A 46,348-nucleotide genomic window follows, 5' to 3' on the forward strand; every position below is an offset into this window, starting at 1 on the left:
GAACGTCCTGATAGTTTGTGCAACATGCTGACGGCATCTGCTTCATCTTTGGGCTTACCTAATACTTCGCCATCTATATAGACTATTGTATCGGCAGTGATAATCAGTTCGTCTTGCTGCATAGAAAGGCGGTAAGCATCTGCTTTTTCACGGGCTATATAGACAGGAATCTCTTCGCCTGTCAGTGTGCCGGGATAGGTTTCGTCTATACCTGGCAGAATCTTGACCTCGTAATCTATTCCTAATCCGGATAATAACTCTCGGCGGCGCGGAGAGTTGGAGGCCAGTTTGATTTTATATTTCTTCAGATTTTCGAGCATAATCGTTCTTGTTAGTTACCAGCCAAAAGCGGCTTCGTGTGACATCCATTTGCCTTGTGCGCGGAGTACTTGTTCTACTACGTCACGTCCGCATCCATACCCTCCATTCCGGTGGGAGATGTATGTGCAGATTGCTTTGATTTCTGGTGCGGCATCTGCCGGGCAGCAGGGAAGTCCTGCCCGACGGAGTACTTCGTAATCGGGAATATCGTCTCCCATGTAGAGTACTTCTTCTGGTTTCAGATCGTATTTGGACAGCAGTTCTGTAAATTCTTTTGTCTTTACGGCGGCACCCATGTAAATGTCTTTTATGCCTAATCCTTCGTAACGTTTGCGTATGGACTCTGTTTTTCCTCCGGTGATAATGGCTACATGCAGGCCGCACTTTACTGCTAACTGCAGAGCGTAACCGTCTTTTATATTAACCGTGCGCATGGGTTCGCCATTGGGATGTAGTGTAATGGTTTCGGCACTCAGTACACCGTCTACGTCGAATACCAATGCACGTATTTGGGTTAGATCGTAATTTATCATAAGTCTTTTATTTGGTTTCTATTGTATTCATGAATGTTTTTGCTGACTTGTTCGTATATGGTTGCCAGACGGGGTTCGTTTTGTAGCATTTCCAGATGCTTGTCGATGACGTTTTCATCGTATCGTTGTGCCGGACCTGTCTGTGCTGCAACAGGAGAGAGTTTGTGCACTTTCCTGGTTGTCTCGTCGATAAGTGGAAGCATCGCTTCGAAAGGTAGTCCGTGTGTGGATAGTAAATGGTCAGCTATTGCATACATATGGTTGGCAAAGTTGCAGGCAAATACGGCTGCTATATGCAGATAGCGGCGCTGTTCCGAAGAGGCTTCGTATGCTTTGCTCCCTAAGTTTGCTGCTATTTTGTTTAGGGCTTGCAAATCTTCAGGAGAATGTGCCTCTGTAAAGAAAGTAACTTCCTGAAAGTTTACCGGACGTTGTTTGCTGAAGGTTTGCATCGGATAAAGTACGCCGTAGCGTTCTGTGAGTCCTTGCCATATATTCATGGGGACGCTGCCCGCAGTATGTACGAATAGGGCGTGTGGTGCTTGCTGTACAAGTGATGCAAGCAGGGTGTTGAGAGCGGAATCTTTTACCGATACAATGTATAAGTCCCCGTCGGAAGCAACGCTCCCGATGTGAGTCGTATAAGGGCATCCCAGTTGGTTTGCCAGTTCGGAGGCAGAGGCTTCTGTCCGGCTGTAGATTTGGCGGATATTGTATCCAGCTTTCAAGAGGGCGGTGGCGAGGTGTGTTGCTACATTTCCAGCTCCTATGATAATGATGTTTTTAATTTCCATGTAAAGTTGACATTTGATGTGGTGATGTCTTATCGGGAAGATAGCCAGTAGAGTAATATTCCTATTAGCAGTAAGGCGGCAGGAAGCAAGTAGCTTGACATTTGCCCTAACAGGGAAACTACCAGACTTATGTTTTGAATGAGCCAGATACCTGCCAGAATAATTCCTACCGATTTGTCTGCCTTGAACCAAAGAAAGATAACTGCAGCATAAAGTAGCATGGTATCTTTTTGCATAACCCATGGTAGTCCGTGGCTCGAAAAGCCTATCAGACGGTCTGCAAGATAGAGAATTCCCATCAAGGCGAGAAAGACAGCTGTAGCACGGTAGGTGTCTTTATGGTTTGATGCTTTTGTTACCACGTTTATTCTCCTCCATATTTATTAATATGTACTTTTTCCCATAACAGATGTGACTCGTCGAATGGTTTGCGTTCCATACCTTTGTGTCCGATTGCAACGATGGATAGTACCTGAAGTTGTAGAGGAATGCCAAGAATGCCGTGTACATATTCGTCGGAAGACATGCCTGTAGCGGTATATCGTTCGCGTATTTGTATCCAGCAACTGCCCAGTCCCAGGTCTTCAGCTTGTAGCTGAATCATCAGGGAGGCTATAGAGGCGTCTTCTATCCATACATCACTGGCAAGAGGATCGGCTAATACTACTATGGCAAGTGGGGCATCTTTTAGGAAAGATGATCCTGTTTCCTTACAACGTGACAACTTGTCGAGTGTTTCTTTGTCGTCGATAACTACGAATTGCCAGCAGTTGCTGCGCTTTGAGGAAGGTGACATGAGAGCGGCTTTTAGCAGAGTTACTACTTCCTCTTGTGTTAATTCTTCGGACGTAAACTTGCGCATGCTGCGCCGTTGCTTTATCAATTCGCTGAAACTTTTCATAAAATATCTGTTTTTTGTACGACAAATATAATCTATAAACTCGTAATGCTCAAAAAAAATCATAAATTTGCGATACAATGGCTATCAGGTTGACTACATACGAACATGCAAAAGACATTCCCGATTTGCCGGGAACGAATGTCTTTCATTCTACTGAGCTGTTTCGGATATTGGAGCAAACGCCCGGCTATCGTCCGGTGCTGCTGGTCGCTTCCGAAGGAAACAGACCGATAGGGAAGCTGTTGTGTGTTACTCGGCGTAATTTTCGTTTATTAGGGTTTACAAGTAAAACGTATGTTTATGGTACAGGAGAGTATTTCTGTCAGACACAAAGGCGAGAGAAGGTTTTCGATGAACTGCTGACGTATTTTACTCTTCGCTATAAGGAATCCTCCTTTTTATTGGAGTTTCGTAATATCGAAGAACCTTTGTTTGGGTATCGGTATTTCCGGCGAAATGATTATTTCCCGGTACGTTGGCTGCGGATACGTAATTCTATTCATCATGAGCAGCTCGATAAATGGATGAGCCCTTCTCGTAAACGTCAGATTGCCAGAGGAGTCGAAAATGGAGCTTCTGTTGAAATAGCTTCTTCTTCTGACACAATCAAAGCTTTTTTTGCAATGTTGAAGAAGTATTATTCTGCCAAAATACATCGTTATCTTCCTGATTTCCGTTTCTTTGCTTCTTTTTCTGAACAGTCCTCGATTGGTGGAATAGGTAAAATCTTTGTTGTTCGTTATAAGGGAAAGGTGATTGGAGGAGCAGTATGTTTGTTCTCTGGTGATACGGCTTATCTGATGTTTTCGGCAGGTATGCGTAAAAGTTATCCGTTGCTTTATCCGGGAGTACTGGCTGTTTGGGGAGCGATGACTTATGCGAGAGAGCATGGTTGCAATCATTTTGAATTTATAGAAGCGGGACTTCCTTTCCGAAAATTCAGTTATCGCGACTTTATTTTACGTTTCGGAGGAAAACAGTTGAGTACACGCCGCTGGTTTAGGGTGAAATGGAATTGGCTGAACCGCTTACTGATCCGTATCTATATATAATCTCCGTGTACGATATGTGGCAGATTGTGTTTTTACAATATAACTTCTTTTTGTCGAGAAATGGGAAATAATATCTTTTAAGCTTTGAGCAGAAAAGATCATTAGATGTTGTTTGGTAAAACAGGTTGACGATAATTTGTGATGTTGAATTGCGTGTTGTTTGTAGTTGAGTAGCCATCTTCAGAAAAATGGATGCTTAAGATGTTGATAAATAAGTAATATCATAGGAAAATACTTTGTGAAGTCTATCTACCAATGAAAGAAAAATATTTCTGACATTCGAGATTTTTGTAAAATAAAAATAAACTAAAAAAAGAGTTTATAGCGAAAATAAAATAGGGAAATATTTCTTTATTCTGCACATTTTTGTTTTCTTTGTGCAGTTGATATGAACCAACTTTAGATTTTAATACCATTAAAAACAACTTGATTATGAAAATTTCTCACATCGAACATTTGGGAATTGCTGTAAAAAGCATTGAAGAAGCCCTTCCTTATTATGAAAATGTACTTGGATTGAAATGTTATAATATAGAAACTGTCGATGATCAGAAAGTGAAAACTGCTTTTCTGAAATGTGGTGAAACGAAAATTGAATTACTTGAACCTACAGGACCTGACAGTACGATTGCTAAGTTTATTGAAAACAGAGGCATGGGAGTTCATCATGTAGCATTTGCTGTTGAAGATGGTGTAGCAAATGCTTTGGCTGAAGCTGAAACAAATGGCATTCGTCTTATTGATAAAGCTCCGAGAAAAGGTGCAGAAGGCTTGAGTATTGCTTTCCTTCATCCGAAATCAACGATGGGGGTATTAACCGAACTTTGTGAAAAATAATTACGGACAATGAATGAAATGGTGAGGACATTGACCGTTTGTTGTCATTCGGAATAAAGAAGTGACGGAGAATTTTGTGAACATTTATGAATGTATGCAAGATTCTTCGTCACTTTGTTGCTTTTAAGCGAAGGTATGTCCGCCGTTGTATGTTGTCATTTACTAATTTAATAAATTTCTAGTACCATGAGTAACCAACTTGAAAAAGTAAAAGAGCTTATCGAACTGCGTGCCCAGGCTCGTTTGGGCGGTGGTGAGAAGGCTATCGAAAAGCAACACGCTAAAGGGAAATATACAGCACGCGAACGTATTGCCATGCTGCTTGACGAAGGTAGTTTTGAAGAAATGGATATGTTCGTAAAACATCGTTGTACTAATTTCGGTATGGATAAGAAACATTATTTGGGCGACGGTGTTGTTACAGGATATGGAACAATTGAAGGACGACTGGTGTATGTCTTTGCACAAGACTTTACCGTATCGGCTGGTTCATTGTCGGAAACCATGTCTCAAAAGATCTGCAAGGTTATGGATATGGCTATGAAGATGGGAGCTCCTTGTATCGGACTGAACGATTCGGGTGGAGCGCGTATTCAGGAAGGTATCAATGCATTGGCTGGATATGCTGAAATTTTCCAGCGCAACATATTGGCTTCTGGAGTAGTTCCTCAGATTTCAGGTATCTTTGGTCCCTGTGCCGGTGGTGCTGTGTATTCTCCTGCCTTGACCGATTTTACCTTGATGATGGAAGGTACTTCGTATATGTTCCTTACTGGCCCGAAGGTGGTAAAGACTGTGACCGGAGAAGATGTTTCACAAGAGGACTTGGGAGGTGCAAGTGTACATTCAACTCGTTCGGGTGTAACTCACTTTACAGCTGCTACTGAAGAAGAAGGTCTTGCTCTGATTCGTAAACTATTAAGCTACATACCTCAGAATAATCTGGAGGAACCTCCTTATGTTGACTGTACAGATCCGATTGACCGTCTGGAAGATTCATTGAATGAAATCATTCCGGATAGCCCGAACAAGGCTTATGATATGTATGAAGTTATCGGAGCAATTGTTGATAATGGTGAGTTCCTCGAAGTACAGCGTGATTTTGCCAAAAATATCATAATAGGTTTTGCTCGTTTCAATGGACAATCGGTAGGTATTGTTGCCAATCAGCCGAAGTTCTTGGCCGGAGTATTGGACTGTAATGCTTCTCGTAAAGCTGCACGTTTTGTTCGTTTCTGCGATGCTTTCAATATTCCTATTGTGTCATTGGTGGATGTTCCGGGATTCCTTCCAGGAACAGGACAAGAATACAATGCTGTTATTTTGCATGGAGCTAAATTGCTTTATGCTTACGGCGAAGCTACTGTACCTAAAGTTACTGTAACTTTACGTAAGTCGTATGGAGGTTCGCATATTGTAATGAGTTGTAAGCAGTTGCGTGGTGATATGAACTACGCATGGCCAACTGCAGAGATTGCTGTAATGGGTGGAGCCGGAGCTGTAGAGGTCTTGTATGCCAAAGAGGCAAAAGAAGCTGCCGATCCGAAAGCGTTCATGGCTGAGAAGGAAGCAGAGTATACTAAATTGTTTGCAAATCCGTATAATGCTGCTAAATATGGTTATATAGACGATGTGATAGAGCCGCGTAATACTCGTTTCCGTATTATTCGTGCTCTGCAGCAGTTACAGACTAAGAAGCTGACGAATCCGGCTAAGAAACACGGAAATATTCCATTGTAATTCGTGGACTATTCGATTATTAACTTTCAACTTAAGAAATCTATGAGAAAAAACAGAATAGGAATATTTCTTTCTTTGCTATTGCTGGTCGGTTTTACTTCTTGTACAGAAACGAAATCGAACAGTAAGCTGGTCATCAATGAAGTACTGGTGGACAATCAGAATAACTTCCAAGATGATTATGGCGTACATAGCGGCTGGATTGAAATATTCAATAAGGCATATAGTACAGCCGATCTTGCCGGGTGCTTGCTGAAAGTGAGTAGTGAACCGGGAGATACCGCTACCTATTTCATACCGAAAGGCGATGTACTGACCAGCATCAAGCCGCGTCAGCATACACTTTTTTGGGCAGACGGAAATCCGAGACGTGGAACTTTCCATACCAATTTTGTATTGAGTAAGACTAATGCAAACTGGATTGGGTTGTATGACTCTGGTAAAAAGTTACTTGATGAAGTGACGGTTCCAGCCGGAATTTTGAATGGAGATCAGTCGTATGCCAGAGTAGGAGATGCTTCGGCTGAGTGGGAAGTCAAAGGAGCGAGCGCAGACAAATATGTGACTCCGAGTACAAACAATCAGACGATAGAGAGTAATCCTAAGATGGATAAGTTTGAACAACACGACCCCATAGGTATTGGTATGGCTATATCTGCCATGAGTGTTGTCTTTCTGGGACTGATATTGCTTTATATCTGCTTTAAACTGGTTGGTAAGGCTGCCATCAAGTTGCGTAAGCGTAATGCTATGATTGCACACAACATTACCGACAAGCAGGAAGCTAAGGAGAAAGGTTTGGGTGAGGCACCGGGTGAAGTGATTGCTGCTATTTCTATGGCATTGCATGAAGCGCAGGGAGCCGACCATGATGTAGAAGAAACAATCTTGACCATCAGTCGTGTGAAACGTAGTTATTCTCCGTGGAGTTCGAAGATTTATACTTTACGTGAAACTCCACATAAGAAATAATCATCTTAAAATGATAAAAACCATGAAAGAATACAGATATAAAATTAACGGAAACTTGTATAAGGTAACCGTGGGTGACATAGAAGATAACAATGTGCGTGTAGAAGTAAATGGCACGCCATATACCGTAGAATTAGAAAAACAAAATAAGCCGAAAATTAAACCTGTAGTACGTACCGCATCTACCAGTCCGGCTGCTCCTCCTGCTGCCGTGACTCGTCCGGCGAGTGTCGGAAGCAAGGCTGGCATCAAGTCACCGCTTCCTGGTGTAATTCTTGAAATCAAGGTAAAGGAAGGCGACATGGTAAAACGCGGACAAACGTTGCTTATTCTGGAAGCCATGAAGATGGAAAACGATATCAAAGCAGACCGTGATGGTAAAGTTACTTCTATCAAGGTAAGCAAGGGAGAATCTATTCTTGAAGGTACAGACCTTATAATCATCGAGTAATATGGGAGAATTTAGTAGTTTTTTACAAAATAACCTGGCAGACTTCTGGACCTATACTGGTTTTTACAATGCCACTCCGGGACATCTTATTATGATCCTGATAGGTATAGTGTTCATTTATCTTGCCATTGCTAAGGAATTCGAACCGATGTTGCTGATTCCTATCGGATTTGGTATACTTATCGGTAATATTCCGTTCAATATGGAAGCCGGACTGAAAGTAGGTATCTACGAGGAAGGCTCAGTTCTTAACATTTTGTATCAGGGTGTGACTTCCGGATGGTATCCGCCGCTTATCTTTTTAGGCATTGGGGCGATGACGGACTTCTCGGCTCTGATTTCGAATCCGAAACTGATGCTGATTGGTGCGGCTGCTCAGTTTGGTATCTTCGGTGCCTACATGATTGCACTGGAAATTGGTTTCGATCCGATGCAGGCTGCTGCTATTGGTATTATCGGTGGAGCAGATGGTCCGACAGCTATCTTCTTGTCTTCGAAACTTGCACCTAACCTGATGGGAGCAATTGCGGTTTCGGCTTATTCGTATATGGCACTTGTGCCTGTGATACAGCCTCCTGTTATGCGACTGCTGACTACTAAAAAAGAACGTCTTATCCGTATGAAAGCACCTCGTGCCGTATCGCATACAGAAAAGGTGATGTTCCCTATTATCGGTTTGTTGCTTACTTGCTTCCTGGTTCCTTCCGGTTTGCCATTGCTGGGTATGCTGTTTTTCGGTAATCTGCTGAAAGAAAGTGGTGTAACTCGTCGTCTTGCAGAAACAGCCCGTGGTCCGCTGATTGATACAATTACTATTTTGTTAGGACTGACCGTCGGAGCTTCTACTCAGGCATCTGAGTTCTTGACCTGGGATTCTATCAAAATCTTTATCTTGGGAGCGTTGTCATTCTTTATTGCTACTGCTTCTGGAGTTATTTTTGTTAAGATATTCAACTTGGTATTGAAGAAAGAAAATAAGATTAATCCGCTTATCGGTAATGCCGGGGTTTCTGCCGTTCCCGACTCAGCACGTATTTCTCAGGTAGTAGGATTGGAATACGATCCGACTAACTACTTGTTGATGCACGCTATGGGTCCGAATGTTGCTGGAGTAATTGGTTCAGCTGTGGCTGCCGGTATCTTGTTGGGATTCTTGATTTGATAGAAAATTCATAATATAAGCTTTTTAAGATTATCATGCCCTCTGCCTGACTGTGTGAACAGTTTTAGCAGGGGGCATAATTATTAATAGTCTATATTTATGAGATTCCGGTAAAAGTTTCTTTATAATGATTTTAGGAATCATTTTCCTATTTGATGTGTTAATTGTCAATTAAATGAATGATAAATTGTAACATATTGAAATTTAGATTGACTTTAAGCCATCATGTTTTTGTCGGGTTAAAAATAAGTTGTACTTTCGTCCACTCATTTTTCAAACTTCAATCTTTTGAGGATTATGGAACTAACAGAGAATAAATTAAAGCAAAAAGTCCAGCGAAACATACTGATGATATCAGTATTAATTTTGGTGGTTAAGTTCGTTGCGTATTACCTGACCAATTCTGTAGGTGTACTGACGGATGCTATGGAAAGTATAGTCAATGTGGCAGCTGGAACAATAAGTTTGTTCAGCTTGTGCTGGTCGGAAAAGCCTCGGGACACTGATCATCCTTTCGGGCATGGTAAAATAGAACTGATATCGGCTTCTATCGAGGGCATATTGATATCAATTGCCGGAGGAATGATTATTTATGAAGGTATAAAGCGATTGCTTGTACCGGATGAAATTCAAAAGGTAGATATCGGTATTTATATCATTGCAGTATCGGGACTGATTAATTATCTGATGGGGTGGTATAGCATACATATCGGAAAGAAGTATAATTCTATTGCGCTGGTGGCAGGAGGAAAACATTTGCAGTCGGATACTTACTCTACGATTGGTTTGGTAGTAGGATTGATTCTTCTTTATTTTACGAAAATTACCTGGATAGATAGTGCCATGGCACTTATTTTTGGGTCCATCATCATAATAACCGGAATTTCTATTCTGAGAAAGACGACGGACAACTTACTGGATAGAGCAGATATCAATTTGTTGAAAGATCTTGCCGATACACTAAACCGTAACCGAAAACCGGAATGGATTGATATCCATAACGTAAAGGTTTTAAAATCGGGAACTTCTCTGTATATGGATTGTGACCTGACTATTCCCTGGTATTATAACATTGATCAAGGGCATCGCATCGGAGCTCAGTTGCAGAAGGTACTGAACGATAAGTATTCGGAGCATGCTGTACTGAATATTCATTTGGACCCATGTAACATTTTTGAGAGTCCGAAATGTAGCAAATGTCTGTGTACGGATTGTCCGTATCGTAAACAAAAGTTTGATCAGGTTGAGGAAATCAATGTCACGACGTTTATCCGCAATGAAATGGAACGACATGAGTAAGTGATAATTCGATAAATAAAAAAGAGATGCGATGAAATTCATTCTTCATCGCATCTCTTTTTTATTTATCAATGAGTTAAGTTCGGATTAGCTGCTATTGCCTCCTTGGGAATTTGAAGCGTATAGCGCGGGTCATCCTGCTCCAATACATATTTCTGACCGTCGAGTATCTTTTCGATGCGTGGACGAGTTGTACGGCGTAAGTCGAACCAGCGGTGTCCTTCGAATGCAAGTTCTCGGGCACGTTCGTTCAGAATCTCTTTTATCAGTTCATCTTTACCCATGCTTTCTACAGAAGTTTTCTTTTGGGCATACGCTTCTACCGTATAACGCTTTTCCATAAGTTGCAGCAAACGCTTGCGAGCTTCAGGCAGGTTATCCGATTGTGCTGCTGCTTCTGCACTGTTCAGATACAATTCGCCTGTACGTATAGTGCAACGAAATTCAGAATTACCTCCCTTTTTCGATTTGCGGTTACCGTCTTTATCTGCCGGAGCAAAGTAAGCATCCGGGCGAAGGTCGCCTTCCTGATACATTGTCAGGAATGAAGGAAGTACAGATACAGCATTCTGATAGTTGTTGTTAATCGTATATTCCAGTGCATTGATTGCTTCTACCGACTGATACTGGTTGGGTAATTTGAATCCGTCTGCCTTGAAATCTTCCAGTTCATTTTTAGTTTTAAGAGCCTCTTCCGCCTGTGCATAAGCATTCTTCCAGTCACCCATGTATAGGTACACACGTGAACGGATAGCCGGAACACATACTTTGGTAAAACGGTAAGAGAGGGTAATGTCATCCCATTTTTCCACGTTTATCAGCTCTTCAGCACTTTTTAAATCTTCCAGAATAGAAGTATACACTTCGCTTACGGTATTGCGGAACAATTGTTTTTCCAGGTCAGTATCCAGTTTCAGTGGAATAGCTTTGGTAGCTGGAGCTCCCGGTTTGGTATAAGGCTGTCCGTGCAGATTCACCAGAATGAAATGCATGTATGCACGCATCAGGTAAGCCTCACCTGTAAGTTGTTCTATTTCGCTTTGGCTTCCTTCGGATATTTCATCGTGATGTTCAATGATGAAATTAGCAAAAAACAGTACTTCGTAATAATTAGCCCAGTCAAACGATACGGTAGTTGTAGAAGTTGTCGTACCTTCCCATCGCTCGATAGCTCCATATTTGTCCTGATCGTTTTTATTGCTTACAAACATTTCGTCAGCACCCATACCGGCAAGTCCCCGGTCTGCCGGGACTGTTGTACAGGCGTTCAGCCATAAAGCACGGTATTCGGCCAGCGTTTGAGGAATCACACTCCCTGTTGGCTGAATATCCAGAAATTTGTCGCAGCCCGTCAAAAAGAAAGTCAGACAGGCAAAAAGCAAGCCAATATATTGTTTTTTCATTGTTCGTTACAAATTAAAAGTTAAGATTCAAACTGAATGTAAATGATTTCGGGATAGGCTGTGCATACGGATTACCCATTGTTTCCGGATCGAGATAATTGTCGTAGCTCGAGCCGAATACGAAGAGATTACGACCTTCCAAAGCCACGGTTGCCTGACTGATACCCAGTTTTTTTATCAAATCGAACGGAAGTTCATATCCCAGACGAATACTTTGTATACGCATGTAGTTCTGTTTCTTCACCCACAAGCTGGAATACGCATACGGGTTTACAGCTCCGTCGAGGAAGAAGTAAGCATCCATGTCCGTATTAGAGTCTACCAGAGCCGGCATCGTACCATTCGGGTTTTCCGGTGTCCAGCGATTCAGAATATCACGGTTCGTATTTTGTCCGCGGTCGAACGACGTAAGTGAGTAGCTGGGCTGTACACGTACATAGCCTCCTGCATTGAAAATACAGTTGATGCCCAGTTCCCATGCCTTATACGTAAACGTATTGTTAAAACCTCCAGTGTAAGGTGAATCGGCTGTTCCTATATATTCATACTTATTTCGGAGTTCTTCGTTGCTCAAGTCGTAAGCTCCAAATCCGAATTCCTGTATTTTAAAGAATTCTTTCATCGATTCCACCTTGCCCGTTTCCTTGTTATAGAATGTCATCTGTCCGTTTTCGTCTATGCCGGCATAAGGGAAAGCAAAGATTGCTCCAGCCGGATAACCTTCACGGCTTGGGTAAGTGGCATCTTCTCGTATAGCTTCTTTCAATACCTTATTCTGGTTGTAGGCAAAGTTGAAAGTTGTAGTCCACATAAACGATTTGGTATGTATGTTTCGTGTAGACAAAGCTATTTCAATACCCTTGTTTGTCATACTTGCCCAGTTGATATTAGTCGAGGTAAATCCTGTTTCCAGCGGAAGCATCTGCATGCCGATCAAGTCTACTCCCTTGCGGTAATAATAGTCTACGCTCAGGTTGATAGCCTGATTCAGGACGGCAAAGTCCATTCCCACGTTTACGGAGTGAGTCTTTTCCCAGCGCAACTTGTCGTTTGGTGCCGAGTTTACCACAATCATGTCTTCCGTGTTTCCAGGAAGGATAGGATTTGCGTTCGACTGATATTTCCCCAGCAGATATGGAGAAGTGTTCTTGTCGATGTTTCCCTGCAAACCATACGATGCACGGATCACCAGATTATCCATCCACTTCGCATTTTCTGTAAAGGGTTCTTCTGAGATACGCCACAAGGCACTGACCGAATAAAGTGGCAGGTAACGATATTTCTTGTCTACTCCAAACAAGTCGGAACCGTCGAAACGGATACTTCCTCCCAGCGTGTATCGGTTCAGCAGCGAATAAGACATGGTAGAAAAAGCAGATACATAGGCGTTCTCTACATTAGTCTTGGAATGCAAGGGGAAAGCCTGTGATTCGCTGGGGAATACCACCGGCTGGTTGGTCATGGTACGGCGGTCGTACCCGTAGCCCACCGAGTAAAGTGTCGTAGCCCACGTACGACGAAGTTCCGAACCGACCATGATTTCGAATTCGTGAATATCAGCATACGTGTCGCGGTATGTACCCATAGTTTTCCAGGTTACTTGTGAATCCGAATTTTCATAATTCTTGTCGAAACCACCTTTCTTCGGAAGAAAAGAAACTCCGTTGTTACGTCGGTTCTGATGTTCCAGACGCATGGCAAAAGATTCCTGGTCGGCAATCTGTTCACGCGAAGTCTTGTCGAGCTGTAATCCCACCTGAGAAGTAATTTTAAAGCGGTCGTCAAAACGAAGTTCTACATCGAAGATGGAAGACAACGAATTGATTGTTGTTTCATTCGAGGTATTCTGTCGTTCTTCAAAGGTGTTGAACAGCAAATCCGAGTTTCCGCTTTGAATATCACTATCGTATACATAATTTCCATCTTTATCGTATGGAGTCAGATACGGATTGGCGATACGTGCATAAAACATCGGGTTGGTAAATCCGTCAGTAGCGAGGTATGAATCGTTGTTGCGGCGGTTCACGAATACCGAAGCGCCAAATTTTAAGATATGGTTCACCTTATAATTGGCTTTCATCACAAGGTTCAGACGGTCGGAAGCCACATTGGGAATATTTCCCTGTTCCTTCGAATATCCCAGTGACGTATAGTAAGTAGCTTTCTCGTTACCGCCCGACAAGCTCAAGTTATATTCCTGACTGAATGCATCCTGTAGCAAGATATCATTCCAGTCGGTATTTATCAGACGCAATGCGTTTATTTCGTTTTGGGCGTCTTTTGAGAGGGCATCCCAACCATTTTTCTTGAATGTATCTATTGCATTGTAGCGGTTCAAGATACGGTATACTTCTCCCTTGTCGGCATTCATGGCATAGTTGCTTTTCATCAGCTGCAATTCCAGATCGACCTTTTCCGATGCATTCAGCAGGTTCAGACGGTCGATATTCTGCTGAGGCGACCAGGTGAGGCGGGTACTGAAGTTGATTTTAGTCTTTCCTGCCTTACCGTTTTTAGTCGTGATGACGATTACACCGTTTGCTGCGCGTGCACCATAAATAGCCGTTGCGGCAGCATCTTTCAATACTGTGATGTCGGCAATGTCGGCTGGGTTCAATCCTGCGATGGAAGACTGCTGTACATCATCAATGTTTTTCAGCGATTCCAGACTGGGAATATCAGTTCCTTCCAAAGGAATACCATCGAGTACCCACAGCGGATCCTGCGTTCCGTTCAGCGATGACGTACCACGAATACGGATTTTTACAGGAGAGCCGGGAGCTCCAGAAGTAGCTACGGCAGAAAGTCCGGCAATTTGCCCCGAGAGTGCCTGATCGACGCTCTTTACCGTACCGATACGTTCTTCTGATATATCGATTTTGGAAACGGCCGCAGTCAGCTTACGACGCTCTACCGTCTGGTAACCGGTCACAACCACATCATTCAACATCGTCGATGAAGGTTGCAATGAAACATTATAATGCGTTTGTCCCGGCTTCAGTTCTATTTGTAATGTAGTGTAACCTATATAACTGCATTGCAGTTTTTTTATGCCAGAAGGTACAGAGATGGAGAAGTTTCCGTCGATATCGGTAACGACTCCCAAAGACATCAGGTTGCTTCCGGCTTTTTTCAAGTCGTCTGCAGAAACATATACAGAAACACCGATCAGTGGCTGTTTATCGTCATCAGCAATTACGTTACCGGTAATTACCTTGTCGGCTGCCCATGCTGCACATACGTGCACGATGAGCAGCAAAGTCAATAATAAGGATTTCTTCATTGAAAAAAATGTTGTTGATTTTGTATTAAATAGTTTAGTATTTGTTTTTGTGCATCGGCACGGGAAGAACGAGATTAGTCGTTCAGTCCCAGTGCTGTATTGATACGAAGAATCATGTCGTCGTAATGATAGCGTGCTGCTGTATCCGATGTGTTGCGTCTTGATTCCAGCAATTTCTTGATACGCAGCAATTCCCCCCGTTTAACTGATATGGCATCTGATATACGATTTACCTGTCCGCCATAGAAACTCAGCTCACGTTTATCCCCCATACGTTCGGCCTGTTCGAAAGTAAATTCATCATGACTGCACCATGGCGTGTGATGAAACAGATACGGATTGCCACTTGTTGCGGTCAGTTGCTTGTTTATTTTTACCCCCTCACTTTCAGCCGCAGCCGTAATCAGTGCATCAAGGAATCCTTTTTGCAAGTTACGCTCCATAACGTCGGGAGTACCTCCCTTAATGGTCGTTGCAAAAATGGAATTATGCATCTTGTCCATCATCTGTACTACGGTAAATGCCTTTTTGCCATTCTTCAACTCATTTTCAAGCATACGCATCAGTCGTTCGTTGGCGAGCAGATCCCAGAAGATATATCCCTGCGTATTTTTCAGAATCTGGCTCGGAGCATATTCTATTACCCCCGTCGGATTTTTGCGCAGCAGGAACGTATAGTCGGAAATCTCTGTATCGAACAGCCAGCGCGGATAGCAAAGTACTTCATTCAGTAGAAAATCGAGTGCAGCTTCCTGCTTTTCCTTTTCTACGTACGTATACGTTTTCACTCCGTCGCCAACTGTAGTATTCTCTATATAAATACCGCCGATATTTGCCATTGCGTGGTACAAGTAATTATTCCATTGCAAGATCACTGCATAATACAGGCGTGAAGCCTCTTCGTAAGTCTGTCCCTTCTCTCCTGTAGTCGTCCACTTGATGATTTCGGGTACGATACGTTTCAGGTTGGCTATGCCCAGTTCCGAAGAACGTACCGGGTCATCTCCCAAATCCTCATTCTGTGCTCTCGGATCGACTGCCGAACGAGGGTCTTGTGCCTCACTGTATTTATACAATCGTCCGTTGTGTTTGTTCAGAAAGTTGTATAACACATCCTTTTCTGCTTCCGGAGTAGGCAGACCGTACCAGCGGTAACCGTATTCGATGGCAAAGATATCGTACGGACCGATATGCGGCGACACAGCTGTAACTCCGTCGCCGGGCTGTGCCACGTAATTATAACGGGCATAATCCATGATAGACGATGCTGTAGAATTCATCCGGTCTGTAAAGCTTTTCGAGCGAAGTGAATCCGTAGGGAAGGTCCACGAACCCATCATGTTATGGCGCAATCCCAGCGAATGTCCTACCTCGTGACAAGCCACAAAACGGATGGCATCTCCCATCATTTCGTCGGGCAGCTTCGTTCCCCGTGCTCTCGGGTCGATGGCACCCGTCTGAACGGTGATCCATTCCTGCACCATCGAGATGACATTGTGCCACCACATGATGTCCGCTTCCAGAATTTCTCCCGAACGCGGGTCGAGAATAGACGGACCCATCGCATTGGCTTTCGACGAAGCCGCATACGTTACAACCGAATAGTTGATGTCATCAGCATTTGCCGCTATGCTGTCGGGCAGTTCCTTGGCTATGATTGCATTTTTGAATCCGGCACGTTCGAAAGCTATCTGCCAGTCTTCTATACCCTGCTTGATATATTTCCGCCAGCGGTAGGGAGTAGAATTTTCAATATAAAATACAATCGGCTTTTCCGGTTCTACGAGTTCTCCGCGCAGATACGCCTCTCGGTCTTCCGGTTTCGGTTCCAGTCGCCAGCGTGTGATGTATTTTTTCTCTTCCGTTTTCTGCTGAGAGTCGCTGAAGTAGAGCAAATCCTTAGTGAAGTATCCCACTTTCGGGTTGTCAAGACGTCCCATCATCGGTTTTTCCGGCAGCAATACAAGCGAAGAACTTACCTCTACAGTAACGTTGACCGACGACATTCCCTCACGCACTTTCGTAGTCAGTTCGGAAGTTGCCACGATGTTGTTGGGGAAAGCCTTTATCGAAATGATGCGTGATAAATCCTTTACCGCCGAAGTGCCCAGATTGATATTATCAAAAACATTGTTGATGCTGGTTTCCGAGCCGTCGTAAATGTCGTTTATCTGAATCAATACCGAAGCAGAATCGGCACTGCAAGCTTCTACTTTGAAATCGTCGATAAGTGGAGATATGAAGTTATCCCGAACCGAGCGGGTTATGGCATCATGTTCGGGCGATTCCGGCAGCGGGCGGCTCTGCCGTACCATGATTTTCTTCGCCTGCTTGTTCCATTCAAAGCGTATCATCTGAGTTTCGTAGTTTGTGCCACGATTCACACCGGCATCATTCAGTTCGAAAGGCACCCTTTGCAATTTGTTCACCACCAGCATGTCACGCTGAAGCAGTGAAACAGGGATTTCAAAATAGTACTTGTCGTCTTGTGCATACACATTGAACATGCCTCGGGCAACGAGATTGCCTTCGGATGCAATTTTTTCAAAGTCGGTTTTACTTACTTCCTCCGTCTTTTCTTTGTTCTTTTTTTTCTTCCATGGAAAAACTTTAGCTTCTGTTGCTGCATTGTAATGGCTTATATTTCCAGCCGATGCACAGACTGGTGCGCACAACAAAGCTCCTGCTAAAGCTCGCAATAGTAGGGGTCTGTTTAGTATCATATAATGTTTAGTTTGAGGTTGTATCAAATTACAAAACTATGAAATTTATATAATTGTTTAGAGGTATTTTATATAAGAAATGTATATTTATTGATTATTAAGTATTATTTGTATCTTGTTTTGCCCTTCACATCCTTCACATGGCTTGGACTTGGGCTTTTTAGCATTCCATTCTATCGGATTTCCTGTCTTGAGCGGGGATGGTGAAGGGCGTGAAGGGTGGAAAAAGCATGATTGCTATTGTTTGATATAACTTTTGCGCTTGTACTTTGAAATTTCTCTCGACGTTTTTTGAAAATTTGTACAAATTCTAAAATGTTTTGTACAAAAAATCAGTGGAATCTGCTGAAGAAAAAAAGAAGAAGAAACGATGTTATCTGAAGATTCTTTGTCTGTTTTATCGATGAATAAAGGCCTTTATCGAAATTTTGCTATATTTGCATATGTTGAATCTAAACTTTACTTATGAAAACAAAACTTTTATGCTGTGCAATGGCATTTGTTGGGAGCCTGATGATGACAGATGTTTATGCACAACAGGCAATCGTAGCTTGTAATGGAAAAAACTACGAACAGGGTGATACTCTTATTATTGGTAAGCCAGCTTCTTCAGGATATTTATTTATGCGGACAGTCGATGAACAAGGTAGTTTAAGTTCCGTTTATGAACGAGATATTGATGGCTTAAAAGTTGTTATTACTTCTATACCCGGATATGATAAAAAACTATATGAGTCCATGGGAATTTATACACAGCCTGAAAAGCCGTTGGTTGTCATGGCTGAAGGAGGAGGGAAACGCTTCTGTATCAGTCTGAATGAAGCTTTAACCTGTGGAAATGTAATGTCTGATTGTATGTTGTCTTCAGTTGAGGGAGCTGTAGACCTGACTCCTTCTATTTTATATATTTATGCATTGAAACTTTATCAGACTCCAGTAGATGAAAAAGTTGTAGACAAGTATATTTCATTGTGTGTTCCTGAGCAATTTAAACAGGCGTCAGCAGATCCTTTTGCATTGGAGGAAATGCGTAAGACTTATCTGGCAACACTTCAGCAGGAATTGGGAAAGGCCGATTTTTCAAAAGTCTTTCGTTTAAAATGCTTGTCGGAATTGCAACAATATGATATGGCTAAGGAGTGTTTTCCTTTGTCTGGCTTTTCTTGTACAGATGTAAAGACCAAGCAGCAGAATGATTTGAGTAAACTTCGTTACTGCCTATGGGAAGAATGTGCATTTCATTTTGCAAATGCTTCTCTGTTTACTTCTCTTCCCGTTGATAAAACACGTGCCAAAGGTTTTTATGGCATGCGAGAATATGCTCGTGTCCCTGCGTACAATAAACCTATGGCTACTTTATATGTATATGTTAAGTTTAAAAATCAGCCGGTAAAACTTCCGGAGAAAAAGATTATGGTATTTTCGAAAGGAGAAAATTTCGATTTTGGCTGGTCAACATTAAATAAGGAATATGGGAAAAAATCATTGGATATGGATATTATTCGAGTAGATGGCTATAACGATCTTTTGCCTTATGTAGAGGGAGAGGTCGTGTATAATTACTTAGGCAGCATTACATTGTAAATGTTTTCTTAAATTGAAATCTATATTTCTCTTGTACTTCTTCTGTGTAAAAAGTAATTGCTGGTGGAAATATACCGATATAAATATATTTAAAAAAGTGGGATAATATTGTGTTAAGCAATACTATCCCACTTTTATGCGTTTTGAGTGCTAATTGCTCAAAATTGAGCAACTTTGAATAAACTGTTATTTGTTAGGTGAATCCCATTTGTGTGTCTGGCTGCACGTAATGTTCAGTGTCTGATTGCCGCTTTGCATACGGAAATCACCCTGCTCGAGAATCCATTTACCGTCGGCTCCAACAAATGCGAGGTCGCTGGCTTTAATGGTCAAGGTGATAGTCTTGGTTTCACCCGGCTTTAATTCTATTTTCTGGAAGGCACGCAGTCTGCGGTTTTCGGGTACAAGCGAGGCTACCAGATCGCTGCTGAACAGCATGACTGTTTCTTTTCCCACACGGTTTCCGGTATTGGTTACATCTACTGAGAACTGAAGTTCATCGGTAGCAGTGAATGAGGTGTGGTTTACACGCAGGTTGCTGTACGAGAATGTAGTGTAGCTTAATCCGTAACCAAACGGCCACTGTACGGAAATGACGGCATCGTAGTCGTAGGCTCCTTCCATCTTATCCATTTCTTCGCTTACCCGGTAATCGTAAGTCGTAAGTGCTGCCTGATGACGCGGGTAGGTGTAAGGCATCTTGGCACTCGGATTGACATCGCCTGCCAGAATATTTGCCAAAGCATCTGCTCCGTAATTACCCGGCAGCAGTATGTTGATGATTCCGCTGGCAAGAGGTTCCAGATCGTTTATCAGACGAGGTCTGCCTTCGTTCAATATCAGGACAATCGGTTTACCGGTAGCAGCCAGTGCCTTAACGAGTTCACGCTGGCTGGGTGAAATAGTCAGGTCGGAAAGATTACCCGGTGTTTCGCAATACGAGTTTTCACCGATGCAGGCGATGATGATGTCAACGTTCTTTGCAGCAGCTACGGCTTTTTCAATTTCCGGTTCGTTTTCTTCGGTATAAGCACCTTCCGGCTTGTAAGTTACACCTTGTTCAAGAGTGATATTTTCGGCACCGAACTTGTTGCACAGGGCTTCGTAGATGGTATTGTACTTTCCGGCAAATCTGTCTGCCAGATGTCCTTGCCATGAATAGCTCCAGCCACCGTTCAGACAACGCATGGAGTTGGCGTTCGGACCGGTTACCAGCAGTTTCTTGCCCTTAGCCAATGGCAGAATGTTGTTCTGGTTCTTCAGCAAGATTTCCGATTCTTCGGCTGCACGGAGAGCCAGTTCGGCATGTTCCTTGCTGCCAAACAAAGGATATTCCTTGGGTTGGGTATTGGGGCGCTCGAAGAGCCCCAGACGATACTTCAGCCGGAGGACACGACGTACGGCATCGTCTATACGACTCATCGGTACCTTATTTTCTTTTACCAGCTCTTTCAACAGTGTACAGAAGTTCAAGTCGTAGGGTTCCATAGCCATATCTATACCGGCATTGATGGCTATCTGGATTGCTTCTTTTTTGGTGGCTGCAATACGTTCACGGGTATACAGATTATTGATGTCGGCCCAGTCGGTAATCAGCATTCCGTCCCATCCGAGGTCTTCTTTCAACCATTTCGTCAGCAGTTCATGGTTGGAGTGAACGGGAACGCCGTTGATAGAACCACTGTTGACCATGATGGTCAGTGCTCCTGCTTCTACGCATTCCTTGAAAGGAGCAAAGCATTTTTCGCGCAACTCCGATACAGGAATATAGGCAGGAGTACGGTCTTTTCCTGTACGTGGCAGGCTGTAACCCATGTAATGTTTTACCGAGGTAGCGATACGGTCGGCTGGAATATGGTTGGGGTCATCTCCCTGAAATCCGCGGACGGCTGTACTTCCCATGATGGCGTTTACCAGACAATCTTCACCGTAGTTTTCCCACACGCGCGACCAACGTGGATCGCGTGCCATGTCGACGGTAGGAGAGTATGTCCACGGACAGTCGCTGGCACGAGTTTCGTATGCTGTTACACGGGCTGCTTCGTATGCCAGGTCGGGGTTGAAAGAAGCTCCCAGGTTGATGTTCTGCGGGAAAAGTGTTCCGTCCAGCGTATAAGTTGTTCCATGATTCTGGTCCAGACCGTAAATGCAGGGAATGCCTATTTCTTTCATCGACATAGATTGGATAGCTCCTATGATTTCCTGCCACTTGGCTCTGTCTTGTGCGACTGGGCCCGGTGCATTCAGAAACGATCCGACTTTGTATTCGGCTATAGCCTTGTGCAGTTTAGCTTCATCAAGTTGGAATTCTCCATCAACGAAACTTCCCAGCACATCAATGGAAAGTTCGGTCATCTGTCCGATCTTCTCTTCCAGCGTCATCTTCGAGAGAGTCGTTTCTACTTGTTGTTCCAGTTTGGCATCTTTAGCGATTGCTACCGGTGGAGCTGCCTGTATGGAACAGGCAGCTATTGCTATGGAAAATAAATTTAAGGCAATTTTTTGGTGTATCATAATGCTATTAAGTGTATTATTGTACGCTGATTCTATCTACATAATATCCGTGTCCGATGCATAAGAAGCCATCTTCTGTCTGAATCTTATCCAGTACTTCCTGTGTGAGTTGTACTTGTTTTACTCCGTCTTCCTGGAATTCGATGACAGAGGTGCCTGGCAGGTCGTTCCACCAGCCGGTTGTGGTACGCAACTGATGGTATGCATCTGCCGGATTTACGGAATAATGGATGCTCAATACAGCACCTGCCTTAAGGGTGGCAAATACATCTTTTCCAATCAGGTTGAAAGTCTTGTTCGGATCATCATCAGGCAAATCCCATGATACGTAGTGATGACCCTCCCACAAAACTCTTTCCGAAGATACGACTACAGTCTGTTCTGCGATGTTTCCTTCGCTTGTATAGAACATTACTTCTTTGCCCGAGGTAGTTTTTCCGGTAAGTGCGTATTCTCCGTCTTCCAGAGAAGGACAGGTAAAGGCTATTTCGGTAGCCGACTGTCGGGTAAAGCTGGTTATGGTCTGTCCGGCGAAAGTGAACGATGCAATCTGGTTGAGGTTGATACCTGTCATTACCCATTCACTGTTTGCTGTGATGCGTTCCGAACCAGCTGTGATAAGTGCATCGTGTGTAACGGTTACTTTGTTTCCTCCGTATTCATTGCCTCCATCGTCTACAAGGATGATTCGATACGTTCCGTCTGTCAGGTCTGCCGGTACAGTGTATTCAATGTAGCTGTTGGCTCCGTTGTCGGTGTAAGCGACATCGGTTGCTGTTTTTCCACCAATGACGATGCTCTTTACTTTATTGAGATTGTCGCCATAAAGCTGTGCTTTTTCTCCTGCGGCAATGATGCGTTCAAAGGCAACTTCCGTAGCCCAGGGGTCGTCTGCCAAGGGATTTACCTGAATAAGTCCTTCACGGTAGGTCGATTTACCGATGTTGGTTGTAGCAGTCACTTTCAGGTGATAAGTTCCTGCTTTCAGTGCGAGGTCAATTTCTTTTCCGGTCTGTATTTCTTCTCCGTCGATGAACCATGCAACGGTTGTATAATCGGCTGGAGTAACGGTAAGAGTCATCGAGAAATTGGCATCGCGACTGATGTTTGAAACAACGGGCAGTTCGCCGTTAACGCGGTCGGGAAACAACGGGTCGAGAATGCGGGGATCATCATTTTCTGTTGCTGTAGAAAAGGGAGTTTCTTCCGTGCAGGCAATGAGTCCAAAACTCAAGGCAAGCATCATCAATAGTATGGAATATATCTTTTTCATATTGATTCGAATTTAAAAATGGTTGTTATTTTGTTGCATCTTTGTCCCACCATACCGGAGTATACCAGTTGTCTGTTCCTCCCATGCGACTTAATGCTTCTTCGTAACTTGCTTTGTTGTAAGAAGATTCCAGCACCGGATAGCAAAGGCGTACCGGAATTTCTGTTCCGCCTGTGAGGTATTGTCCGAAACCATATTCTGCCGGTGATTTCAATTTCGGGTAACCGGAACGGCGTATGTTTGCCCAACATTCGGCAGGATTGGTGAAGTGAAGAATCCATGCCTGAGTATTAATGGCTTCTTTCTTTTGTTCGTTAGTATAGCCTATTCCGTTGTTGCTGATGTATTCGTTGAAGGCTTCGTCCGATACCTGGTCGCATCCGTAATTGTCTGTCAGAAAGTCTATAGCGGCACGTACACCTTCTTTGTATAAATCTTCTACTGATTCACTTCCGGCGTTCCATTTTTTCAGCGATGCTTCTGCCAGCAGGAACTTTACTTCTGCATAGGTTATGACTACGCCGGGATTGGTACTTTTCAGGAAGTTGCTGGCCAGTTTGGGCTCGGTTTCACGAGATACGCTCACGGTTACCGAAGGATTTGTTTCTGCCAGTTCTTTCAGAATGTCGCTGTCGTATCCTGCCGGCCAGGGTTCCCAGGAATAAGCTCCCGGATCGCACGGATGGAAGTCTATACCTTTTTCAAGCATTTCGTTCGTCAGGTCGATACGATTGTCGGGGCTGGTGGAACTCATCAGTCCGTCGTAATAGCAACGTCCGATCATAAATGTACGAGGGTCGCCAGTATTATACAGATGGTTGAAGAGGGTAGAGCAGAGGTAGCTCGGGTTATTTGCCGGGTCATTACCGAATAATAACTGAGACAAAGCGTTACCACGGTAGTCGGTGTAGGTTTCTTGTCCGAAACTGAATGATTTTTCCATGTATTGAATCAGTGCGTCGTCGTCGCTGCTCTGAAAAATACCTCCTTCATCTTGCAGGGCTGCTTCAAACTCTTGCTGAGCTTTTTGAGGAGCTACGTTGGAGATACGCATGGCAAATCTCAGTCTTAGTGAATTGGCAAGTTTTTTCCATTTGCTTACATCGCCGTTGTAGATTACATCTCCTGTGATTTTGTCCTTGCTGGCATCCAGACTGTTGCCGGCTGCCTTGAGTTCTGTAAAGAAATCATTGTATATTTCTTCCTGTGTGTCGTAACGAGGGTTGAACTTTTCTTCCAAAAATCCTTTTCCGGCTTCACTGTAAGGTACATCTCCGTGAATGTCTGTAATGAGTGACATCAGGTATACTCTGTAGATACGTACGGCAGCGTTGATATTTACTTTGTCGGGGTTGTCGGTCGTACGATATTGTGCATCGGTCAGGTTCTTAATGGCATTTGTATAAAATGTAGTCCAGATGCGTCCCATTTCATTGTTATCGACAGTGTGTCTTCCTCCGTAGTTGGTTGTATTCCAGCATCCCATCAGCTGCTGGTTGAAGGCGTACAGGTAGTTTCTGTAGATTTCCACCATACTCAAGTCGCCGTAAGTCTGCAACTGAGCTGTGGTGAGCTGTGCATTCGGATCGATGGTTGCGGCTTTCGACGGGTCTGTATTCATACTTTCCATGTACTCATCACTACATGCGGTGAAGAGCAGGGTGAATGCCGTCAATATCAAGGTAAGGTATGATTTATAGTTTTTCATTGTATATCTACTTTAATATATTGAACGATGAATATTGTTAGAATTTGAGATTGACATTGAAGCCGTAACTTCTGCGTGACGGCAGTGAACCGTATTCCAATCCCATACCGGTAGTGTTGTTGTAGTTCGAATCCGGGTCAATGTTAGGAATGTTCTTCCATACGATGAACGGGTTACGTGCTACGAACGAAACCGTGAGTCCTTTTACTACATTCTTCAACCATGTTTCGGGAACTCTGTAACTCAATGTGATTTCACGGCACTTGATGTAGGAGTTATCGTAGATAAACATGGAAGGAGCGTTTCGGCAGACACTCATCCAGTAGTCTTCCGGATTGATGTAGATGTCGTTCGGACGATAAGTTCCGTCGCCATTGTCGATTACACCCGGAGCGATGAAACCACCAGTCGGAGTCCAGTCGGGAGAGCCTTTTGCAATTCCGGCAGCCTGACGCTGTTCTTCAGAACGATACCATTCTTCACGTCCGGCAAGTGTTTCCTTGCTCTTTCCTGATTCGTAAGAAGCACGGGCTGACATAGAGTAAAGATCGGCTCCTACTTTGATATCGAAGAGGGCAGACAGTGACAGGTTTTTATAGGTAAGAGTCGTTCCGACACCACCGGTCCAGTCCCATGAAGCATTACCCAAAACGTGGTTGCTCTTGTCGTATTGAGGAAGTCCGGTCTGCGGGTCGATCAGAATATCACCGTTTTCATTGCGTTTGAAATCCGGACCTACGATGGAGCCGAAGTTTTCACCTACTTTGGCTGCGACTTGTACATCCAGCCATGCAGCTTTTTCAAGTTCGAACATATCCATGTCGTCCACCAGCTTCTTAACCTTGTTGCTGTTCTTTGAGAAGTTCAGGTTCAAGTCCCAAGAGAAATCCTTGAGTTGTACCGGACGGGTGTTGAGGGCTATTTCAATACCTTTGTTCTCAATTTCACCGGCGTTGATGAGGCGGTAATTATAACCGGTAGTCCATGAACTTGCCATACCCATAATCTGGTTCTTACTGTTTTGGGTATAATAAGTAAAATCGAGTCCAATACGGTTTTTTAAGAACTTCATTTCCAGACCAAGTTCAAAGGAGTTGGTTTTTGTTGGTTTTAAGTTCTTGTTTGGCATGGTCGAATTGTTGATATAACCGATGGTGTACCCTGGATAAGTAAATTTAGATTTGGTATAAACCAGTCCCAACTGATACGGATCGGTGTCACTACCTACCTGTGCCCATGACAGACGGAATTTTCCGTAAGGCATCAGGTCGCTTTGTTTCAGCAGTTCGGAAAAGACGAAACTGCCCGAGAATGACGGGTAAATGTATACATTGTTTCCGATTGGCAGGGTAGACGACTGGTCGCCACGCAAGGTTGCATCGAGATAAACCAAATGTTTCCAGCCTACGTTTACCGCTCCGTAAACTGAATTGATTTGCTTGCGGTAGCTGTTTTGCTCCAGACTGGTTTCGTTGAAACTCATCAAGGCTACTACATCGCGAATCTGCATATCCTGTGCGGTTGTGATTGTGGTCTGATTGTTTACCTTATAAATGTTTCCACCCAAGGTAGCGTTGAAATCAAAATCTCCCCATGTATTGTTGTAAAGAGCCAGCAGTTCGAAGTTGTACATACGGTTGCGGAAGTTACTGTTCTGCAAGTAACCGGCTTCGTATCCAGGAGTTGTAGGTGCCTTGAAGTCTTCGAAAATGAAATAATTCAATTCGGCACCGATGGTTCCTTGCAGTTTCAGATGCTTGTTGATGTTCCAGATTGCCTTACCGTTGAAACGGAACTGGTCTTTCTTTGAATTATTTGAGTTCTTGTAAACATCCCAGTAAGGGTTTATGTTATACGGATCCATACCGTTCCAGTTGGAATATTCACCGTTTTCATCCTGATAGGTTTTCAGCCATTCCTGGTTGTATGTCGTTGACAGTGTCATCAGGTTCTTTCCGATATTCGATTTGCTGTCGCCCAGTGCCGGACGATTCTTTACAGCTTCACGAGTATAGTTGGCACTGAAATCTACGTCAACCTTTCCCAAGCTGGTATTGGTACGTAAGTTGAAGATATCACGGCTCATGTTCGACTGAGGAACGATATCTTTGTTTCTCATATCGGTATAAGTAAAACGTACGCCGGTGTGTCCACTATTGGCGCTGATGATAGCCGTATTTGTTGCAGTCAGACCTGTACGGAAGAATGCAGATGTATTGTCTGGAATAATCAGGTAGGGGCGTTCTACGCCGTCGAAGTATTTCAGCATGTTGCTGCCGTCGGCTTTCGGTCCCCAGCTCTTGTTCGTATTCGAGATGGCATCGATGCTGTATGTTCCGTTGCTACCCATACCATATACTTGCTGTATGTCGTTCCATTTGGCCAGCTGGGTATCGAAAGTCAGGGTACCGTTGTATTCTACGCTGAACTTTTCTTTACCGTTTGCCTTCTTGGTCGTGATGAGGATGACTCCGTGGCTGGCACGGCTACCGTAAAGAGCTGAAGCGGCAGGACCTTTCAGTACGGACATGTTTTCAATATCATCGGGGTTGATGCTGGAAATACCATCACCCAGGTCGAAACCTCCGGAAGTTCCGGCGCTACCATAATTGGTATTGTCGAGGGGCACTCCATCGATGACGTACAACGGCTGGTTGTTTCCTGTCATTTCTGTACTACCACGTAAGATAACTCGGGTAGATCCGGAAGGACCTCCGGCTGTCTGGCTGACAACCAGTCCCGGTACACGACCTGCCATGGAGTTGATTACGTTGGTTTCCTTGGCCTTGGTCAGTGATTCACCTTTTACTTCGTCTACACCGTATCCCAGTGCTTTACGTTCACGCTTGATACCCAATGCTGTTACGACAACTTCGTTCAGCACTTTACTGTCTTCCGACATGACAATTTTCAGGGGCTTCTTGCTGGCTGCTATTTCTACGGTTTTATATCCTATATAACTGATGACTAAGGTTGCTCCAGGACGGATATTCAAGGTGAATTTACCATCTAAGTCGGTGATGGTACCATTGGTCGTATTTCCTTTTTCAATAACTGATGCTCCGATGACAGGACCCGTTGCATCTGTTACAACGCCTGTTACGGCAGTGGTTTGTTGCTCAACAGCCGAATGGGTAGTTTGGGCAATCGCCTGCATGGGTGGAACTCCACCTATAAAACAAAGTGAGAGTGTTCCGCATAATAATGTGTACTTACAATTTTTTGTTCTCATAGTTTATATTATTAGGGTTAATACACTTTTATCCAGTCAATGTACATATTGACTTTTTCTCCGTCTTTCAAAGCTGTAATGTCATCTATGTTGGTAATACCTGTAAAACTTCCTCCTACAGCGAGGTTGAACAGGAGATAGAAGTCATGATGGAAATATTCGTAACGTCCGCTGATTTTGCTGATGTCGAATGTGTGGAACTTTACGTTGTCGATACTTACGGTTAAGGTATTCTCGTTCCATTCCAGTAAGTAAGAATGGTAGTTGCCGTCTTGCAGACTTTGAGCTACGTTGTCGGCATGATATTCCTGACGATGTCCGCTTTCGTAATCCGTACCGTAATGGATGGCGGTATTCAGGTAGGTTTCTGTCGTACCGGCAGTGATTCCGTTCTGTTGGCCCATTTCCATGATGTCGATTTCTCCACATTGAGGCCATGGCATGTCATTGTCACCCATCATCCAGAAAGCCGGCCATAATCCATTTGCGGTTTTGGGAAGCTTGATGCTTGCTTCTATTTTGCCATATTGGAAACTCTTTTTCCCCTGACTGTTTACTCGTCCGGAATAGATTTTATCTCCCTTTCGTTCTGCTGTCAGTATCAGGACAGATCGCCCTTCGTCGGTTCCGACCGATACATGGGCTGCATCGTAAATCTGTAATTCCTGGTTTACCCAGCCAGCTTCGTGACTCTCTTTGGTCCAGATGCTTTCATCGAATGTTTCGAAATCGTCTTTGAATACGAAATTTTCCTGAGGTTCTTGTGGTGATTCCAAGTTGCTTTCATCAGATGAGCAGGACTGATACATAGAACACATTAAGAATAGAAGTAAAAATTTTGCCTTTTTCATATTATAGATAATTATAGGGTTAATGAATTATGTCTGGCTAAAAAGGATATCTTTTTCCTCTTTGGCTGTTGCAAAAATGATGATTGTGTGTAAAATGGATGGTCAGATAGCTGACATATAAGGTTTGATTGCTGACAATTTTGTTTATCCTGATAGCTTTATGTACTTGAAAAACTGTATTCTGCCTATGAATTGGGGTATTTATTACCTTATTGAGCGGGATAATATAAAAAAAGCCAGTAAACATTGCTGCTTACCGGCATGAAGGAAAAAGTATGATAACTGATTTCTTGTCTTGAAACGGGTTAATCTGTATGCTCTTGTTCGTATTTGCTTGGCTGGATGCCAAATTGTTTTTTGAACAGCATGCTGAAATATTTTACATTGATAAAGCCTGTATCGGTGGCTACTTCTGTCACATTTCTTCCTTGTTTTAGTAATTCGGCCGCTTTCTGAAGGCGTATGATGCGAATGAATTCCTGAGGGGCTTTCCCTGTCAATGACTTAAGTCGACTGTAAAACAGTGTACGGCTCATAGCCATTTCCTGACATAAACTGTTGATGTTGAAATCGGCATTGCTGATATTTTCAATTACAAGCTGGGTAGCACGTATGACAAAAGCATGGTCACTTTCGGATAAAGAGGACTGGACCTCATCTACTTTGTTTGCAGGTTGGATTGTATCCGAAACAGATGGTTCGTTGGAATCAGGCTGTACGTTTCCTACTTCTTTCAAAACCTGTCGCATGATGAAAGCCCGTTGCCTGTTCCTGTTTTCAATAAGCCCTTGTACTTTCAGTTTTAGGATTTCAGTGCTGAAAGGTTTAGGAATATAGTCATCGGCTCCTTTCTTCAATCCTTCGACTACGGCATCGTAATTAGTTTTTGCTGTAAGCAGAATGAAAGGAATACCAGCTGTTTCTGGATTTTCTTTGACCAGTTTACAAAGTTCATCTCCTTGTATACCCGGCATCATGACATCCGATAAAATAAGGTCGGGATATTCTTTCGACAGATATTCGAGAGCTTCTTTTCCGTCGGGCATATCGATAACCCGATAGTCTGGTTCGAATGTTTTGCGTAGGTAATAGCGGAGTTCTTCGTGGTCTTCTACTATCAACAGAGTGTTGAGGGAGTCGGTACGTTCTTCCATATCCTGTTGCTCGGGAGAGGAATGTACTGTAGTGCCTATATTAAAGGAGTGAATTTCTCGAGTTTGGTAGGTCTTGTTTTCCTGACTTCCGGCAGATGCAGGCACAGCATCGGCCTTTTGTAATGTAACATGGAAGATACTTCCTTTATTTAGTTCTGATTCATAACTGATTTTTCCATGTAACATTTTAACGATACGTTGTACTTGCAGAAGTCCGAATCCGGTACCTGTTTCTTGTGATTCTCTGGCATTTTCAGCACGATACACATTGTTGAACAGTTGACTTTTCGCTTGGGTAGGAATACCTATTCCAGTATCTTTTACTTCGATAGTTACTTTTTGTTTGCTACATGACAGGCTCAAACTGACACGACCTTGTGGCTGGGTGTATTTACATGCATTGGATATTAAATTGTCGAGCAGCATTTCCATCAAATGCTGGTCGCACAAAGCGTATACTTCATGATTTGGCAGAAGTAATTCCAAGTGCAATTGCTTTTTGTCGCAGAAGGATTGAAAACTGGCACATTCTTCAGTAAGCAGTTTATTGATATTGGTGGGCCTTAGTTCTATTGGCTTTTTATGAGTATCTACTTTTTCAAATTCAAGTAGTTGTGTAATAAGAGTATGTAACTTGTGCGTATTGTTTCGAGCCATATCCAGTAGATAGTGGACTTTATCGGACAATCCTTGTTCTTTGCTAAGATCTTCAAGGGGTGCCATAATAAGAGTGACCGGAGTTCGAATGTCATGAGCTGTATCGATGAAGAACTTTATTTTATCTTCATCATACTTCTTCTGTAACTGATTGCTTTTGTAGCGTAATATGAAGTAGAATATACTACCTATGAGGCAGATATAAATAATCCATGCATACCAGGAGTTCCACCAGGGTTGTGCTACAGTAATAGGAAGCGTGCGCTCTGAAATGATTTGTCCGTTGCTCTTTTTCAGGCTGCGTACTTTTAACAGATAGGTTCCCGGCGATACGTTGGTATATCGTATTGTGCCGTTTGATGATAAGTCGCTCCATGATTTTTCATAACCGTCGAGAATATATTGATAGGCAATGTCGTGTTGAAAACGGTAGTTGATGGACTCGAAAGTTACGATAAAGGAGTTATGCTTATAATCGAGTCTGACATTGTTATCCAACAGCATCTGGTAAATATAGGGATGCAGTTGCTTGGATTCTTGTGGATTGAGGTATTCTACCCGTAAATCAGTGAAACGAAGCGGGGCTTCATAGTTGGCTGCTGTTATAGCATTGGGATTTATCAGGACGACACCACTGGTACTGCCGTATGCAAATCGTCCGTCGGACAGGCGTATGCAGGATGATTTATTGTATACTTTATCAATGTCGTAGATATAATTTAAGTTTAATACCTTGGAATCTTTTACAATGGCCAGACCTTTTCCCGTACTTGCCCATATGCAACCTTTTGAATCTCGTTGCAAACTATATACGTCATCCGACAACATACCCTCGTGCGTTGTGAATGTTTTCAGTGTGTGGGTGTGCATGTTGTATAAGCTGAGGCCGCCTCCTTCGGTGCCTAACCATACGGTACCGTCGTTGTTGAAGAGCATGGAAATAATGTATGCACTTGCATTTTGTTGATTAAAATCTTCGCATGTGGCATAGCGGCGTATTTCCTCACTCTTTTTGTTGACAATGCAAAAGCCATTTACTGTGGCTACAGCTATTTGGTCTGAATTGATTACTTCGATGGAGTGAATCCAGTTTATGGTATTGAATATTTTTTTAGTTTTTCCTGATTGTGTTATAACCTGCAGGCATCCTTCCATTCCACCTATCCATAAATCACCTTCATTGTCTTTGGTTACCGAAAATATGTAATTGGTTGTCAATTCTCCTGCTCCTTGAGTAAGGTGTTGAATAATTTTTCCTGATTTGTCGAGCAGGTATAATCCGTCACCGTAAGTACCCACCCAAATTGTACCGTTTTCTCCTTTGCAAAGTGTTACAGCAACGGTAGACTTGAGTGTGTGGCTCCACGTATAAGTTGTTGAGGCTTTTAGAATACTGATACCATCATCGGTTCCGAACCATAAATCACCGTTCGTATTTTCTTCTACATCGTTGACATTATTATTTGCCAGTGATTGGGGATTCCCCTTTTCATGAGTGAAAATAGTAACCGGATATTTTAATAAGATGGCGACGGAAACTCCTCCTGTATAGCTTCCTATCCAAATATTACCTTGATGATCTTTGGTGACTGCGTATACTCCGTTGCCTTGTAAAAAGACATCACTGCTATCTTCGGTGCTGATAAATAGTTGGGCTTCTCCTGTTTGTTGGTCTACTGTATATACACCTCCTCCATCAATTCCAATTAGGAGTTTATGATTGTCGTAGGGGGTAATGGCGCGTATCGGGTTGAGAAAAATGGAATTTTGTTTCTCCACTTGCTGTAAGGCTGATGTTTGCAAATTTATATTCCACAAGCCGCTGTTAAAGGTCCCAATCCAAAGCTTCTGTTGGATAGTATCGTAATATAAAGTTTGTATGTTTTTATCTTTAGCAAGTACTTGAGGACGAGAAGGATGAGAACATGAAAGTTGTAAGACACCAGTAGAACTCCCTGCAAAAAGTGAATCTCCTACGCAAGTAATATCGTTGATATATTGTTGTGGGACAACAAGGGAAATTTTTTCGTTGGCTGTTTTTCTGTAAAGCCCTTTGCTTAATCCAATCCATAATGTTCCATCTGCATCTATACATAACTTATTGAGAATGATTTCTCCATTAATGTATTCTCCTAAGTATAATACTGGCTCAAAGCTGTCGGTCTTAGCTGAGTATTGATAGATTCTCCCTGTGTGATCGTACGCCCATAATCTGTTGTGATGGTCATATAATAATCGGATGCGGCGTCCGGCCATGTCACCGTAATAAAAATTTCCTTGAAGGGTATAGTTTTTTACGCTTTGTCCGTTATAACGATCTATCCCATCTTTTGTTGCAATCCAGATTACACTATGGTTATCCTCTATAATGGAGAATACACGTTGGCTGCTAAGTCCTTCGGTATTTCCTATTTGTCTGACATTGAACATGCCGTTGAGTAATCCTGCTTGAAGTTGGACCGTGAAAAGACAGACAATGATGATGACGATATATCTTACTGATAGTTTCATACGATAAAGTTTAACAAAGGCGTATTTATTTTAGCAAAAGCAACATATCCGGCTCTTTTTGGGTACAGTAGGGTATGAAATTGAGTATAATTTTAGTGTTATAATGTTGATGCAAAAGTAATCAAATTAGTCCAAAAAAGCCAAATAAATGTAAATTTTGTGGACACACTTTAGAGGAAATCTATAAAAGATTATTCAGACAATTGAGGAGCTTGCAGAAAAAGGAATCTTTATGGCAAGGCATTGTGCTGCTGCATTGGTATCTGAAATCATGACAGAAGACAAACAGCCTACTGTCCATTTTATGATAAAACTAATAATAAGCGAAAGTTTTACAACTTATAGTACAATGTAGTAGTCCTCTTCCTGCAATGATGCTGCAATTATAATTGCAGCACTAAAGAAGTGAATTGATTATGGCTGAAGTTCATTCCATCCGGCAGCATTATACCATGCGATGGATGACTGACAGTATCTGTCCCACGTATAGTTGATATTCTTACCCGGAAGATACATACCCATACCACAGAAGCGGTCTGGATCAATTTTCAAGGTCATGAGTGGATATTCTTTTCTATCCAGACAGTCTTTGGCGATCACAGCTTGGTCGATACTGCTCTGTATCGATGCTGGAATATTACCTCCGTTCAGTTGTGAAATGAAATCGATTACATCAAATGAAAAATTTTTGTAATCTCCATAGCCATATTGCTGAACCTGTGTATAGTCGATAGTCTGTAATTCCGACTGGTGACTGGTGAGTTCTGTCTGTATGGCTTGTGCCATATTTCCCATTGCTGTACAATCTACCGCGGCATATGTTCCCCACCAATTATTTTCTCTATTATATTGAGCTGTTTCGTTGCATATTTCTGCATAATCGATAGAGTCATCATAGAGATTGATGAAGAAACGATCGTAAGGAAAACCTGCGACAGGAGTTTCCATTACAGAAGCTACGCAATAGTGAGTTGCGTTACGTAATTCGTAAAAAACTTCCGCTGTACCCATCATACACGCATCGAATAACGTAAATTCAAGATTACCGGAAGGAAAACTCTGTTCCAATGTACTTGCAAGTTCTGGAATATCAATGGTATTGCTTTGTATACCGTCCCAACCAAACGAGCGGGTGTTTGCTGCATTAGGAGAGGGAAGCCAGCCACTGGCATGAGATCCGAAAATTAACCCGTAAGATTGAGCCGGAGCTATGTCCTGCATCATACGTAAATTTTCTTTCATGATGGAAGGATTGGTTGCAATGCCAAGTAAGGCTTGATGATGCTTAGCCTGTGCTATGATATTTTCTTTGGTGAGAGAAGTCCCTTTTAATATCTCCTGACCATTTATCTTTCCATATCCGTCAGTCTGAAATTCCAAAATTTCAGCAGTATCCAGATATTTGTTACTTGCATATGGTTTATAATAGACAACAAGTGTGCAGGTATCTTGTGCTGTAGACAAACTTTCGTACATCCATTGTACATTGTCCATGATATAGTTGTCGAGATTATTATTGGCTATTAAATAAGCAAGTACTACACGCTTGGCACGCGCAGATTCGTGGTATTCGGGAATCTCATCGGAACGGCGTTTAAAGCCAGTATCGAAATGAGATATAGCAAGACTTTCTTCATGCGTAATTAATATAATTCGGCTTTCTTAAATGTGAACTCAGGATCTACATCAAGTACTACGATACTTTTATTTTTCTGATATTTTTGTTTTAATTTGCTTATTTCCTTCTGTAGGTTCTTTTTCTTTCGGTTATAATAAACAAAGCAAGTACGGTTTTTCAATTTTTTATTTGATTCCAGATAATCTTTCAGTTGCATGCTGTATTCTGCACGTCCGGAAAGTAATCCTTTTTCATCAACAGCAGCACTGTCTACATATTGGATATTTGTAAAGTAAACTAATGAGTCGGAAAATGATGCTGAAACTCCTGTGATGTATACACCATACTTATGTTTGTCTTTCGGTGCTTTTGCCAGTGCAGGAAGAACCACTGATGCAATAAGTATCAGGCAAAATAATTTGAAATATTTCATAATTTAATAGTTTTGGTCACAAAAATAGACAATTACACTCATATACGAAAAAGGAATGAGGAAAATTAACAAAGAAAAACGCATTGTTTAGAAAAACAAAAGATGCAATAGTGTGGCGCGCTGCCCACTGTTGCATCCTGTTTTTTTCGGAAACGATCCTTATCTTATTACCCTAAATAAGATTTGAGCAACTTACTACGAGAATTTTGTCTTAATCGTCTGATGGCTTTTTCTTTAATCTGGCGTACGCGCTCACGAGTGAGTCCGAATTTGTCGCCGATTTCCTCCAACGTCATTTCCTGCGTGTTAATACCGAAAAACATCTGGATAATATCCTTCTCTCTTTCGGTTAGCGTAGAAAGTGCTCTGTCGATTTCCCTCGAAAGTGATTCATTAACCAAGGAACGATCCGCCATAGGGGAGTCGTCGTTTACAAGAACATCCAGCAAGCTGTTGTCTTCTCCTTCTACGAAAGGAGCATCTACAGAAATGTGGCGTCCTGAAACTTTCAGCGTATCCGAAATTTTATCTACCGGAATTTCAAGCTCATCGGCAAGTTCTTCCGGAGAAGGGCGTCGTTCGTTTTCTTGTTCGAATTTAGAGAATGCCTTACTGATTTTGTTCAGTGAACCTACCTGATTCAATGGCAAACGTACGATTCGAGATTGTTCTGCCAAAGCCTGAAGAATAGACTGGCGGATCCACCATACAGCGTAGCTGATAAATTTGAAACCACGAGTTTCGTCAAACTTCTCTGCTGCCTTGATCAAGCCTAAGTTTCCTTCGTTGATCAAGTCCGGAAGGCTCAAGCCCTGATTTTGGTACTGTTTGGCTACTGATACTACGAATCGCAGGTTAGCACGTGTTAGTTTCTCTAAAGCAGCACGGTCTCCCTTACGAATACGCTGAGCGAGTTCTACTTCTTCTTCGACGGTAATCAGGTCCTCACGACCGATTTCCTGCAAATACTTGTCAAGAGAAGCGCTCTCTCGGTTAGTGATACTTTTGGTAATCTTTAATTGTCTCATTATTATACACCGAATTTGGCTACAAAAATACGAAAAAACTTTCGTATATACGACTTTCTATTAAGAAAGATTAAACATAAAATAAAATATTAATATAAATGGATATCATTATCTTCATAAGATTGCTAATATTAGCAATGCATTGGTAGTAAAAAACTTCAGATTTTTTTTCTGTGTAAGCTGAAAATGTAATGGCGATTGCTAATCTTTAAAGTTTAAGCTTAGTTGTATGTATGCCGTTATATTTGAGTTCGTTGTATTAGAAATATCCTCTTTGGGGTTGGATACGGAGAGTCCTAATAAACGAATTGGACGTTTTTCAAAATTCACTCCTGACAACAATTGTTTTGCTAACGGTAAGATATCTTGTAAAGTATGCAATTGCGTATTTACGCTTATGCTGCGAGTAATTTGTGTGAAATCGTAGAATTTTACTTTCAGGGTAAGTGTACTGCCGCGGAAATTCTTTGCTTTTAATCGTTCTGCCAATTCGCAGGCTACGTGATAAAGCTCGATAATCACTGACGACTTCAGTGTAATGTCTTTTTCCAATGTGTGTTCGCATCCGATGGATTTGCGTATTCGTACGGCTTCTACGGGGCGTAGGTCTATTCCTCGTGCAAAATCATAATATATTTTTCCTGCCTTTCCGAATTGCCTTGTCAGCATGTCCAAAGAACAGTTGCGCAGTGTTGTTCCATTATAGATACCTAATGTGTGCATCTTCTGGGCTGTGACCGGCCCGATGCCCCAGAAAGCCTCTATCGGCAGTCCGGCAATAAATTCTTCGGCCTGGTCGGGGTGTATGGTGCATAGTCCGTCGGGTTTGCGCAGGTCGGATGCTATTTTGGCCAGAAACTTGTTGTACGATACTCCAGCGGAGGCAATCAGATGCAACTCTTCCCGGATACGCTGCTTGATTTCGCGTGCAATGTCTACGGCCAGTTCAATTCCTTTTTTGTTTTCCGTTACATCGAGGAAGGCTTCGTCCAGTGATATCGGTTCGATAATGTCGGTGTATTCATGGAAAATGTCGTGGATTTGTGCCGATACCTGTTTATATACTTCCATTCTGCCCGGTACAAAGATCAGTTGCGGGCAGAGTTTTTGTGCCTTGACAGACGACATGGCAGAACGTACCCCGTATTTGCGCGCTTCGTAGCTTGCTGTTGCAACTACACCACGTTTCTCGGCATGACCTACGGCTATAGGCTTTCCTCTCAGCTCCGGGTTATCGCGCTGCTCGATAGATGCATAAAATGCATCCATGTCTATGTGTATGATTTTGCGGTTGGTACTCATGTCGGTATAACACTCTTTCATGCAAATTTAATGAAAGTTTTTTGGGCTATCATAAAAATCATTTGTACTTTTGTGATGCTTTGAATAAACTAGCGAGAACGTTCATTATGATGAAAGATGAAATTAAAAAGGCATGTGAAGTCATGCAGAAAGGTGGCGTAATACTTTATCCCACCGATACAGTGTGGGGAATAGGTTGTGATGCGACCAATGAAGAGGCTGTAAAACGTGTGTACGAAATTAAGCGAAGAGCTGATAGTAAGGCGATGCTGGTACTTGTCGACAGCCCGGTGAAAGTAGATTTTTATGTTCGTAATGTACCTCCTATAGCATGGGATCTGATAGAAATGACAACTAAGCCCCTTACAATTATTTATGATGGCGCACGTAATTTGGCTCCTAATCTGCTGGCTGAGGACGGTAGTGTCGGAATACGTGTGACAAGTGAGGCATTCTCAAAGGAACTTTGTTTCCGCTTCCGTAAGGCAATCGTTTCAACATCGGCTAATATTAGCGGACAGCCTGCACCTGCCGTATTCAGCGAAATAACTGAAGAAATAAAGAATGCTGTAGATTATATAGTCGATTTCCGCCGTGAAGAAACAGGCCATCCCAAACCATCCAGCATCATTAAGTTGGGTGAAGGAGGAGTAGTGAAAGTCATAAGAGAATAAAATACATAGTTGATGAAAACATCGCAAGACAAATTTGATTTGCTTCAGCGTTTCATCCAATGGCGGGAAAAACATATCACGAATAAACAGTTTGTCCTGATATTAAGTTTTCTCGTAGGTATTTTTACAGCATTAGCTGCTTATGTGCTGAAGTTCCTGGTAGAATATATAAAGGAGTTCCTGACGGAGAATTTTGACCCGATGGGTGCTAACTGGTTGTATCTGGTTTATCCGGTTGCAGGTATTTTTATTACCAGTCTGTTTATTCGGAAAGTGGTACGTGATGATATCAGTCATGGTGTGACTAAAATTCTGTATGCCATATCACGTAAACAAAGTCGTATCAAGCGGCATAATATCTGGTCGTCTGTTTGTGCTTCTGCCATAACAATTGGATGTGGTGGTTCTGTCGGAGCAGAAGCACCTATCGTATTGACAGGTTCGGCTATCGGTTCTAATTTAGGTAGTATTTTCCGTATGGATCATAAGACGCTAATGCTACTTGTGGGATGCGGTGCTGCCGGAGCTGTTTCTGGAATCTTCAAGGCTCCTATAGCCGGGCTGGTATTTACTTTGGAAGTGCTAATGATTGATCTGACAATGGCTTCGCTTCTTCCATTGTTGATTACGAGTGTAACAGCTGCTTCTGTATCTTATTTATTGTTAGGTACGGAGGCTATGTTCCAGTTTCATCTTGATTATCCTTTTTCCCTGGAGCGTATACCCTATGCCATTGGATTAGGTATATTTTGTGGACTGGTTGCCTGGTATTTTACTCGTTCCATGAACTGGATAGAGAACATATTCCGGCGTTATTCCAATCCGTATGTAAAATTCGTTATCGGTGGTGCAATGCTGAGTATCTTGATCTTTCTTTTTCCACCGTTGTATGGTGAAGGATACGATACAATCAGTCTGTTGCTGAATGGAGAAACTGCTGCTGATTGGAATACGGTGATGAATAATTCATTCTTTTATGGTCATGCCAATTTGCTGGTAGTGTATTTGGTGCTCATAATTCTGTTTAAGGTTTTTGCATCAAGTGCTACCAATGGTGGAGGTGGTTGTGGTGGTATCTTTGCTCCGAGTCTGTTCTTGGGATGTATTGCTGGTTTCGTCTTTTCATATGTCTGTAATGAGTTTCATATAGGCAATACTTATATTCCGGAGAAGAACTTCGCTTTGATGGGAATGGCTGGTTTGATGTCTGGAGTCATGCATGCTCCTTTGACAGGCATTTTCCTGATAGCTGAACTGACCGGTGGTTATGATCTCTTCCTGCCCTTGATGATTGTTTCGGTTTGCGCGTATCTGACTATAATCGTATTCGAGCCTCATAGTATTTATTCAATGCGTTTGGCAAAGAAAGGAGAACTGATTACTCACCATAAGGATAAAGCAGTTCTTACTTTGATGAATATGGAAAGTATCGTTGAAACCGATTTTCTGAAAGTTCGTCCGGATATGGATTTAGGTGAGATGGTAAAACGTATTTCGCAGTCCAGTCGTAATCTTTTTCCGGTAGTCGATGCCAATGATAGGCTGATAGGTATTGTTGTGTTGGATGATATTCGTAACATTATATTCCGTCAGGAATTATATCATCGCTTTCGAGTAGAAAGTTTCATGAAGCCTCCTACAGCTCCTATTATCAATACTGATTCGATGGAGGTAGTGATGAAAAAGTTCGATACGACCGGTGCATGGAACTTGCCTGTGGTGGATGAAGATAATAAATATATTGGCTTTGTGTCTAAATCGAAGATGCTGAATACCTATCGTCAGGTACTGGTAGATATTTCAGCGGAATAAAAAAAGCAGAATATTATGGATAAAAAAGACTTGAGAATTGTATATATGGGTACTCCCGAGTTTGCTGTGGAAAGCTTGAAAAGGCTGGTAGAGGGAGGATATAATATCGTTGGCGTAATTACGATGCCTGATAAACCAATGGGGCGTCATGGTAGTGTCTTACAGCCGAGTCCCGTAAAACAATATGCAGTTTCACAGGGATTGAAGGTTCTCCAGCCTGAAAAATTGAAAAATGAAGATTTTATAGCCGAACTCCGGGGATTGCATGCCGATTTACAGATTGTGGTAGCATTCCGTATGTTGCCGGAAGTTGTATGGAACATGCCTCGTTTGGGAACATTTAATTTACATGCTTCTCTATTGCCTCAATATCGTGGAGCGGCCCCGATTAACTGGGCTGTGATAAATGGAGATACGGAAACTGGTATTACGACCTTTTTCCTGAAGCATGAAATCGATACAGGGGAGATTATCGATCAGGTACGTGTTCCTATTGCTGATACGGATAATGTGGAAATGGTTTACGACCGTTTGATGCATTTGGGAGGTGATTTGGTATTGAAAACAGTTGATGCAATATTGGAAGGCAATGTAAAGACGACTCCCCAAGATGAACTTGCAAAAGTGGAAGAACTTCGTCCGGCTCCGAAAATATTTAAGGAAACATGTCGTATAGACTGGATGAAAGGAGTGAAACGGGTATATGATTTTGTGCGTGGTCTTTCTCCTTATCCGGCAGCGTGGACGGAGCTTTGTCAGGAGGGACTTGCTCCTGTAATGTTGAAAATATACGATACAGAAAAGCAATTCTGTGAACATTCATTGACACCGGGAAGCATCGTAACTGATGGTAAAACTTATTTCAAGATAGCATCAACAGATGGATATGTAAATGTCCTTTCGTTGCAACTGGCTGGTAAAAAACGTATGAATGTACAAGATTTCCTTCGTGGGTATCGTCATGCAGAAGGAGCATGCGTTAAATAATAAAATACCATTCAGAACAGCCTGGAAGAGGATAAAGGCTGTTGCTGAATGGTATGAGATATAAACTTAGAAACAACAAGATTCTATCGTTTGTGAGGGATTTTCTTCTGTCTGTGTCCCTTGTGAGTTTGACTTTACTACCCATTCTGCACGTTTGTTTGCTCCACTATTATAAATGATTTTAAATCCTTTACATTGGGTATTGTAATCAGGAATACTTTCGAGTGTGTATGAAACAATTCCCCAAAGGTGCTCTGTGTAAGTATCTCCTTCATTATTGTGCCTGAATTCTACTTGTAATAATCCGTTTTCATCTAATTGTGTATCAGCATTGAGTACAAGACTGATTCGATGACTGATGTTTGTGCTGCCATAATATTCGTATTGAATATTCAAGTGTTTTGAACTGAGTGAGGAAGCGGTTATTTGAATCGGATCGTTACCATAAATATCTGCTGATCCTGCTTGTCGCAAATCGTCAGCCTTTTTGGTTAGAACTTTATTTACTCGGATCAATTCGACCGACGTGCTGTTCGATTCATTTTCTGTTGCACTTCCCGCATATTGGAATACAGTCAGTACTCTTTGTCCGGTAGAATCTGTTTGAGTTGAAGTAATAAATCCAGGGTTGATAGGTATCAGTAATCCGTATGAGTCCGATTCTATCTTTATGTCTTTTCCATCGGCATTTACGGTTCCAAGAGTGGAGTATACTATTTCAGGCTCGTTGTCATTCAGGCAAGCCGAGAAGAGAGTACAACAAAATAATATTCCAATAAGGTGGTAAAAATATCTTTTTCTTTTCATGGTTATTATTCTTGTTTTATTTCATATATAGAATGTATAAAATAACTTTTTACTGCATGCCTGATTGTTAAAAACACTTTAAGTGGAATTTTATTCTCCAAGATGTGCAGTATTTTTGCCTTTGTTACATTTCATAGTAAAATGCAGATGAAAGCTGATATATCGGAGGAAGAATTGTCGTTACTGTGTCAACGGGGAGATATGCAGGCGCGCCGCACGCTGTATGAGCGTTATGGTGGAGCGCTGATGGCTATATGTCTTCGTTATATTGGAGATCGTGAAACGGCGGAAGATGTCTTGCATGATGGATTCCTTCGGATTTTTCAGTCAATAAAGCAGTTTACTTATCAAGGAGAAGGCTCACTCAAGGCTTGGCTTTCGCGAGTGATGGTAAATGAAGCATTAGGATACTTAAGAAAAAAAAGCGCACAAGTACAGCAGGAAGTCTTGATGACGGATATTCCCGATGTTCCTGATACCGACGATAGTGATGTAAATGATATACCTCGTTCGGTTTTGATGAAATTTATATCAGAACTTCCTGAGGGCTATCGTACCGTATTTAATTTGTATGTTTTCGAAAATAAGAGCCACAAGGAAATTGCTTCATTGCTTGGGATAACAGAACATACTTCATCATCACAATTTTACCGTGCCAAGAGTTTATTGATAAAGAAAATAAATGAATATAGAAAAAAGGAACTAAGATGAAAGAGAATGATAAATGGGTAGAAAACCTTCGAAATAAGCTGGAGGATTATTCTGAACCGCTTCCTGATGATTTGTGGGGAAGATTGGAGGAGGAATTGTCTGCACCACGCGTCATTCCGATGTGGAGGACACGCCGCTTTGTTGCTGCGGCTGCCGCTGTAGCGGTTATAGCTGTTTCGTCGCTGACGTTCTGGTTTATAAATTCTTCTACAGCCGATTACGTGCGTGATAAGCAATCGTTGGCTGAAGAGCTTGGGCAACAGCAACACGCGGCAACAGATATTCTTTCAGAATTACCGGAAGAAGAACAACCTTTGACGGCTTCTCGTCCGGTACTGGCTGCTACAGTTCCAGTGTTGGATGAAAGAAAAGAGGCGATAGGAGGGACAATTGAAGAAACGAGTGAAGAAATATTACCGGAAGGCGAACGGGAAAGCATTGGGGAAGAGAATAAGGAAGAGGAAAATACTCAACGTACTGTAGTAGGTCACGATGACTCAGAACAACATAACCGTGCTTATCGTACGTTGGAAGCAGATCGCCGTCAGTTACAGCGAAATCAAGAAATGCTGGCTTCTATAAAAACTGATAGGAACCGTAAATGGTCGGTTGGATTGTCTGCTGGAAATACACCGTATGCTTCATCTCGTTCGTTTGAAGGTATGAGTCGTCTGAACACTCGTTCATTATATGCCAGCCCTATTAATATGGCTGCTGTATCGGAAGACGATCATCAGACAGCTTACAGTCAGGTACTGTTTAATAACCGTGATCGCAGCGCTACCACCAATGTACATCATAAGATGCCTGTTACGGTTGGAGCTTCTGTAAAGTGGCATATAACTGAAGCATGGGCAATAGAGTCGGGCTTGAACTATACGATGCTTTCATCCGAATTGCATTCGGGATCGGGCTCCTATCTGGAAGAAGAACAGAAATTGCACTATATAGGCATTCCGTTGAAGGTGCACCGGGCTATATGGGATAACCGTTGGTTCTCATTTTATGCCTCAGCGGGAGGAATGGTCGAGAAATGTGTATCAGGAAGTGTAGATGTTGTATATGTAAATGGTACTTCCAATCGTGATATGGAGCATAATTCATTAACTGTAGATCCTTTGCAATGGTCATTATCGGCTGCGGCAGGCGTTCAGGTTAATTTTACGAAAAATATCGGATTGTATGCCGAACCTGGTATTGCCTATTACTTTGACGACGGCAGTCAGGTGGAAACAATACGTAAAGAACATCCGTTCAATTTTAATCTTCAGTTTGGATTACGTTTCAGCATTAAGTGAAAAAGACTGTTTTTACATTCATTGTAGTTGATATTCCATAAAAATACTTACCTTTGTTTTTGGAATGACACGTTTGTAATATGAAAAATGAATTAAAAATATCACCTTCCCTTTTGTCTGCCGATTTCGGAAATTTGAAAGATGACATTATTAAGGTAAACCGTAGTGAGGCCGACTGGTTGCATATTGATATTATGGATGGAGTATTTGTACCGAATATCTCCTTCGGATTTCCAGTATTAAAATATGTAGCTGAATTGAGTGAAAAGCCGCTCGATGTACATTTGATGATTGTACAGCCTGAGAAGTTTATTCGTGAAGTGAAAGAACTGGGTACGATGATGATGAATGTACACTATGAAGCATGTACACATTTGCATCGTGTCGTACAACAGATTAAGGATGCGGGTATGCAGGCTGGGGTAACCTTGAATCCGTCTACACCGGTATCGATGCTTGCTGATATTATTGGCGACGTAGATATGGTCTTGTTGATGAGCGTAAATCCGGGGTTTGGAGGTCAGAAATTTATTCCACATACATTGACGAAGGTGCGTGAGTTGCGCGAATTAATAGAACGTACGGGTTCGGATGCTTTGATAGAAGTAGACGGTGGAGTGAACCTGGAAACAGGTGCTGAGTTGGTAAAAGCGGGTGCCGACGTACTGGTTGCGGGCAATGCCGTGTTTAAAGCTCCAGATATGGAGGATATGATTCACCGTTTGAAAAGTCTAAAATAACAAGTTTGTGAGTTCTCGTTTCACATTTTATCCTCTCTTCCGGTTGTCGGTTGTACTGGCAACCGGAATTTTTTTATCCTATTTGTTGCAGGCAACGGACGAATGGGTGCCTGCACTTCTCTTTTTATTTGTTCTCTCAGTTCTCCTTTGTCTGTTGTCTTATCACATAAATTCTTATTCCCGTCGTTTTGTCTTTGGTTTATCTGCAGCAGGTAGTTTTATGCTTTTAGGAGGAATCTTGTATATTATAGCTTGCGATAAGGTAGATTATCAGTGGCCGTCAGCAGAATCTGTTTATATAGGAACCGTAACAGATATTCCTCATCGTAAGGGAAAGACTATACAGGCAACGGTAAGTGTGGAACACTTGAAAGATACTCTTTCGCATGAATGGAAACAGGTAAATCGAGAAATTATGCTTTACTGGATGCCTGATTCAGTCCAGTCATTAAAGTGTGGCGATCGTATTTGTTTCTTCTCACGGATACGTAAACCTGCTTCCGATGTCGATTTTTCAGGTTTCGATTATGGACGCTATTTGGAAATACAGGGAATTAGTGGAACAGCGATTGCTTATGCCGGACATTGGAAAAAACTTTCACAGGCAGGTAATCCGACATTTACTCAACGTGCTTTATTGCTTCGGGAACAAGTGGTTGCTATATATCGTTCCTGGGGACTGAGCGAAAATGTTCTTGCCGTGGTATCGGCTCTTACTGTAGGCGACAAGGCTGAATTGACCCAAGATTTGAAGGCTACATACAGTGCAGCAGGAGCCAGTCATATACTGGCTCTTTCCGGGCTTCATATCGGCATTCTTACAATGATTTTTTCTTGGTTGCTCTATCCTTTACGGTATGTGCGAGGCGGAAGATGGATTATGGGAGTCAGCCTTGTTCTCATGTTGTGGGGATTTGCTTTTCTTGCAGGGCTGAGTGCTTCGGTTGTGAGGGCTGTAACCATGTTTACGATTTATACACTGGCCTCAGTTGTTTCCGAAGAACGTTTCTCTGGCTTTTCTGCACTTTCATTAGCAGCCTTTCTGATGTTGCTTTACCAGCCGATGTATTTGTTCGATATTAGTTTTCAGCTTTCCTTTGTTGCAGTATTTTCCATTCTTTTGTTTTATCCTTTACTCAGCCGTCTGCTTCATCCCCGCAGCAAGATCGTGAAATATATTTGGAATATTCTGTCACTTTCAATGGCTGCCCAGCTTGGAACCTTACCGTTTGTTCTTTACTATTTCGGCGCATTTCCGGCATACTTCCTGCTGGCCAATCTGGTTGTTGCTCCGCTTTCCATTTGTATCTTGTCAATTACACTTTTGGCGTTGTTGCTTTCCGTATATACTCCTTGGATAGGAAACTTTGTAGCACAGGGAGTGGATATCGCTGTACGGATACTAAATGGAGCTATGGAACAGATACAGCATTGGTCGGGGGCTCAGATTACATCTGTCTATATTTCTGGCTGGCAGGCGGTTTTGCTGTCAGTTTTGTTGTTGGCATTGTGGCAATATTGGATCAATCGTCGTGCTCGCGGATTGATTGTTTTCTTACTCTGTTTGAACGTACTCCTTGTCAGTTTTGTCGTCAATTCCATAAAGGATACGGAAGATTATCTATACCTGACACGAGCTGGTATATATACCAAACATGACAGGCAGATAAACGAATTGTTTGCTGTCTCACATATATATAAAGTAAAACATATATGTGTGGCTCTTTTAGATGATGGTAAATGGAAAAATCAGCAGACACATCATCCTTTATCTGTCGATTATGTATATATCTGCCGCGGATTCAAAGGTTCCTTAAACGATATTGTTTCGCTATTTCATATTGGTCGGGTTATACTTGATGGATCGTTAAGTGAAAGTTATCGGGAAAAATTAAAACGTGAGTGTGAGGCTGTCGGACTTGATTACATGGATATCTCCGAGAAAGGTTCTTATGCTATTCTTCTGTAGATTAAGAATTAATT

34 protein-coding genes (1 of these 34 running past the window's edge) are annotated in these 46,348 nt (G+C 42.4%); 15 read left to right on the top strand and 19 right to left on the bottom strand.

The features are described 5' to 3' along the window. The 5 genes from WKT12_RS09115 to WKT12_RS09135 form a co-directional block, all read right to left on the bottom strand. Positions 1-320, bottom strand: partial view of a Maf-like protein gene (locus tag WKT12_RS09115; protein ID WP_340319485.1) — the 5' portion only. The gene continues 262 nt to the left of window position 1, outside the view; only the first 320 of its 582 coding nucleotides appear in the window; the start codon lies at positions 318-320; its stop codon lies beyond the left edge, outside the window. A 15-nt stretch (positions 321-335) separates the two neighbouring features. Beyond that, positions 336-854, bottom strand: coding sequence for a KdsC family phosphatase (locus WKT12_RS09120; protein WP_340319486.1), 519 nt, complete (start codon positions 852-854; stop codon positions 336-338). Further along, positions 851-1,648: a Rossmann-like and DUF2520 domain-containing protein gene (locus WKT12_RS09125; RefSeq protein WP_340319487.1), complete on the bottom strand. Its 798-nt coding sequence runs from the start codon at positions 1,646-1,648 to the stop codon at positions 851-853. Before WKT12_RS09125 ends, WKT12_RS09120 begins: the two co-directional genes overlap by 4 nt. 29 nt (positions 1,649-1,677) lie before the next feature. Further along, the gene (locus tag WKT12_RS09130; protein WP_340319504.1) at positions 1,678-1,947 is read right to left on the bottom strand and encodes a hypothetical protein; all 270 of its coding nucleotides are present in this window, start codon (positions 1,945-1,947) and stop codon (positions 1,678-1,680) included. Between the two features lie 65 nt (positions 1,948-2,012). Continuing rightward, positions 2,013-2,549: a nitroreductase family protein gene (locus WKT12_RS09135; protein ID WP_340319488.1), complete on the bottom strand. Its 537-nt coding sequence runs from the start codon at positions 2,547-2,549 to the stop codon at positions 2,013-2,015. Between the two features lie 77 nt (positions 2,550-2,626). Here WKT12_RS09135 and WKT12_RS09140 point away from each other — a divergent pair, with 77 nt between their 5' ends. The 7 genes from WKT12_RS09140 (at position 2,627) to WKT12_RS09170 (ending at position 10,062) form a co-directional block, all read left to right on the top strand. Continuing rightward, on the top strand, positions 2,627-3,601 hold the full coding sequence (locus WKT12_RS09140) for a GNAT family N-acetyltransferase (protein WP_340319489.1): 975 nt from the start codon (positions 2,627-2,629) through the stop codon (positions 3,599-3,601). Positions 3,602-4,033: 432 nt separating this feature from the next. Further along, positions 4,034-4,438 carry a methylmalonyl-CoA epimerase gene (mce, locus tag WKT12_RS09145; RefSeq protein WP_340319490.1) on the top strand — a complete coding sequence of 135 codons (405 nt, stop codon included), beginning with the start codon at positions 4,034-4,036 and terminating at the stop codon, positions 4,436-4,438. Positions 4,439-4,624: 186 nt separating this feature from the next. After that, positions 4,625-6,178 (top strand): acyl-CoA carboxylase subunit beta, encoded by a 1,554-nt coding sequence (locus tag WKT12_RS09150; RefSeq protein ID WP_021971269.1) that lies wholly within the window; start codon positions 4,625-4,627, stop codon positions 6,176-6,178. Between the two features lie 42 nt (positions 6,179-6,220). Continuing rightward, a complete protein-coding gene (locus WKT12_RS09155; RefSeq protein WP_021971270.1) occupies positions 6,221-7,150 on the top strand; it encodes an OadG family transporter subunit in 930 nt (309 codons plus the stop codon). 22 nt (positions 7,151-7,172) lie between these two features. Further along, on the top strand, positions 7,173-7,601 hold the full coding sequence (locus tag WKT12_RS09160) for an acetyl-CoA carboxylase biotin carboxyl carrier protein (protein WP_021971271.1): 429 nt from the start codon (positions 7,173-7,175) through the stop codon (positions 7,599-7,601). A gap of 1 nt (position 7,602) precedes the next feature. After that, the gene (locus WKT12_RS09165; RefSeq protein ID WP_021971272.1) at positions 7,603-8,763 is read left to right on the top strand and encodes a sodium ion-translocating decarboxylase subunit beta; all 1,161 of its coding nucleotides are present in this window, start codon (positions 7,603-7,605) and stop codon (positions 8,761-8,763) included. Between the two features lie 297 nt (positions 8,764-9,060). Next, positions 9,061-10,062 (top strand): cation diffusion facilitator family transporter, encoded by a 1,002-nt coding sequence (locus WKT12_RS09170; protein WP_021971273.1) that lies wholly within the window; start codon positions 9,061-9,063, stop codon positions 10,060-10,062. Between the two features lie 68 nt (positions 10,063-10,130). On the opposite strand, the gene WKT12_RS09175 is transcribed toward WKT12_RS09170, so the two are convergent. From WKT12_RS09175 to WKT12_RS09185, 3 genes are all read right to left on the bottom strand, one after another. Further along, positions 10,131-11,465 carry a RagB/SusD family nutrient uptake outer membrane protein gene (locus WKT12_RS09175; protein WP_021971274.1) on the bottom strand — a complete coding sequence of 445 codons (1,335 nt, stop codon included), beginning with the start codon at positions 11,463-11,465 and terminating at the stop codon, positions 10,131-10,133. 13 nt (positions 11,466-11,478) lie between these two features. Further along, entirely contained in the window at positions 11,479-14,748 is a 3,270-nt protein-coding gene (locus WKT12_RS09180; RefSeq protein ID WP_340319491.1) for a SusC/RagA family TonB-linked outer membrane protein, read from the bottom strand. 74 nt (positions 14,749-14,822) lie between these two features. Continuing rightward, entirely contained in the window at positions 14,823-17,471 is a 2,649-nt protein-coding gene (locus WKT12_RS09185) for a zinc-dependent metalloprotease (RefSeq protein WP_340319492.1), read from the bottom strand. Positions 17,472-17,936: 465 nt separating this feature from the next. Here WKT12_RS09185 and WKT12_RS09190 point away from each other — a divergent pair, with 465 nt between their 5' ends. After that, positions 17,937-19,055 (top strand): DUF4852 domain-containing protein, encoded by a 1,119-nt coding sequence (locus WKT12_RS09190; RefSeq protein WP_340319493.1) that lies wholly within the window; start codon positions 17,937-17,939, stop codon positions 19,053-19,055. A gap of 186 nt (positions 19,056-19,241) precedes the next feature. On the opposite strand, the gene WKT12_RS09195 is transcribed toward WKT12_RS09190, so the two are convergent. The 10 genes from WKT12_RS09195 to dinB form a co-directional block, all read right to left on the bottom strand. Continuing rightward, on the bottom strand, positions 19,242-21,569 hold the full coding sequence (locus WKT12_RS09195) for a glycoside hydrolase family 3 N-terminal domain-containing protein (RefSeq protein ID WP_340319494.1): 2,328 nt from the start codon (positions 21,567-21,569) through the stop codon (positions 19,242-19,244). 16 nt (positions 21,570-21,585) lie between these two features. Then, the gene (locus WKT12_RS09200; RefSeq protein ID WP_340319495.1) at positions 21,586-22,842 is read right to left on the bottom strand and encodes a hypothetical protein; all 1,257 of its coding nucleotides are present in this window, start codon (positions 22,840-22,842) and stop codon (positions 21,586-21,588) included. 25 nt (positions 22,843-22,867) lie between these two features. Further along, entirely contained in the window at positions 22,868-24,550 is a 1,683-nt protein-coding gene (locus WKT12_RS09205) for a SusD/RagB family nutrient-binding outer membrane lipoprotein (RefSeq protein WP_340319496.1), read from the bottom strand. A gap of 37 nt (positions 24,551-24,587) precedes the next feature. Continuing rightward, complete coding sequence (locus WKT12_RS09210; RefSeq protein WP_445323130.1) at positions 24,588-27,707, bottom strand: SusC/RagA family TonB-linked outer membrane protein; 3,120 nt, start codon at positions 27,705-27,707, stop codon at positions 24,588-24,590. Positions 27,708-27,799: 92 nt separating this feature from the next. Beyond that, positions 27,800-28,633: a glycoside hydrolase family 16 protein gene (locus WKT12_RS09215; protein ID WP_340319497.1), complete on the bottom strand. Its 834-nt coding sequence runs from the start codon at positions 28,631-28,633 to the stop codon at positions 27,800-27,802. Positions 28,634-28,938: 305 nt separating this feature from the next. Further along, the gene (locus tag WKT12_RS09220) at positions 28,939-32,955 is read right to left on the bottom strand and encodes a hybrid sensor histidine kinase/response regulator transcription factor (RefSeq protein WP_340319498.1); all 4,017 of its coding nucleotides are present in this window, start codon (positions 32,953-32,955) and stop codon (positions 28,939-28,941) included. Between the two features lie 414 nt (positions 32,956-33,369). After that, positions 33,370-34,608, bottom strand: a complete 1,239-nt coding sequence (locus tag WKT12_RS09225; protein WP_340319505.1) for a clostripain-related cysteine peptidase — start codon at positions 34,606-34,608, stop codon at positions 33,370-33,372. Then, positions 34,599-35,006, bottom strand: a complete 408-nt coding sequence (locus tag WKT12_RS09230; RefSeq protein ID WP_021971285.1) for a hypothetical protein — start codon at positions 35,004-35,006, stop codon at positions 34,599-34,601. Before WKT12_RS09230 ends, WKT12_RS09225 begins: the two co-directional genes overlap by 10 nt. Before the next feature lie 167 nt (positions 35,007-35,173). Then, the gene (locus tag WKT12_RS09235; RefSeq protein ID WP_021971286.1) at positions 35,174-36,034 is read right to left on the bottom strand and encodes a sigma-70 family RNA polymerase sigma factor; all 861 of its coding nucleotides are present in this window, start codon (positions 36,032-36,034) and stop codon (positions 35,174-35,176) included. A 201-nt stretch (positions 36,035-36,235) separates the two neighbouring features. Further along, a complete protein-coding gene (dinB, locus tag WKT12_RS09240; protein ID WP_340319506.1) occupies positions 36,236-37,336 on the bottom strand; it encodes a DNA polymerase IV in 1,101 nt (366 codons plus the stop codon). 110 nt (positions 37,337-37,446) lie between these two features. Between dinB and WKT12_RS09245 the strand changes: the two genes are divergently transcribed. The 3 genes from WKT12_RS09245 to fmt are packed head-to-tail and all read left to right on the top strand — an operon-like array spanning position 37,447 to position 40,809. Beyond that, positions 37,447-38,010: an L-threonylcarbamoyladenylate synthase gene (locus WKT12_RS09245; protein ID WP_340319507.1), complete on the top strand. Its 564-nt coding sequence runs from the start codon at positions 37,447-37,449 to the stop codon at positions 38,008-38,010. 12 nt (positions 38,011-38,022) lie between these two features. Next, the gene (locus tag WKT12_RS09250) at positions 38,023-39,822 is read left to right on the top strand and encodes a chloride channel protein (protein WP_021971290.1); all 1,800 of its coding nucleotides are present in this window, start codon (positions 38,023-38,025) and stop codon (positions 39,820-39,822) included. A gap of 15 nt (positions 39,823-39,837) precedes the next feature. After that, the gene (gene fmt / locus WKT12_RS09255; protein ID WP_340319499.1) at positions 39,838-40,809 is read left to right on the top strand and encodes a methionyl-tRNA formyltransferase; all 972 of its coding nucleotides are present in this window, start codon (positions 39,838-39,840) and stop codon (positions 40,807-40,809) included. Between the two features lie 66 nt (positions 40,810-40,875). Here fmt and WKT12_RS09260 read toward each other — a convergent pair whose 3' ends face one another. Beyond that, entirely contained in the window at positions 40,876-41,616 is a 741-nt protein-coding gene (locus WKT12_RS09260) for a NigD1/NigD2 family lipoprotein (RefSeq protein WP_021971292.1), read from the bottom strand. A 159-nt stretch (positions 41,617-41,775) separates the two neighbouring features. On the opposite strand from WKT12_RS09260, the gene WKT12_RS09265 reads away from it, so the two are divergent. The 4 genes from WKT12_RS09265 to WKT12_RS09280 all read left to right on the top strand — a co-directional run bounded on the left by WKT12_RS09265 (position 41,776) and on the right by WKT12_RS09280 (position 46,334). Beyond that, positions 41,776-42,327, top strand: coding sequence for an RNA polymerase sigma factor (locus tag WKT12_RS09265; protein ID WP_340319508.1), 552 nt, complete (start codon positions 41,776-41,778; stop codon positions 42,325-42,327). Beyond that, positions 42,324-43,625 (top strand): outer membrane beta-barrel protein, encoded by a 1,302-nt coding sequence (locus tag WKT12_RS09270; protein WP_340319500.1) that lies wholly within the window; start codon positions 42,324-42,326, stop codon positions 43,623-43,625. Before WKT12_RS09265 ends, WKT12_RS09270 begins: the two co-directional genes overlap by 4 nt. An 80-nt stretch (positions 43,626-43,705) precedes the next feature. Continuing rightward, on the top strand, positions 43,706-44,365 hold the full coding sequence (gene rpe, locus WKT12_RS09275; RefSeq protein ID WP_340319501.1) for a ribulose-phosphate 3-epimerase: 660 nt from the start codon (positions 43,706-43,708) through the stop codon (positions 44,363-44,365). A 7-nt stretch (positions 44,366-44,372) separates the two neighbouring features. Beyond that, positions 44,373-46,334, top strand: a complete 1,962-nt coding sequence (locus WKT12_RS09280) for a ComEC/Rec2 family competence protein (RefSeq protein ID WP_340319502.1) — start codon at positions 44,373-44,375, stop codon at positions 46,332-46,334. Positions 46,335-46,348 lie beyond the last annotated feature (14 nt).

Origin of the sequence: Phocaeicola sp. HCN-6420 (assembly GCF_037890145.1) — a bacterium.
Taxonomy (GTDB): domain Bacteria; phylum Bacteroidota; class Bacteroidia; order Bacteroidales; family Bacteroidaceae; genus Phocaeicola.

Excerpts from the sequence above, each read along its gene's own strand:
- WKT12_RS09120 (WP_340319486.1), bottom strand. The coding sequence starts at position 854 with ATGATAAATTACGATCTAACCCAAATACGTGCATTGGTATTCGACGTA.
- WKT12_RS09125 (WP_340319487.1), bottom strand. The coding sequence starts at position 1,648 with ATGGAAATTAAAAACATCATTATCATAGGAGCTGGAAATGTAGCAACA.
- WKT12_RS09130 (WP_340319504.1), bottom strand. The coding sequence starts at position 1,947 with ATGGGAATTCTCTATCTTGCAGACCGTCTGATAGGCTTTTCGAGCCAC.
- WKT12_RS09135 (WP_340319488.1), bottom strand. The coding sequence starts at position 2,549 with ATGAAAAGTTTCAGCGAATTGATAAAGCAACGGCGCAGCATGCGCAAG.
- WKT12_RS09140 (WP_340319489.1), top strand. The coding sequence starts at position 2,627 with ATGGCTATCAGGTTGACTACATACGAACATGCAAAAGACATTCCCGAT.
- mce (WP_340319490.1), top strand. The coding sequence starts at position 4,034 with ATGAAAATTTCTCACATCGAACATTTGGGAATTGCTGTAAAAAGCATT.
- WKT12_RS09150 (WP_021971269.1), top strand. The coding sequence starts at position 4,625 with ATGAGTAACCAACTTGAAAAAGTAAAAGAGCTTATCGAACTGCGTGCC.
- WKT12_RS09155 (WP_021971270.1), top strand. The coding sequence starts at position 6,221 with ATGAGAAAAAACAGAATAGGAATATTTCTTTCTTTGCTATTGCTGGTC.
- WKT12_RS09160 (WP_021971271.1), top strand. The coding sequence starts at position 7,173 with ATGAAAGAATACAGATATAAAATTAACGGAAACTTGTATAAGGTAACC.
- WKT12_RS09165 (WP_021971272.1), top strand. The coding sequence starts at position 7,603 with ATGGGAGAATTTAGTAGTTTTTTACAAAATAACCTGGCAGACTTCTGG.
- WKT12_RS09170 (WP_021971273.1), top strand. The coding sequence starts at position 9,061 with ATGGAACTAACAGAGAATAAATTAAAGCAAAAAGTCCAGCGAAACATA.
- WKT12_RS09175 (WP_021971274.1), bottom strand. The coding sequence starts at position 11,465 with ATGAAAAAACAATATATTGGCTTGCTTTTTGCCTGTCTGACTTTCTTT.
- WKT12_RS09180 (WP_340319491.1), bottom strand. The coding sequence starts at position 14,748 with ATGAAGAAATCCTTATTATTGACTTTGCTGCTCATCGTGCACGTATGT.
- WKT12_RS09185 (WP_340319492.1), bottom strand. The coding sequence starts at position 17,471 with ATGATACTAAACAGACCCCTACTATTGCGAGCTTTAGCAGGAGCTTTG.
- WKT12_RS09190 (WP_340319493.1), top strand. The coding sequence starts at position 17,937 with ATGAAAACAAAACTTTTATGCTGTGCAATGGCATTTGTTGGGAGCCTG.
- WKT12_RS09195 (WP_340319494.1), bottom strand. The coding sequence starts at position 21,569 with ATGATACACCAAAAAATTGCCTTAAATTTATTTTCCATAGCAATAGCT.
- WKT12_RS09200 (WP_340319495.1), bottom strand. The coding sequence starts at position 22,842 with ATGAAAAAGATATATTCCATACTATTGATGATGCTTGCCTTGAGTTTT.
- WKT12_RS09205 (WP_340319496.1), bottom strand. The coding sequence starts at position 24,550 with ATGAAAAACTATAAATCATACCTTACCTTGATATTGACGGCATTCACC.
- WKT12_RS09210 (WP_445323130.1), bottom strand. The coding sequence starts at position 27,707 with ATGCAGGCGATTGCCCAAACTACCCATTCGGCTGTTGAGCAACAAACC.
- WKT12_RS09215 (WP_340319497.1), bottom strand. The coding sequence starts at position 28,633 with ATGAAAAAGGCAAAATTTTTACTTCTATTCTTAATGTGTTCTATGTAT.
- WKT12_RS09220 (WP_340319498.1), bottom strand. The coding sequence starts at position 32,955 with ATGAAACTATCAGTAAGATATATCGTCATCATCATTGTCTGTCTTTTC.
- WKT12_RS09230 (WP_021971285.1), bottom strand. The coding sequence starts at position 35,006 with ATGAAATATTTCAAATTATTTTGCCTGATACTTATTGCATCAGTGGTT.
- WKT12_RS09235 (WP_021971286.1), bottom strand. The coding sequence starts at position 36,034 with ATGAGACAATTAAAGATTACCAAAAGTATCACTAACCGAGAGAGCGCT.
- dinB (WP_340319506.1), bottom strand. The coding sequence starts at position 37,336 with ATGAGTACCAACCGCAAAATCATACACATAGACATGGATGCATTTTAT.
- WKT12_RS09245 (WP_340319507.1), top strand. The coding sequence starts at position 37,447 with ATGAAAGATGAAATTAAAAAGGCATGTGAAGTCATGCAGAAAGGTGGC.
- WKT12_RS09250 (WP_021971290.1), top strand. The coding sequence starts at position 38,023 with ATGAAAACATCGCAAGACAAATTTGATTTGCTTCAGCGTTTCATCCAA.
- fmt (WP_340319499.1), top strand. The coding sequence starts at position 39,838 with ATGGATAAAAAAGACTTGAGAATTGTATATATGGGTACTCCCGAGTTT.
- WKT12_RS09260 (WP_021971292.1), bottom strand. The coding sequence starts at position 41,616 with ATGAAAAGAAAAAGATATTTTTACCACCTTATTGGAATATTATTTTGT.
- WKT12_RS09270 (WP_340319500.1), top strand. The coding sequence starts at position 42,324 with ATGAAAGAGAATGATAAATGGGTAGAAAACCTTCGAAATAAGCTGGAG.
- rpe (WP_340319501.1), top strand. The coding sequence starts at position 43,706 with ATGAAAAATGAATTAAAAATATCACCTTCCCTTTTGTCTGCCGATTTC.